Raw genomic sequence first — 57,671 nt, forward strand, 5'->3', positions numbered from 1 at the left:
CAAACCTTTAATTGAAGCTACAGAGTCTATTTCTGGAAGGAAGTATGGAGAAAGTGAGGAAGGAGATTCTTCCTTTAAAGTTATAGCAGATCATATGCGTACAGTATCTTTTGCAGTAAGTGACGGGGCTCTGCCGTCTAATGAAGGAAGAGGCTACGTTCTGCGCCGTTTGTTGCGCCGCGCTGTAAGGTTTGCTAAACAAATTGGTATAGATCAGCCTTTCATGTACAAATTAGTACCGGAAGTAGCTGAAATTATGGTCGACTTCTATCCTGAAGTAAAAGAGAAGCAGTCCTTTATCCAAAACGTAATTAAAACGGAAGAGGAACGTTTCCACGAAACATTAAATGATGGACTTGCCATCTTATCGACAATTATGAAGCAGGAATCAGAAAAGGGGAGTAATATATTCCCTGGGACAGAAGTATTTCGTCTCTACGATACGTATGGTTTTCCTAAGGAGCTCACGGAAGAATATGTAGCTGATGCTGGTTTTACCATTGATGAAGATGGATTTATGCTTGAAATGGAGAAGCAGCGGGAGCGTGCAAGGAACGCTCGTCAGAAAACTGGTTCCATGCAGATTCAAGAAGGTGTACTTGGGGACGTTCATGTAGACAGTGAATTCACCGGTTACGATCAGCTTCGTACAGAAGCAGAAATTGTCGAAATGATTAAAGGGAAAGAGTTTAGTGAACAAGCAGAACAAGGCGATACAGTCTACGTATTTTTGGATAAAACACCTTTTTACGCAGAGAGCGGCGGTCAGATCGCTGATAAAGGCCGTATAGAAAATGATAACGTCCTATTGGAAGTAACAAATGTTCAAAAGGCACCCAATGGTCAGCATATGCACGAAGCCGTAATTCAAAAAGGTTCGCTTCATAAGGGAGACAGGGTTCGTGCAGAAATAGATGAAAAATCCCGGTCCTTTATAGTCAAGAATCATACAGCTACCCATTTGCTCCATCAAGCATTGAAAGACGTATTAGGCGAACATGTAAATCAGGCGGGTTCTCTTGTAGCTCCGGATCGTCTACGGTTTGATTTCTCTCATTTTGGTTCTGTTTCCAATGAGGAGCTAGAAAAGATTGAATCTATCGTAAACGAAAAAGTATGGCAGTCTATTCCTGTAAGAGTAGAATATAGTTCTATCGAGGAAGCCAAAGAAAAAGGTGCTATGGCATTATTTGGAGAGAAATACGGAGACACTGTTCGTGTGGTGCAAGTAGGTGATTACAGCCTGGAACTCTGCGGAGGATGCCATGTTATAAATACTGCAGAAATTGGTTTATTCAAAATTGTATCAGAGACAGGTATTGGTGCTGGAACCAGACGTATGGAAGCTGTGACAGCTAAAGATGCTTACCTTTATATGAATGGTAAGGAAACATTGTTAAAGCAAGCTGGTGAACGCTTAAAGACAAAGCCGGAGCAGGTACCTGAACGTATTGATGTCCTTCATAAAGAGATAAAGGATCTGCAGAGGGAAAATGAATCGCTAAGTGCTAAAATCTCTAATATGGAAGCTTCATCGATTCTTGACGAAGTTGAAGAGATTAACGGCGTCAAGGTGCTGGCAAAACAAGTGGATGTGAAGGATATGAATGCTTTGCGTTCCATGATTGATGATTTAAAACAAAAAATTGAATCTGGTATTATACTGCTTGCTGCACCAAATGGAAATAAAGTTCAGTTAATTGCAGGAGTATCAAAAGACTTAGTAGAAGAAGGATACCATGCAGGACATTTAATTAAAGAAGCAGCTTCCAGGTGCGGTGGAGGCGGCGGAGGCCGTCCAGATATGGCTCAGGCTGGAGGCAAGGATGCTTCTAAGATTCCTGAGGCCTTAGAATTTGCAAAAGAGTATGCAAATCAAGGTTCTTAGTTTTCCATTAAGTAAACTTAGGTATATAATGGAGTAAAGACTAACAAGTGCGAGGTGACATGAATGAGCTCAATGGATAAAACAATGAGATTTAACTTCTCAGAGGAACCGTTTGACCAGGATGTGCGCTCTGTACTGCTTTCTGTACACAGTGCTCTTCAAGAAAAGGGCTACAACCCTATCAACCAGATAGTCGGTTATTTACTCTCTGGAGACCCAGCGTATATCCCGCGTCACCAGGATGCCAGAAACTTGATTCGCAAAATTGAACGTGATGAACTGATCGAAGAGTTAGTTAAGTTTTATATTAGAGAGAATAAAGAGGGCAATGAATGAAAAAAATAGGTCTAGACGTAGGCGAAAAAACGGTAGGAGTGGCTATTTCCGATGCCTTGGGCTGGACAGCTCAAGGCCTGACCACTATTCATTGGGATGAAACGGACTTTAATACGGTTCGCGGACCGCTTCAAAAGATCATTGAAGAGCATGAAATCACTGAAGCGGTGGTAGGCTTCCCTAAGAACATGAACGGGACAGTAGGACCTAGAGGAGAAGCCAGTCAGCGTTTCGCCGCGTGGATAAAAAAAGAATATAAAATACCATCTCAGCTTTGGGATGAGCGTTTAACGACAATGGCAGCAGAACGGGTATTGCTGGATGCAGACGTTAGTCGAAAGAAGCGTAAGAAAGTCATTGATAAAATGGCCGCTGTTATCATTCTGCAAAGTTATCTAGATTCCAAACAATAAGGAGGACGTTTTATCATGGCACTAGAAAAAGAAGAACGTATTGTAATTCCGGATGAAAATGGAGAGGAACATTTATTTGAAGTATTGTTCACATTCGATGTAGAGCAGACGGAACAGTCCTACATTGCCGTCATTCCTGCTGAACAGAAAGAGGGAGACGAGGTAGAAGTTTTTGCGTTTCGATATGAAGAAAAAGGAAACGAAGAAGATGACCTTGCTCTCTACCAGATCGAATCAGACGAGGAATGGGAAATGGTTGAAGAAATGCTGAATACTTTAACAGATGAAGATTTAACCTAAATAAAAAGTAAAGAAAGAAAAGCCTGCGAAACTGCAGGCTTTTTCTTATGTGAAGCTTCTGTACCATATAAATTATACCACTGGTGTGGAAAGGCTCTCGCATTTTGTAGTATAATGTACCGGATGGAAGGAGGAAGTCTGTTGTCCGAAAGAAATTTTAAAAAAAGTTATAAAGCTCGACTAAAAAAACGTACAGAGGAAGCAAGCACGGTTCGAAAAATTGTAGCTTCCATTCTTACAATATTTGTACTTCTTCTACTAATCGGGGGGGTGAGTGGTTATTTTTATATTAAATCCGCCCTTGAACCTGTAGATCCGAGCGATGAAAGCCAAAAAAGTGTGGAGATACCCTTAGGATCATCCACATCTCAAATCGCAGGGATCCTAGAAAAGAATGGAATTATTAAAAATGATTTAATTTTTAGGTTTTATACAAAATTTAATAATGAATCAGGATTCCAAGCTGGGGAATATCAGCTTACTTCGTCTATGAAACTGAATGAGATTATTGATTCACTGCAGTCTGGTAAATTAATTAAAGACCCGGCATTTAAGGTAACTATTCCTGAAGGGCGGACGCTCGATCAAATTGCGGGTACTTTAGCAGATAAACTTCCATTTACTAAGGACGAATTCTTAACAAAAGTGAATGATAAAGAATATGTAAAAGAACTTATGGAACAGTATCCTGAGCTTTTAACAGAAGAGGTATTAAATGAAGAGATTAAATATCCTCTCGAGGGATACTTATTTGCTTCTACTTATCCAATTTATGTAGAAGATCCTACAATAGAGCAGATTGTTCATAAAATGTTAGATCAGACGAAAGAGGTCGTACTGCCTTACAAAGAACAACTGGCCGAACTGGATCTTCTTAATGATGAAATGACTATACATGAGTTAATGACGATGGCTTCGTTATTAGAAAATGAAGCCAGAACCTCTGAGAATCGAAAGAAAATCGCTAGTGTATTTTATAATCGTTTAGAAGAGGAAATGCCATTACAAACAGACCCTACTGTATTATATGCTCTGGGAGAGCATAAGGATAGAGTCTTATATGAGGATCTTGAAGTCGATTCTCCTTACAATACGTACGAAGAAGAGGGATTGACCCCAGGACCTATCTCCAACTTTAATGAAAATGCTTTAAAAGCTGTTGTGGAGCCTGCAGATACAGAATTCTTATACTTCCTTGCAGATGACGAAGGAAATATTTATTATTCAGAAACGTTGGAAAAGCACAATGAAAAGAAAAATAAATATATTAATAACAATTGATTATGGAAGAGGAATGCGAGATTACTCGCATTCCTCCATTTTTGTATGTTAAAATAGTGGGGTTGTAAAATGGATGTAAACTAAATATGAAGGGATGTTAACATCATGGAGCAAGATGCGTATCTGCAATCATTGCTGCCGTCTTCTACTGGACCATTCGCGCACATGGAGGCATACGCTGAGGAAAAGAATATACCGATTATGGAGCCTGTGGGTATACATTTTCTAATGCAGCTGATTCGTATGCATAGACCTGATCGCATTTTGGAAATTGGAACAGCAATAGGATATTCGGCCCTTCGTATGTTGGAAGCTTCACCTGAAAGTAAAGTTGTATCAATAGAAAGAGACGAGAATCGTTTTAGAGATGCCCAGCATTTTGTTAATAAGCAAGGAGCTGGAGACAGAGTTCAACTCCTGTTCGGGGACGCTCTTGAGCTGAAGGAAGAAGTGCAGAAGGAAGGTTTTTTTGACTTCCTCTTTATTGATGCTGCTAAAGGTAAGTATGAAGAATTCTTTCATCTATACGAACCGTTATTATCCGAAGGTGCGGTAATTGTCTCGGACAATGTTCTATTTAAGGGGTATGTTGCGGACGATTCACATGCAGATAAACGTATGGCCAAAATCGCTCGAAAAATACGTGATTTTAATAATTGGCTTGTTCAAAACCCCGATTATCATACGACAATCGTACCAATCGGAGATGGTGTAGCTATTACAATAAAAAAATAACTGAACAGCGTAGCGTTCAGAGATTATGTTTGGGATGAAAGGAGAAACCAGAAACATGAAAGATAAACCTGTAGTTATTGGAGTAGCTGGAGGTACAGGGTCAGGGAAAACAAGTGTCACCCGGTCCATCATCCAGCGATTTGCTGATAAAACAATTCTAATGGTGGAGCAAGATTATTATTATAAGGATCAGAGTCACCTTCCCTTTGAAGAGAGGCTGCAGACGAACTATGATCACCCTCTTGCTTTTGATAATGATCTGCTGATTGAACACCTTAAACAGTTAATTGATCAAAAATCGGTAGAGAAACCTACCTATGATTATAAGATGCATACGCGTTCGGAGGAAACGATACACGTAGAGCCTAAAGAGGTTATTATTGTTGAAGGTATTCTTGTGCTGGAAGACGATCGCTTACGTGATTTAATGGATATAAAGGTCTTCGTAGATACTGATGCCGATGTGAGGATCATTCGCAGAATGATGAGAGATATTAATGAACGGGGACGCACGCTTGATTCTGTCATTGAGCAATATATTAACGTGGTCCGTCCAATGCACCTTCAATTCGTGGAACCCACTAAGCGATATGCAGATCTTATTATTCCAGAAGGTGGCCAAAACCATGTAGCTATAGACTTAATGGCTACAAAAATTCAAACGGTCCTTAATGAAACGCAAGATCATTTCAATTGAGAAAATAGTTGAAAACCTTCCAAAAATCTGGCATAGTTTTCAATAGTAGTTCTAGAATAAAGAGTCCTCGTGTAAAGTATAGTAATTCATTAATGAGCATACGCTGGTATCGCTCATTTCCTATATGGGGGAGCATCAATTTTTTGATGGATTAAAGGAGTGTTCAAAGAAGATGGCAGAAGAAAAAAACTTTTACATGACAGAAGAAGGAAAACAAAAGCTCGAAGACGAACTGCATCACTTAAAAACAGAGCGTCGTAAAGAAGTAGTAGAGCGCATTAAAATTGCACGCGGTTTTGGAGATCTTTCTGAGAACTCTGAGTATGATGCGGCTAAAGATGAACAAGCATTTGTGGAAGCCCGCATTACTCAAGTCGAAAATATGATTAGAAATGCCGTAATTATTGAAAATGATAATGACAATCCTGATACAGTAAGTTTAGGTAAATCTGTTACCTTTCAAGAACTTCCTGATGGAGAAGAAGAGACTTATACAATTGTAGGAAGTGCGGAAGCTGATCCATTTGAAGGGAAAATCTCTAATGATTCACCTATGGCTCAAAGTCTCATTGGACATGTAGTAGGGGACAAAGTCTCTGTAGCTACTCCAGGTGGAGATATTGATGTTAAGATTGTTACTGTAGAATAGTATTTATAAATAAAAGGCGGGGGCTTCCCTGTCTTTTTTTTTGTAGGTTTTTTAATAATACTCCTGTTGGTTATTGTTAATTTTTAAGAGTCTTATTACCCAATAGGGCCGGAGTGTTGAAGACTCATTCGAGATATTCTGGGGCCGTTGCCATATAAGATGCAGAGTGGGTGGGTAAATAACTCGTCTTGTTCCATCACCCTGAAAGACACTTTCCTATGGGGGAACGGTGAGCTTCCTCGCTCGTTTCACTCTCTGCGGGATCTCACCTAGTCCCTTCTCCCATGGGAGTCTCGCCATTTCCCCACCCAATCAGCCGCGAGAGAATAACGGACCCTTCCAGAAGAGAGCATGCTCTCCTTCTTAACTGGTCTAAAATGCTTTTATGACAAGCTATTTCACATCGTTATAGCATGAAATAGCCTCATGTCCACATGCTTTTTTCTCATCAACTCGTCGATGTCTTAAATGGTTTCGAGTTTCTTATTCGGCCAGGTCCGTAGGGGGACGATGTAGACTCCTATTTTAAAAGCGGAAGCACCTTGCTCAGCGGCGTATGGACTGGACGTACAAGGATGTTCCACTAAGATCGCCACGTCCTGTGGCAACGTCGAACGACCCTGAGTCGTGCAGGGCCGGAAAGCGAAATCGTCCCCCTACGGACCTTCCGCTCCTCCAATATCTCGAAACTGAGTTTTCCAGTAATGGGAGCTTTTCGGTAAGATTATTATTGAGCTTTAGCAAAGCCTGTAATCTAAGACATTCCCCGGGAAATGGAAAAAAGGATGAAAGTGTTGGTCACCGCGCCCTATTGTTGTATAATTAACAACGAATTCAAAGGAGGAGACTTGAATGGCTGATAAACATACCGAAGGTTCTAGGGCTCATCGTTTCGAAAAGAAACGAAAGAGTACTATTCTTATGAATTGGTTAGTAGGTGCTGGTAGTGCATTATTGATTGTTTTCATAGCTTTGATGGCTTTTGGCGGAGATGATCAACCAAGTAATGCCAAAGGTTCTGATGAGGAAAAAGCAGTCCTAAATAGTGAATCGGATCAGGAAGAAAACACAGAACAGGACAAGAACAATGATAGTTCGACAAACGATCAGACAAATAAACAAGATTCAGAGCAGGGCGAATCAAATGGATCTGATTCGAATAGTAGTTCAAACTCTGATGATGAAGACAATTCTAGTAATGAAGAGAGCCCTAATGATGAATCTTCTGAGGAGGAGCAAGATAAGGATGCTTCAGAAGAAGAAGACACAGTGATTGAAGAAAGTGGCGAAGAAAACGTAGCAAAAATCGTTAAGAAAGATTGGGGGCCTGTTCCTACAGAAATGAATACAAGCGGGAATCACACTATTTCTTACGACAAAAACTCACAAGATTGGAACGAACTTATTAAGGCTGTCAGTAAGGCTACAGGTCTTTCAAAAGATAATATGATCACCTGGTGGATTGGCAATGGGGGTAGTCCTCAAAAAGCTGAAGCAACGGTTTCGAACAAAGAAAAGACCGAACATTACCGTGTATTTATTCATTGGATAGATGGAGAAGGATATAAGCCTGTTAAATTAGAAGTGTTGGAAGAAAAAGAAGTGGATCGCTAATGAAAAGGGAGAGAGAAAAATGGCAATTGGTATTATAGGAGCAATGGATGAGGAAATCGAAAAACTTCAAACGGAGATGGAGCAGACGAACAGAGAAGAAATTGCAGGAAGTCTTTTTATTCATGGTAATCTGCGTGGAAAAGAAGTGGTCCTCTTAAAATCAGGAATAGGAAAAGTGAATGCAGCGGTGGCAACTAGCATTCTGCATGAGCGTTACGATGTTGAAGCCGTGATTAATACGGGCTCGGCAGGAGGTTTTGCTGAGCATTTAGAAGTAGGAGATATTGTGATATCTGAAGAGGTTACTTATCATGATGTGGACGTCACGGCCTTCTCTTATGAGTATGGACAAGTTCCGGATATGCCTGCGCGCTACCAGGCGGATGAAAAGCTTGTAAAACAAGCGTTGCAAGCGGTGAGTCAAACAGATGCTGCCTCGGCAAAAGGACTGATTGTTACAGGAGATACTTTCATGCAAGAAGAAAGTAAAGTTCAGTTCGTACGCAATAAGTTTCCGCAGATGGTGGCTGCAGAAATGGAGGCCGCAGCAATTGCCCAGGTTTGCTACAGATACGGGACTCCATTTGTTGTAATCCGTGCCTTGTCAGATATAGCAGGTAAGGACTCATCGGTTTCTTTCGAACAATTCTTACCAAAAGCTGCCGAAAATGCGGCAGCTATGATAATGGCTATGGTTTCTCATTTTGATTAGAAAATATTACCATCTCCACTGCAGGGTCAATATGTTACAATAATAGCCGTGCAGGAGGTGATCTATCCATGAAGTCAAAGGAATGGATGGAAAAGAAAATCTCAGATTACAAACGCTTTATTATGACTCTATTAATATTAATCAGTTATTTATATATAGGCACCTTAATTAGTATTTTCGAATATCAAACTACAATTCACTATTTTCTATACCCAGTTATCGGAGCCGGATTGATTTACGCTTTCCTATTAATTAAAAAAATTAAAAAGCTGCAGCATATATTAACAAGTGAATAGCCTTACTAAAGCCACTGACCATTAATCGTTCAGTGGCTTCTTTTACGCTTTCTTTCCTTGCTTGCTTTGCTTGTAAAATTCGTGGAAGATCTTCATCAATGCTCTTTTTTCAATTCGTGATACATAACTTCTGGAAATTCCCAGTTCCTTCGCTATTTCTCTTTGTGTCTTTTCTTCGGTTTGATTCAGTCCATACCGAAAGATGATGACCTCTTTCTCGCGTTCATCTAATATAGTAATAAAGTCTTTTATTTTCTCAAGTTCCATGTGAAGCTGAATTTCTTCCACTATATCTTTAACGTCTGCTTGTAATATATCCAATAGGTTTAGTTCATTTCCTTCTTTATCATGACCAATTGGATCTTGAAGGGAGACATCTTTATTCATTTTTTTAGTGGATCTCAGGTGCATTAATATTTCATTTTCAATACATCGTGCTGCATAGGTGGCTAGTTTTGTACCTTTACCCGTAGAGTAACTTTCAATCCCCTTAATTAGACCGATCGTTCCAATGGATATTAAGTCTTCAAAGTCTTCTTTTGTATTTTCAAACTTTTTCACAATATGGGCTACCAGCCTCAGATTATGTTCGATAAGTATATTTCTCGCCTCGTGACTTCCTTCTTGCATTAATTTAAGCTGCTTAGCTTCTTCTTCAGAGGAAAGGGGGTTTGGGAAGGCCTGATTCTTGACATAAGACATAAAGAATAAAGATTCTTTAAAAAAGTAAAGGATGGAAGCGATAATGCTGCTCATACGACGCGCACCTCCTCGATATTTAGGCAATTGCCTACATCATATCTATGTGTGAAAAAGGCAGGATGTGCTTGTACAGCAACAAAAAGGCCTGACCTTGTTTTCCCATAAAAAAAACAAGGGTCCTGTAGGAACAGAACCCTTGTTTTTTATGGGGGGGGTTATTTATCTTCTTGTTCAGCCTGTAAGACTTCATCATAATCATCTTTGACACTATCTTTCCATAAAGGAACACCACTTCGATGAGCTGCTCTTGATATTACATGTCCTGATACAGGAGCTGTGAGGAGCACAAATAGGATTCCTAAGAGAAGTTTTCCGCTCACAATGTCATGCTCGATGAATAGAAATAAAAAGGCTCCTATCATTATTCCGGAGACGCCCAGGGTAGAACTCTTAGTGGCAGCATGGAGTCTCGTATAAACATCAGGTAAGCGAAGAATTCCGATTGAACCTGAAATGATAAAAAAAGTACCCGAGAGTAAGAAAAAGCATATGAGGATGTCAAAAATTAAATTAATCCATGTCCCGCTCAATAATAACACCCTTTTCTAAGAATTTCGCTAAGGCAACCGTTCCGATAAATAGTAAAATACCGATCAGCAGAATAACATCATTAAATTTAGTGGTTACTAGTAAGACCGCGATGATTCCAGCCAAAGCCATTAAGTTGATGCCTATGATATCAAGGGCCACTGCCCGATCTGGATTGGTTGGACCTTTAATAGCACGGTATAATAAAATCATAACGGAAATAGAAACTCCCAAGACCGCGATGGTTGCTGAATACTCGATCAGTTGCTGGGTAACATCTAAAATGTTGTCCATTAGCGAGTCACCTCCATAATAGCTTTTTCAAAGGTTTCCTTAATTTCGTTAATGGACTTTTCGACGTCTGGGAGGTCCATAGCGTGTACATAAATTTTGGTGTGGTCGTCACTGACAGCTATGGATAGAGTACCAGGTGTCAATGTAATTAAATTAGCCAATAAAGTTATTTCAAAATTACTTTTTAAGTCTATAGGAAGGGCGAATATTCCTGGTTCTATATCCAGTTTTGGTTTGTAGACAACTTTTACGATATCGATGTTTGAAAGGACAAGCTCTCTTAGGAATAAAAGCATTAATTTAACAAACTTCCATACCCGGTGCATATAGAACGAGTCCGGGATGAATCTCCTGAGAATAAATAACAGACCGATCCCGAGGATATACCCGACAAGGAAGGTGGAAAATTGATAGCTTTCACTGAGAAACATCCACATGATCGCAATAATAATGTTTAAGACGATTTGAAAAGGCATCAGCTACTTCTCCTTTAATACAGAATCAATGTAGAGTTGCGGATCCATTAAGTAGTTGGAAATGGATTCAATGGATGGATAGAACCACTCAGCACCTACCCCAAGTAATATGGAAAAGGTTAAAAGCAATCCTATCGGCCAGGCCATCATTTTGCCTTTATGCTCTCTTTCAGGCAGTGGAATTTTAGTTTTCTCTCCCCAGAATCCGCGAATGAATATACGAATCATAGAGAATAGAATAAGAAGGCTCGTTAAAAGCCCGACTATGACAATTAAGATTTCTTCCTCTGCCAGTCCGCCTCTAAGCAGAAGTAGTTTGCCGATAAAACCGCTGAACGGAGGAATACCAGCCAGTACCAGGGAAGCAATAAAGAACAACCAACCTAGAACCGGATAATGGTGAATGAGTCCTCCCATTTTTCTTAAATCGGAAGTTCCCGCTACATAAGCTACAGCTCCCACCAGCAGGAAGAGGGCACCTTTGATAATCATATCATGGACCAGATAGTAGATGGTGCCGCTAATGGATACTTCGGTAAAGATTCCTATACCCATTAGCATAAAGCCAACAGCCGGAATTATATTGTAAGCCACGACTAGTTTGATATTGTTTGTAGATAAAGCTCCAACTACTCCAAAAATCATGGTTAGTGCTGCCAGGTAAATGAAAAGAGTGTGCGTTAGCTGCACGTCCTGGTTGAAGATTAGGGTGAAAATCCTCAAGATCGAATAAATTCCCACTTTAGTTAACAAAGCACCAAATAACGCTGATACGACGGGATTAGGTGAAATGTAAGGTCTTGGAAGCCAATAATACAAAGGAAAAACAGCTGCTTTTGTTGCAAATACGAAAAAGAACATGATGGCGATAGTCGTAAGAATACCTTGTTGCTCCACCTCTTGCACTCGTTCAGCAACTTGTGCCATATTCACCGTTCCTACTACTGAATATAAAAAGGCAATAGTCGTGACAAAGAGCATCGAAGAAAATAGGTTAATTAAAACATATTTAATGGACTCTCTAAGTTGAGCTTTGCCATTTCCTAAAACGATCAAGCCGTATGAAGCCATTAACAGTACTTCAAAGAACACGAACAGGTTGAATAAGTCACCTGTCAGGAACGCACCGCTTACACCGGCAATCAGCATAAAGAAGAAGCTGTAAAAGTAAAAGGCTTCCTGCTCCTTAGAAAGTGACTTTGGAGCATAGAATACACAAGCAGTTGCTACAAGGTTAGAGGTGAAAACCAGTGTCATGGAAAGTAGATCACCAACCAGAATGATGCCATAAGGAGCGGCCCAGTCCCCTGTTTCCAGAATGATTGTTCCGTTCTGCAGGACGTAAAGGAAAACCCCTCCAACCACTAGCAAGTTGACCACAGTGAAGACTTGAGAAAGTTTTCTTACTATAGTAGTTCTTTTGTGAATGAATGCCATTATTATTCCAGCAATTAGCGGTAATATAATGGGCAATGCTGTTAAATTACTCATAATCCGTACCTCTCATTTGTTCCATATTATCCGTGCCATTAATTTTAGAAGTTCTGTAAGCTAGCACGAGCAGTAAGCTTGTTACACCAAAACTGATAACAATAGACGTTAAAATTAAGGCTTGAGGAAGGGGGTCTGTATATTTTTCCACTCCCTCAGAAAGAATTGGAGGAGCTCCCGTCTTTAATTCGCCCATCGTTAAGATAAACAAGTGAGCACCATGGGAGATAAGCCCCGTACCAATGACAATCCGTAACAATTGCTTTTGAAGGAGGTTATAAATACCTGTGGTAAATAAAATACCCGCGAGTATCGCCATGATAATTTCCATTTATTATTCCTCCTCCTCTTCCTTACCTCTTAAACGAACCAGACCGTAAATTGCCATAGCAGCAATTCCAAGAACGACGATTTCAAATAATGTATCTAATCCACGAAAGTCTACAAGGATTACGTTTACTACATTATCGCCCCCGCCCAGGGTATGGGACTTTTCAAGGAAATAACTTGCGATTGATTCAAAGTATTTAGAACTATGGGCCGAAATAGCGACCATGGTCATTAACGCTCCAAAGCCAATAGAAATGATCAGATTCAACGTTCTTGTACTTGCTGATTCCTTTTTCTTCCTCATTTTTGGAAGGTGGTAGAAAGCAAGTAAGAACAAGGCTACAGTAACAGTTTCTATAATTAATTGAGTTAAGGCTAAATCAGGAGCTCTGTATAATACAAATAACATAGATAGACCGTAACCTACCACTCCTAATATGAGAATCGCAGCTATGCGGTTATTTGTAATAATCGTCCCTACGGCTGCACATATCATAAGAACAGCCACAAATATTTCAGGCAAAGTAATCTCTGCTAAATTGCTTGTATCAACCGTAAAGCCACCAGTAATCGCCATAAAAGCAAAAGTTACGACAAGAATGGCGGCAAGTACCAGACGTACATAACGACTTAGAGAGCCATTCATATACCCTTTAGTAACTATGGATGAATACGACTCAAGGCGGTCAACCATTCCATCGTAGGCCTTATTGAAACTCATGCGCCCAGGCAAGAAGTTATAAACAGGCTGCCAGACTTTACGCGAAAGTACCAATGCGGTACCCAGAAAAACAACAGCCAGTGACATAATAAGTGGAGCTTTAATGCCATGCCAGAACTTAATAGGATGTTCATGAATTTCCATCCCTTTTACAGAGCTTGCCGCATGTTCAATAAAAGATTGGTTGAACAGGTTAGGAAATAGTCCAATGACGATCACCGCAGCAACTAAAATAAAAGGTGAAACCAGCATACCCCAGGGAGCTTCGTGAGGTTTCTTAGGCAATTGATCCAAATTGGATTTTCCCCTGAAAGTGCTGAAAAAGAAATACATGGAATATACAAATGTGAAAATACTTCCAAAGACGGCTAAGTAAGGAAGAGCTGCTTGCAGAATACCAGTAATACCTGCAGATGAAGCTTCCAGATGTAGGGAAGCATCAAAGAAGAGTTCCTTACTGTAAAAACCGTTCAGGAACGGTAGAGGTACGCCTGCCATAGAAAACGAAGCTAGCAAAGCAAGCGTGGCCGTAATAGGCAGAAACGTCATTAAACCGCCTAGTTTTCGAATGTCACGGGTACCAGCCTCATGATCGACTATTCCAGCTACCATGAACAAGCTTCCTTTAAAGGTAGCATGGTTTAAGATATGGAAGACGGCTGCAAAGACGGCTACTTCTGTACCAAAACCAAGCATCGCCATGATCATACCCAACTGACTAATGGTAGAAAATGCAAGTATAGCTTTCAAATCAGTTTGTCTTACGGCCATATAAGAGCCCCAGCAAAGGGTTACAATTCCTACCGTTGAGACAATAATGAAAAACCATTCACTCGCAGATAGCAGAGGCGAGTAACGTGCAACTAAATAGATACCTGCTTTTACCATAGTCGCAGAGTGTAGATAAGCACTTACTGGAGTTGGTGCTTCCATTGCATCTGGTAACCAGATGTGAAATGGAAACTGAGCTGATTTTGTAAATGCTCCTAGCAGAATAAGTCCCAAAATTAACGGGAAGAATTCACTATTCAAGATAAGTTCTTGCTGGTCAATCATCCCTTGAATACTTGTGGTTTTAGTCAGTACACTCATAAAAATAAGCCCGCCAAGCAAACTTAGCCCGCCAAATACAGTAATGAGCATCGACTTTAAAGCACCGTACCGGGATTCTTGCTTAAAGTTCCAGAATCCAATCAGTAAAAAGGAAGACAATGAAGTAAACTCCCAAAAACTGTATAGAACGAACACATTATCGGAAAGGACTACTCCAAGCATAGAACCCATAAATATTAAAAAGTACACATAAAAATGTCCCAGTTGCTCTGATTTATGTAGATAGTAAATCGAGTAAAAGGCAACTAGGGCACCAATCCCGCTTATTAATAACACAAACAATAAACTGAGACCATCTAGATAAAATACTACGTTCATATCTAATGAAGGTATCCAAGAGTACTCTCTTGTTAATGGTTCAAACCCCGTTCCAATAAAACGTACAAAATAAATGAAAATGATTGCGGGAATCACGGTGACGAAAATCCCCGGATGAAATTTATCTTTCCATTTACTTAAAAATGGAATAGCAATCGCAAAGATAAAAGGCAATAATACTACCAGCAACATCTGGCTGTTCCTCCCTCAACAAAATTTCTTTAGTAACAAAAATTTTTCTTATTGGTACTTTGATTTCAATTGTAATCAAAAGCAGGGGCATTATTCAACTGTAGCATCCTGACGAGCGCGTATTTGATGCACCTTCCAGTATTCCCTATTAAATAAGAAGAGACACTTCAAATTGAAGAGATAATTTTTTTTATAAAAAAACTCGCTGATTTATGATCAGCGAGTTTTCCCGGGGAAGAAAAATTCTATAGAATGGAAATTGGGAAATATTAACCGACCTGGATAGCTAATTTATCCATATTGATCGATCTAGCTATGAGTTCTTCTCTCATTTGAAGAATGAAGTCTTCCGAGAGATTCAGTTCAATTGCTTTGTGGTAAGATTGTATTAACAGGGAATCAGATAATTGTTTTATACCTCTGTCACTCATGTGACAGCCACCTCCTGATTGTTCAGAATGAACGTTTCGAGTAATGTATTCTTACCTTACCATGAGCTTAAATTCCCTACAATATGGCAGTTATCTACAAGTAAATGTAGATAACTTTCTCATTTTTAATGAATGAATTAGAGATGCCATAGGAAGTCGAGTGTGGAAAATGTGTATAAACTTATCCACAGGGCAGAACTGTCGGGAATTGTCGAACGATTTACGTTCTAGTACAAGCATTTAAATTCGTTTTTGAAACATGAAGCATTTTTGTATATGATGTATAAGGAGATTTTGCCTTTGTTTATGAGATGGAGTGAAAGAAATGTTAAATAAGTTTTTACCAAACGAGCACGTACCCAGCATATTTGATGTAGCCCCCAGTGAACTGAAAAATAAAGGAATTAAAGGGGTTATTACTGACCTTGATAATACCCTGGTTGCTTGGAATGTGGAAGATGCAACAGAAGACATCAAGGACTGGTTTCAAAAAATGAATGATCATGGGATCCAGGTTACGATTGTCTCTAATAATAAAGAAGCACGAGTTAAATTATTCTCTCAGCCGTTAGATGCAACATTTATTTACAGTGCCAGAAAACCTTTAGCTAAGGCATTTAAAAAGGCAAGGAAGCAAATGAAGCTTAGAAAAAGTGAAGTTGTAGTAGTCGGAGATCAACTGCTTACGGACGTATTGGGCGGGAATATGGCTGGTTACCATACTATCCTCGTTGTTCCGATCGTAGAAACAGATGGCCTGCTGACGAAATTTAATAGACAAATCGAGCGGCGAATACTAAATTGGATGAGAAGAAAAGGGAAAATTACTTGGGACAGGAGTGATCGTTAATGGGCGAAATATATTGTCAGGGATGCGGAGCGGAGATTCAGACAACGCATCCAGAGCAGCCTGGGTACGCCCCGCCTTCAGCATTAGAACGGGAAGATGTAATTTGTAAACGCTGCTTTCGATTGAAACATTATAATGAGGTGCAGGATGTGCCTTATAATGCTGATGATTTTTTAGAGATGCTTCATCAGATTAGTGATACTAAAGGGTTAATTATCCAACTGGTAGATATTTTTGATTTCAATGGGAGTTTTATTTCAGGCTTAAAACGTTTGACAGGTAATAATCCTGTCATCCTTGTAGGAAATAAAATGGATGTCCTTCCTAAGTCTGTAAACCATGAAAAGGTTAAGCACTGGCTAAAACGTTCAGCAAAGGAGCAAGGGCTGATTGTGGAAGATGTATTTCTCATCTCCGCTGAAAAAAACCAGGGAATCACAGAACTTTCAAAGGCTATGGATCAATACCGAAAAGGTGGAGACGTTTACGTAGTAGGAACAACAAACGTTGGGAAATCCACTTTTATTAATACGTTGATTTCAAATACTTCGGGAGAGAAGGATGCGATTACTACTTCTTACTTCCCGGGTACCACTCTTGGTTTTATAGATATTCCATTAGATGAAAATAGTTCTTTATTTGATACTCCAGGAGTTATTCAGCGCCATCAAATGGCTCATTATGTATCAGAACAAGACTTAAAAGTTATTACTCCCAGAAGAGAAGTAAAGCCGAAAATTTATCAGCTGAATGAAGCTCAAACGTTATATTTTGGTGGACTTGCCAGGCTGGATTTTGAAAGTGGCTCTCGTACCTCGTTTGTATGTTATTTTTCAAACGAGCTCCACATTCACCGAACGAAATTAGAGAAAGCTGATGATCTATATCAGAATCATCTAGGCGAACTACTAGTTCCCCCAGACAGTCGTACGATGGAAAAACTACCGCCGCTTAAAAAACAAACGTTCAGAATTAAAGAAGATAAAACAGACATTGTGTTTTCCGGTCTGGGCTGGATTACAGTTCCGGAAGGACAGATAAATGTAACTGTCCACGTCCCTGAAGGCGTTAAAGTGTCTTTACGTGAATCGTTAATATAGGAGGGGAACTATTGCTTAGACTTGGTTTAATTGGTCATCCAGTTGGTCACTCATTATCTCCGTGGATCCACGAACGACTTATGGAGCATGAAGGGCTGGAAGGTACCTATGAGTTATTTGATATTGATCCGGATACATTCGATCAACAAATCCATGAATTAAAAGATAACGGCTTAGATGGTTTTAATATCACCGTTCCGTATAAAGAAAAGATTATTCCTTACCTTGATGAAGTCGACAGCAGTGCTCGTGAACTAGGGGCTGTGAACACAGTTAAAAACACGGCGCGTGGATGGGTAGGCTACAATACAGACGGCATAGGATTCGCTGTCTCTGTCAGGAATAGATATCCAGAGTTATTTTATAATGATCAGCGTGTTCTTATTATTGGAAGCGGGGGGGCTTCGAGGGGGATTTATCACGCCCTTTTGGAAGCCGGACTGTCTAAAATTGATATTGCGAATCGCACAATTGAGAAAGCAGAAGAGGTTATAAAAAGTGCTTCCACAAACAGTGAATCAAAAGCATTGTCTTTAGATAAGGCAGTGGAACAATTAAACGATTATGGTTTGATTGTACAAACCACCGTGGTCGGTATGAGTCCAAATGATCACACCGCCATCATTCCTCTTTATAATTTGAAAGAGGGGACAGTAGTCAGTGATATTGTATATCGCCCACTTGAAACCCGTTTTCTGCAAGAGGCTAAACACAGGGGAGCTAAGCTGCATTTTGGACATGAAATGCTTCTGCAGCAAGCGGTATATGCTTTTCATATATGGACGGACACAAACCCGGACGCTTCCTTATTATTGGAAGGTTTCGAAAAAAAACTGAAAGGGGTATAGAATGTTAACAAGTAGACAAAAAAAGCATTTGCGTGCTGAATCACACCATGTACAACCCATTTTTCAAGTAGGAAAATCAGGGGTAAATGAAAATATGACTACTCAAATGGAAGAAGCCCTTGAAAAAAGAGAGCTGATTAAGGTGAGTATCCTGCAAAATTGTTTTGAAGATAACAAAGAGGTGGCTGATCAAATAGCCAAGTCTACAGGGGCGCACATTGTTCAGGTTATCGGTAACACCATTATTCTTTATAAAGAATCGAAAGAAAACAAACAAATTGAGCTGCCGTAAAGGAGTTCTAATATGAAACGAATTGGTATTTTAGGAGGAACCTTTGATCCCCCTCATCAAGGACACTTGATTATGGCAGAATTTACACGCAGCCAAATGGAACTGGATGAGGTATGGTTTTTGCCTTCCCATATTCCACCGCATAAACAAAAAGCTGCGGTTTCAGCTGAAGACCGGCTGTCCATGGTGGAAAAGGCTGTGGAAGATAATCCACATTTCAAAGTATGTAATGCAGAGTTGACTAGAAAAGGGACGTCTTATACGGTAGATACGATGAAGTATTTAATAAAACAATTCAAAGAGCATACTTTTTTCTTTATTATCGGAGGAGATATGGTAGAGCATCTGCCTAAATGGGACAGGATCGATGAGTTAAAAGCTATAGTTGGATTTGTAGGAATAAAAAGGCCCGGTTACGACTGGAATCCTCCACTACCTGTTCACCAGGTGGAAATTCCATTAATTGATATTTCTTCTTCTCATATCAGAAACAGGCTAAGCTGTTCAAAAAGTGTAAGATATCTCGTTCCTGAATCTGTAAACCTTTATATAAAGGAGCATCAATTATATGCAGCTGACTCGAAATGAAGCATTAGATTATGTAAGACCTGCTTTAAAGAAATCCAGATATGAACATACTATACGTGTAACGGATGAAGCCGTTACACTGGCTGAACGTTTTGGAGCAGATGTGAAGAAAGCTGAATTGGCTGCAGCGTTGCATGATTATGCGAAGTACAAACCTTTGGATGAAATGAAGCGATGGATTGAGCAAGAGCGCAGACTTCCTAAAGATTTACTTGATTACCATCACGAATTGTGGCATGGCCCAGTAGGAGCCTACATGCTTGAAAAGGAATTAGGGCTTGAAGATCCAGAAGTTATTTCAGCTATTGCTTGCCACACGACTGGTAAAAAGCACATGAGTGTGTTAGATAAAGTGGTATTTTTAGCGGATTATATTGAACCTGGAAGAGATTTTCCCGGCGTGGAAGAAGTAAGGGATAAATCCCTTACAAGCTTAGATCAGGCTTGTCTGCTTGCATTAAAAAATACAGCAGTTTTTTTAATAAATAAGGAAAGAACCGTTTATCCGGACACGTTTCATGCATATAATGATTTAATATAGAGTTTTGTAAAAGAGACAAAGATGAACTAGGGAGGAACAGAATGGAAAGTAAAGAATTAGTAACTATAGCCGCACAGGCATGCGATGAGAAAAGAGCCACAGATATTGTGGTGTTAGATATGTCGGATGTATCCTTAATTGCCGACTATTTCCTGATATGTGAAGGCTCTAACGAGCGTCAGGTGCAGGCGATAGCTAGAGAATTAAAGAACCAAGCCGAAGAAAATGGCATTGATGTAAAAAGGATGGAAGGATTTGAACAGGCTCGATGGATTCTTGTAGATCTAAACGACGTGATCTGTCATATCTTCCATAAAGATGAACGTCACTATTATAATCTCGAACGACTTTGGGGAGATGCTTCTACAGTAGCTCTTGAGGGGCTAGAAGGCTGAAGGCATGAGCTATCAACAAATGGCTCAAGTATATGATCGGCTGATGAAGGATGCACCTTACGATCATTGGGTTGACTTTACGAACAAAATGATTGAGCGTTTTCTTCCAAATGCTCAGTCTATAGTAGATGCTGGCTGTGGCACTGGGGAAGTAACACATCGGCTAAATGAAGAAGGTTATCTCCTCACAGGTGTTGATTTGTCTGAGGATATGCTGGCAGTCGCTCATCAGAAGAATTCATCCGCTAAAATTCAATGGCTTCAACAGGATATAACTAATTTAGCCGGTCTAAAAGATGTGGAATGTGTCATTAGCTACTGTGATGTTATGAATTATTTATCAGATCAGCAAGATGTAATTCGAGCTTTTCGCAGTATATATGAATCACTTTCTCCTTCAGGATTATTTATTTTCGATGTGCATTCTATTGATCATATTCAAAATAATATGATTGGTGCAACCTTTGCTGAGGTTTATGATGATTTATCTTATATTTGGTTTTGTGACCCGGATGAAATTGCAAATCGAATGGTACATGACCTAACATTTTTCGTGCAAAATGGTCCTAACTACGAAAGATTTGACGAACAGCATGTTCAGCAAGGTTACTCACCTGAACAATTAAGTGAATGGCTGATGCAGACGGGCTTCACAATCCAGTTAATCAGCTCAGATTTTCAATTGGAATTCATGGACAGCGGAGAACGGATATTTTTTGTCTGTCAAAAAACTAATGTATGAAAAGGAGTGCGTAAAATACGTACTCCTTTTTTGTTTTTTTAGAGGATTTACGATTTTTATGTCGTATTATACTATTTAGGTTATACTTAAAGATCAATCCCAATCTTATCTTCCTTGTGCTTGTTTTGTGTTGCCTTAAACATTTCTTGAAAAAGAGAGCCAATGTGTGCTTCAAGTGCTTTCAAACCTTCCCCTGTCACTCCGCCTTTAACGGTTACTTTCTCCATTAGCTCATCGAGAGTGAAGATCTCTTTTGTTAATAAACTCCCTAATCCAATTATCATATTTTCGGTAAGTTCTGTAGCTTTCTTCTCAGAGATCCCCGTTACCTCACCGGCAGCCTCTATCCAATTTTTTAATAAGAAACTGATGAAAGCAGGTCCACAGGAGACCATATCCGAAGCGGCCCGTATGTGGTCTTCTTCAATGGTTGACGGCTTTGAAATATACTCGAATGTGTGCCACAGTCTTTGTTTTACAGAGCCTGTAACTCTTGATCCAAATGTAAATAAACTTACGCCAGCGTGAGCGTGGTTCGTAATAGAAGGGACAATTCTTGCTACCTGGCAAGAAACTTTGTTTTCCAGGTCTTCTACAGAAATCGGACTTGTAATGGATACAAGACATTGATTCAGAGTTAGCTCATTTTTTATCTCATTCAATACTTGGCTGTAGTGATGCGGCTTAACACATAAGAAAATAATATCACTTTTTTTCGCAACTTCCTTTAAATTCTCAGCAACGGTAAGTTCAGCTGTGTCCTTTTGTAAATCTAAAGCTTTCTGTGCTGTACGGTTATATATAATAAGATCACTTGCGCTTACTGCTCCGCTCTTCACCAAAGAAGTTGTGAGCATACTCCCCATATTACCAGTACCGATGATTCCCCATTTCACTGGAATCCCCTCCTTAGGTAGTTACCTAATTATTTTTATTCTAATGAATTCTAATTATGAAAGGACGGTTTTATTACATGAGGTTTTTGCGGCGTTATATCTGGATAATAATGGTGGTGGCAGCGGCCACATTATTGATTTTATTTAATAACCCTGATAAAGAAAAGAATTCAGTTACAGTAGAAAAGTCCGATCCCGCAATGGAGGAGGAGTTGGAGAATACTTCTTCAGAAGTTGTAGTCGATGTAAAAGGAGAAGTCGTCAACCCGGGGGTTTATTCGGTAGAGAAAGGATTAAGAGTAGATGGTGTGATTAAAATGGCTGGAGGTTTAACTACTGACGCCGATCCTTCCAGTGTTAACCTTGCTCAAAAATTACAGGATGAGATGGTTATTTCTGTGCTGGCTTTACCTTCTGTCTCAAATGAACAAGCCGGAGAACATAATGAATTACTTGCAATCAATCAGGCTACTCTGGAAGAAATTGAAAGCCTTAATGGAATTGGACCCTCTAAAGCAGCAGCTATCCTTCAATATCGAGAGGAAAATGGTCCATTTAAAACCTCTAAAGATTTATTAAATGTAACTGGTATTGGTGAGAAAACCCTTGAAAACCTGGAGGAATTTATTCGAATACCGTAAAGGAGTGACTCTGTTTGACGAAAAAAAAAGTGGAGGGTACACTGATAAAAAATCTACAGGGGGCTACATAGTGGAAAGAATTTCGTGGAATCAGTATTTTATGGCTCAAAGTCATCTTTTAAAATCAAGAAGTACGTGTGAGCGGCTAGCCGTGGGAGCTATTATTGTAAGAGATAAACGGATGATTGCCGGCGGATATAATGGAAGCGTCTCTGGAGGTGTTCATTGCATAGATGAAGGATGTTATGTGATTGATGGACATTGTGTGCGTACGATTCATGCAGAAATGAATGCACTGCTTCAGTGTGCGAAATTCGGTGTAGCAGCTGAAGGATCAGAAATTTATGTTACTCACTTTCCCTGTCTTCATTGTACAAAAGCTATTATCCAGGCTGGAATACAAGCCGTATATTACAGTGAAGATTACAAAAATCACCCATATGCGATTGAATTATTAGAGCAGGCAGGTGTCACAGCCGAGAAAGTCCCTCTTGAGACGGATCCCGTGCATTACGAACAACAAAAGCTTGTGGAGGAATTGTTAGATAAACTTGAAGATCATAATGATCCTGATGTCGAGAGCGTCAAAAAGAAAGCTGGGAATTTATTTCAGCTGATGGAAAAGAAATGATCGGAAAAGGAAGGTGGCATATCCCCGTCACAGCTTTTGTTTTGGGCGGGGTGCTTGTCCGTTTATCAGGGATGCCGTTCTGGTTACTGGTCAGTATAGTAATCGGCTGGATTCTCTTCATAAGGCAATCCTGGCCGTATGTTGCTGTCCTTCTATGTTTTTGTCTGTTTGGCTACTTTTATTTGTCCCCTTTGACACCTGCCTCCATTAAACCAGGTCCAACAGGACTGGTATCAGCAACGATCTCCTCAGATGTGAAAGAGACCCCTCAAACGATTCAAATGGAAGTTACACTGAAGGATTCAAAAGAGAAAGCAATGGTGATTCTTTTTAATAATCAAATGGCACCAGAAGCTCGTCCGCAAACCTGGCACCATGGAGCGGTCTGCAGTCTGGAAGGCAATAGAGAAGAGATAGACAAGGCAACGAACCCGGGGCAGTTTAATTACCAGGCGTTTTTAGCTAATCAAGAAATATACTCTCAAATCGAAATCGAAGGTACCGATGGATTATCATGCAAGGATCGGTCTCTCCTTAGTTATGTCTATGAATGGCGCAATAACCTCTTGGTGCATGTGGAAACCGTGGTAGATGCTAAGGCTTACCCTTGGATGGCGGCACTGATTTTTGGAGAGTCTAAGCACCTTAAGGAATCAACCATAGAATGGTTTAGAGATTTTAATTTGGCCCATATCCTTGCCATATCAGGTCTTCATGTTGGATTAACCATTGGAGGCTTATACTTTCTTATATATCGTACTGGTCTTGGAACAATTGAGCAGGCCAGATTACTTGTCATACTCATGCTTCCGGGCTATTGTTTTTTAGCTGGAACAGCTCCTTCTGTGGTGCGGGCTTCACTAATGGCTTTCCTTATCCTGATTTTCAGGAAGATAAAAATAAAAATTCCAATAACAGATGTTTTATCCCTGGTAGCTATAAGCTTATTGTTATTGTCTCCTGGTTACTTCACAAATATTGGATTTCAGTTTTCTTTTTTAGTTACCATGAGTTTAATTTATTCTCTCCCCATTATTGAAAGGTCTCCATTTGTATTTGTACAGTCAGCTTACATTAGCTTAATCAGTCAATTGTCTATACTTCCTATTCAACTTTCCTATTTCTACGAATTTAATCCCCTTTCACTATTTGCCAATCTGCTTATAGTTCCTTACTTCTCATTTATTCTCATCCCGCTGCTCTTATTTTTATTCTGCGTTTGTCTGCCCACTCCCGAACTTGCATATTGGCTCTCTAAAATAATTATTTACCCTCACGAAAAAATTCTTCACACTCTTCAAACTATAAGTACTCCCTTTAATATTCAATGGATTGTAGGAGAGCTGGAACCGTTGTATATCTTTATGTATCTATTCTGCTTCGGATTCATGATGAAGGAGTGGGTAAGAGAACGTTTGTTCAGAGGTTTTACAGCCGGGGTAATTGCTGTATGCGTACTTCTATTCTTTAGTGTTCTACCTTATATTTCGCCCGGTGGCAAAGTGACAATGCTGGATATTGGACAGGGAGACTGTTTTGTAGTGGAACTTCCTTATCGGAGAGGAATAATCATAGTGGATGCGGGTGGACCCCCTGTTTTCAGTAAGGATAAAAATAAAACAGTTGAACAGGTCATTAGCCCCTACTTAAAATCACGTGGGATACGATCCATTGATGGTATATTTGTTTCACATAAGGATATAGATCACAGTGGAAGCGTCCAGGCAATGGTTGAAACATTTCGTGTGAGTAAATTATTTGTCAGTGACTATTATGAAGCAGATGAAAAGGGTGTAGAAATTGTCCATGTAAGACCTGAAGATCGAATTCTTATTTCGGATCATTCCTTTCAGGTGCTTTACCCAAAAGATGATTCCCGTAACCCTAATGATAACTCTCTGGTTTTATGGAGTGAAATCGGAGGGTTAACCTGGTTATTTACTGGTGATATATCAACTAAGAACGAAGAGGAGCTAATGGAGTCTTATCCCGGCATCCAGGCTGATGTATTAAAAGTGGCCCACCACGGAAGCGATACTTCAAGTTCTGAAGAGTGGGTGGAGTGGCTAAAGCCGCGGATTAACCTCATATCAGCTGGTAGAGATAATCGTTATGGACATCCTCATGGAGAGGTAACTCAAAGGCTTGAAGAATATGGTCGGTTGTATGTGACTAAAGATCATGGAGCTGTGCAGTACACTTTCTCTGGTTCATCAGGAACGTTTTCCACCTTTCTGCAGTATAATGCGAGCAGAGAATAAAAAAAGACTGCAAACGCAGCCTTTTTGAATTTTGTATTCATTATTGTCCTATAACAGAGAATACAACGCCGATTGCAAAAATAACAAAGAAGAAAACAAATGAGAATACAAACCCTAATCCAGAGTCGATAACGTCATTAGTTTTGGACTGAATATCCTTCTTGAATTCGTTCATTGTGACCCCTCCTATATCAATTATTAAGTATAAGTCATTATTAAGCAAAAATCTACATTCAACTTTGAGTGATTATAAAAAATTCCCTTTTAGCTTCATTCATTGCCTTAGCTAGCAAGACTTGTCACAGATAATTCTCGATTAGAGGGTCAAACTATATTCAAGAGAGGAAAAGCATCGTCCTCTTCAAAAGCTTCCGGGGTTTTTGAAATGACGTTTATATAGATGATTCATGCGGCGGCCCTGTGTCTCTATTTTGACAGATAGGTAAAACAACCATAAAATAGTGACACTGACCCTCCATTAACAAGAGGGGGCGCCGTATTTTTTTTAAAAGGAAGGACCTAACTAATGGGGAAAATTAAGCAGTCACAGGTATATTTATTGTATGGAGAAGAATCCTATTTAATTCAAGAGAATAAGAATAAAATCATTCAGCAGACATTAAAAAAAGAAGATCAGGAATTTAATATCTCGCAATTTGATTTGGAGGAAACGCCAATTGAAGAACTGGTAACAGATGCGGAAACTTTTCCCTTTTTAGGTGAAAGAAAAATCGTGATTGGAGAACACCCTGTATTTTTAAAAGCAAAGCCGGACAAGTTGTCATTTGAGCATGATGTTGAGGCGCTTCTACAATACCTCCAGTCTCCTGCTGAATACACCACTTTAATTCTTGTGGCACCTTATGAAAAAGTAGATGAGAGAAAAAAAATATTCAAAGCTCTAAAGAAGCACGGAGAAATCATTCCATGTCAGCCTGTAAAAGAATGGGATGTTTCTAAGTGGGTGGATACAATTGCTAATGATTTACATATTTCGGTGCCGGAAAATTTACATGAACTATTTGCTCAGGAAGTGGGGACCAACTTGTTAGCGCTGAGGTCTGAAATGGAAAAGCTTGCATTAAATGTAGGTGAAGGCGGTGTGGTAACAAGAGAACTTGCGGAGCAACTGCTTTCTCACAGTGCGGAAGCTTCTGGCTTAAAATTAGTGGACGCTGTCATGGAAAGAGATTTAGGAAGGGCTATTCGTTTATTTAAGGATTTAGAAAAACTGAACGAAGAACCTATTGCTCTTACAGCCCTTCTAGCTTCTCAATTCCGCATTATTAGCCAGGCTAAGGTCTTAAAACAAAAAGGCTATGCGCAAAATCAAATGAGAAATTATATAAAAGCTCATCCATTTGTAATAAAAATGGCACTCAAAAGAGAGAGATACTTTACTCTAGAAGAGCTGAACGATATTATGACGGAACTTGCTCAGACAGATCACGCCTTGAAACAAGGGAAGATGGAAAAATCTCTGGCATTTGAAATGATGCTTTATAAGCTGATCCATATCAAACAAAATCAGATGCAATCCTTATCTTAAAAAGAGCCTTCCGAAAAAACGGAAGGCTCTTTTTCATGAAAAAACGACCCATACACTGGAAGGATCGTTTGTTGGTCATAATTAACGAAAAAAGTATTATAATGCGTTTACTTTTTTAGATAGGCGAGATTTTGTACGGTTCCCGTTATTTTTATGAAGGGCACCTCGTTGAACAGCTTTGTCAATTTTCTTAACAGCTGTACTAAGAGCATCTTTCGCACTATCTTTTTCATTACTAGAGACAAGTTTCTCTACACGTTTAACAGCTGTACGCATATCTGATTTAAAAGCTGCATTTAGGTAACGGGCTTCATCGTTTATGCGTACGCGTTTTTTCGCTGATTTAATATTAGGCATGGTTTCACCTCCTAGGTAAAAACAAAAGACTCATTCATATCGAACAAGAGACATTTTACCAAAGCGTAGGCTTGTTTTCAATAGATTTATCCATCTCCATGATGATTTGCATACTTTTTATGAGTATGGGAGAAGATGGGCATAAGGAGGCGGGTGTTTCATGGAAAATGAAAAAGAATACGTTATACGCACAGATTTGGCTCTTGAAGCTCAGGAAATGAATGTAAAGGATGACCCTCATTCGTCTGATGATGATGGGGTTAAGGTAGAAGAAAATGAAAAAGACGACATAAAAATTACGTACGTTACTGTAGATGATGAAGGAGCAGCGCGTATTGGAAAAAAAGCAGGTCACTACATTACGCTCGAATCACAAGCTATTAGAAAACAAGATACAGACCTTCAAGTGAATTTAGCCAAAACACTCTCAGGCCAGCTTCGCAAATTGCTACAGGACAGTGGTGTACAGGAAATGGATCGCTGCTTACTTGTAGGACTGGGGAATCACCAGGTAACCCCCGATGCTCTAGGACCGCTGGTTACGGAAAAAGTATTGGTGACCAGTCATTTATTTGAACTTCACCCTGAGACGGTAGCAGAAGGATACCGTCCAGTTTCGGCTGTGACGCCTGGCGTTATGGGAGTCACAGGAATCGAAACAAGTGATATGGTGAATGGGATAATTGAAGAGACGAAACCTGATTTTGTCATCGTCATCGATGCTCTAGCTTCTCGCTCTATAAGCCGCATTAATTCTACCATCCAGTTGTCAGACACAGGTATTCATCCTGGGTCTGGAGTGGGGAATAAACGTAAGGAAATCAGTAGAGAAACATACGGCATTCCTGTTATTTCAATCGGTGTTCCAACCGTTGTAGATGCGGTAACGATAACAAGTGATACGATTGATTTTTTATTGAAACATTTTGGTAGAGAATGGAACGAAAAAGATCGTCCATCTAATGCATTATCTCCAGCTCTAAATCCTTTTGAAAGAAAAACATTAACGGAAGAAGACTACCCGAACGAAGAGCAGAGTAAAGCTGTCCTTGGAATGTTTGGTCAGCTTGGAGAAGCCGAAAAAAAACAGCTGATCAAAGAGGTTCTTACTCCCCTTGGACATAATTTAATGGTAACCCCAAAGGAAGTAGACGGTTTTATCAAGGACATGGCCCACGTGATCGCTTCAGGTATAAACGGAGCTCTTCATCCAGGGGTAGAGGATGGGGAAGCTCAGTCTTATTCCCGTTAATAAGGGATTAAATTAAATATAGAAGAGGGTTCTATTAAAATCCTCTCTCTCATACCATTTACTAGATAGAGTTTGGATGAGGAGAGGATTTTTCTTATGCCTAAGTACAAAAAATGGAAAAGGAAACGTCCCCATATCATAAGGTTATGGTCCAAATGGCTGGTTGCAGGGACGGCTGTATTGATTTTGTTGTTTATAGGCATAGGTTTGTTAACGGGTGCTAAAACAACTTACCGTCTGTATTCGGATACAATACAAGAATGGACAACACAACTAAAAGGGAGTTCGTTTATTTACTTGTTTGAAATGGAAAATCGAACATTTTCAGGAGCTCACCCTGATGAAAACCGTATTCCGGGCTTATCAACTTTAGCATTCAAACTTTTGACAAGCTTAACGCCTAATGACCCAAGGAGTCTGCTTGGGCGCGAAATTCCTGGTCTATCATTTTATAACAGTCAGATCATTATAGCTGGGGAAGGTACGAACTTTGCAACACTTCCTATAGAGTCAGAACCCCCACTGGATGTAGATCATAAGGGGGAGGAAGGAGACGTGGAGGAGAAGCAGCAGGATTCACCCGAAGGTAATCAAACGATTAAAGAAGATCGTGTATTCATTTCCCATACTCATAATACGGAATCCTTTTACCCTCATTTGCCTGATCGTTCAACTGCTTATGATGGGAAAGTAAACATTACGCTTGTAGGTAAGCGGCTGGCGGAGAGTTTAGAAAACGAGGGGATAGGTGCAATGGTCGATCTTACTGATGTGGCTTCTATCTTAAAACAAAAAGGAATGAAGCACTATCAGTCCTATGATGCGATGAGACCTGTAATCGAGGAAGCTATGAGTCAGAATGAATCGCTTCAATATTACTTTGATCTTCATCGGGACAGCCTTCCTAGAGAGAATACTACCGTCAACATCGATGGAAAAGAATATGCGCGCTTTATCTTTGTTATTGGAGCTGAACATAGTCAGTATGAACAAAATTTAAAATTCGCGTCTGATATGCATAAGCTTTTGGAAAGTAAATATCCAGGAATTAGCCGCGGAGTTATTACGAAGAAAGGTTCTGGAGTGGATGGAGTATACAATCAGGATCTCGATCCTAATCTAATCGTGGTAGAGTTCGGAGGAGTAGAAAATAACCTGGATGAATTGTATCGTTCTGCAGATGTAATGGCAGAGGTGTTCAGTGAATATTACTTTAACGCCGAGAAAGTATCGAACGACTCTTAAGAATAATTATGGGGGGAGATGGATGATGAAGTGGCTAATAGCTATTCTGTTAAGCGGAACGTTGTTTGTGGCAGGATCTTTATATGGAATAAACAAGAGTCAGGAAAAAGAGATAGAACCGGCCCCAACTGTTCAAGAAAAAGTACCGGAGAAATCGTCTGCCGTCCATCCATGCTCTCCCCCTGAAAACATAGAGGATATTCCGTTTATTGTGAAAGTTGCTGCAGGGATAGGGGAAGGAGTGGCGGCAAGCTTCAATGGAATTATTCTGGTACTGGCTGAGTTTATACACTCCAATCCCGGTTCACCATAGAATCGATTCAGCTTAGACATTGAATAATCAAACTCCTATTGCTATAATCAGGCTAGTTATGTGTGCCGAATTAAGTAGGAGTGATGTAAGTTGACTAGTCAATATAATCAGGATAGAGTCCGCAACTTTTCGATTATTGCCCATATTGATCATGGGAAATCGACGCTTGCTGACAGAATCCTTGAAAAAACAAAAGCATTAACGCAAAGAGAAATGAAGGAACAGTTTCTTGATGCGATGGATTTAGAAAGAGAAAGAGGCATTACGATCAAGTTGAATGCTGTCCAGCTTAACTATGCAGCTAACGATGGAGAGGACTATACTTTTCATTTAATTGATACACCAGGACATGTCGATTTTACATATGAGGTGTCCCGTAGCTTAGCTGCTTGTGAAGGTGCTATTCTAGTGGTTGACGCCGCTCAGGGTATTGAAGCCCAGACCCTGGCGAATGTTTATCTGGCCTTAGAGAATGAGCTGGAAATTATTCCAGTTATTAATAAGATTGATCTTCCAGGAGCTGACCCTGATCGGATTAAGCAGGAGATAGAAGATGTGATTGGCATTGATGCGTCTGATGCTATATTAGCTTCAGCGAAAGATGGGGTAGGGATCGATGAAATTTTAGAACGTATAGTTTCCGACATCCCTGCACCTGCAGGAGAAGCTAAGGCTCCAACCAAGGGACTGATTTTTGATTCTCTTTATGATTCCTATAGAGGAGTTATTGCTTACACGTGTGTACGCGAGGGATCTATTAAAGTCGGCGACAAGATCAAAATGATGGCAACAGGAAAAGAGTTTGAAGTAAATGAGGTTGGCGTGTTCCGACCGACACCAACCCCTTTAAAACAATTGCAGGTAGGTGATGTTGGTTATTTAACTGCTTCTATAAAAAATATTGGAGACTCTCGCGTTGGAGATACCATAACCTTAGCCAATAATCCTGCCAAGGAACCGCTTCCAGGTTACAAAAAAATGAATCCAATGGTTTTCTGCGGAATGTATCCGGTAGATGCTAATAAATACAATGATTTAAGAGATGCTCTTGAACGTCTTGAACTAAATGATTCCTCTTTACAATATGAAGCCGAGACTTCTCAGGCTTTAGGATTTGGTTTCCGCTGTGGTTTTCTGGGAATGCTTCATATGGAAATCATTCAGGAGCGGATCGAGCGCGAATATAAAATCGATCTGATTACTACAGCACCGAGTGTAATTTATAAGGTTAAACTTACGGATGGGGAAGAGAAAGAAGTGGATAACCCATCCATGATGCCGGAGAATCAAACCCTTGAAGAAGTGCAAGAGCCTTTCGTAAAAGCAACCATAATGGTTCCTAATGATTATGTTGGACCTGTCATGGAAATTTGTCAGCGGAAACGCGGGAATTTCATGGATATGCAATATCTGGATGATAATCGCGTTAATATTGTATATGAAATTCCACTCTCAGAAATCGTTTATGATTTCTTTGATTCCTTGAAGTCTCAGACTAAAGGGTATGCTTCTTTCGATTACGAACTGATTGGATACCGCTCTTCTAATTTAGTTAAGATGGATATCCTGTTGAACGGAGATACGATTGATGCTTTATCGTTCATCGTTCACCGTGATTTTGCCTATGAACGTGGAAAACTGATTGCTGAAAAACTGAAGAACCTCATTCCCAGACAGCAGTTTGAAGTCCCTGTTCAAGCAGCAATTGGAACTAAAATTGTTGCGCGTACAACGATTAAAGCGATGCGCAAAAACGTACTCTCCAAATGTTACGGAGGCGATATTTCCCGTAAGCGTAAACTTCTTGAGAAACAAAAAGAAGGTAAAAAACGCATGAAAATGGTTGGTTCGGTAGAAGTTCCTCAAGAGGCCTTCATGTCCGTTCTGGATCTGAGTGAAGATTAATCAAATGAAGATAATGAATAAAGCCGCAGGAGTGAATCTCTTGCGGTTTTCCTTATGAAAGGTGGAACAACATCTATGAATATACCTTCCGCTTATATTCACATCCCTTTTTGCCAGCAGATTTGTCATTACTGTGACTTTACAAAGTTTTTTTATAACGAGAAACTCGCTGATGAATATTTGGAAGCGTTAGAAAAGGAAATACACACTTACGTACCTGGAGAAAAAGCTGTAGTACAAACTATTTTTGTCGGCGGTGGCACACCAACTGTTGTGACACACAAACAGTTGAGGAAGCTCCTTGATATGATTCATAATCATTTTGATATAGCTTCTTGCGAAGAATATACGTTTGAAGCAAATCCTGGAGATCTGGATCTTGAGAAAGTACAAATGCTGAAAGATTATGGAGTGAACCGAATTTCCTTAGGTGTTCAGGTTTTCGATGATGACATGCTTGAAAAAATTGGTCGTGTCCATCGAGTGAAAGACGTGTACACCAATATTGATCGTCTCCTGCAGGTAGGGTTATCTAACGTGAGCATTGATCTCATGTATGCTCTTCCTGGACAAAGTGTTAAAGATTTTGAAAAGACGATTGATGAGGCTCTGCAATTCGGTTTACCCCACTACTCTTCTTACTCGCTGCAAATTGAACCTAAGACCGTGTTTTATCAGCGTTATAATAAAGGTACTCTAGTGAAGCCCCCTGAAGAAGATGAAGCCCAAATGTATGAAATGCTTCAGGAGAAGCTCGCAGCAAACGGTGTCCAGCAGTATGAGATCAGTAATTTCGCAAAACCCGGGTTTGAAAGCAAGCATAACCTGACATACTGGAATAATGAATATTATTACGGAATCGGAGCTGGATCACATGGATACCTTCCAGGCAAAAGAACGATTAATATACGTCCGCTTCCCGCGTATGTAAAACAAGCAATGCAAAACGGGAAACCAGTTCTTCATGAGGAACCCATAGGTGTGAAAGAGCAAATGGAAGAGGAAATGTTTCTGGGGCTCAGAAAAACGTCCGGGGTTTCACTAACAAGATTTCGTGAAAAGTACAATTGTGATGCAGAAGAAGTGTTTGGAGAGGCTTTTCCATCTTTGAAAAAAAGAGGATTAATTGAGCAGCAAAGTGACAAAATTCATTTAACTCCACGCGGACGGATACTGGGAAATGAAGTATTTCAAGAATTTCTTATTGATGACTAAAAATTAAATGTTATCCGTTGACATCCTCAACCCCTTTTGATAATTTATTATTAGATTTAGCACTCACTTTCTTCGAGTGCTAACAGAGGTGATCATCGATGTTAACTGAAAGACAATTGCTCATTTTGCAAGTGATTATTGATGATTTCATTCTGACTGCACAACCTGTGGGGTCGCGGTCAATTGCTAGAAAAAATGCTGTAACTTTTAGTTCAGCTACAATTAGAAATGAAATGGCAGACCTTGAGGAGATGGGATATATTGAAAAGACCCATTCTTCTTCTGGACGAGTTCCATCTGAGAAGGGCTACCGCTTTTATGTGGATCACCTTCTTGCTCCATTACGTCTGTCGAACAAAGAAATAGTGACTATTAGGGAAGCCTTCGACGACAAGATGCTTGAATTTGAGAGAGTCGTGCAGAAATCTGCCGGCATTCTGTCAGATTTAACAAATTATACGTCCATTATTCTTGGTCCTGAAGTGTTTGAAACCAAATTAAAACAGCTCCAGATCGTACCTTTGAATGATCAATCTGCGATTGCTATTCTGGTTACCAATACAGGTCACGTGGAACATAGAGCGTTCAACGTTCCTGTGGAAATAAATCCTTCAAATCTTGAAAAAATGGTTAACATTTTAAACAGTCGTCTTCAGGGTGTGCCCTTAGTGAAACTGCATGAAAAGCTGCATACTGAAATTAGTGATTTGCTCAAGACCCATACGGATCAGCATGAACAGGCATTCTCTTACTTACAGGCTGCTCTTCTGGATGATCATAGTACTAAGCTTTACATTGGTGGTAAAACGAACATTCTAATGCAGCCCGAATTTAGGGACCTCGATAAAGTACGGTCCTTATACGCTACGATCGAACAGGAGAATGATATCGCAGATTTACTGCGTTCTGGTGATGAAGGTATTAATGTACGAATAGGTCAGGAAAATCCTTTTGATGCGATGCAGAACTGCAGCCTGATCACAGCTAGTTATAAACTAAGCAATAACCAAATAGGTACTATTGCTTTGTTAGGTCCCACACGTATGGAGTACAACCGGATGTTTTCATTAATGAATGTTTTATCTAAACACATGACGGAAACGTTCAAAGGGTGGTACTAACCTTTTATCATAAAGAGCGGTTTTTTATCCCATCGCTTCTTTATTGTATATTGCTTTTTCAGCATATCAATTCATGTTATAGTCATTAACGGTGAATTGGAATTTAGGAGGTGGAAGTCGTGGAAGAAAGTAAGCAGCAGAATCAAGAAATTATTGATGAAACGAATGAAGAAAATCAAACAGCTGATGAAGAAGCAGAAGTAGTAGAGGAAAGTTCTGAATTGGAACAGCTGCGTGAGGAAAAAGAAGAAGCGCAGAACCGCTTGCTTCGTCTTCAAGCTGATTATGATAATTTCCGACGCCGTACTCAGAAAGAAAGAGAAGCGGATCGGAAATATAGATCCCAAAGCTTAGTTGAAGAGTTAATTCCTGTAATGGATAACTTCGAAAGAGCTTTGCAGGTTGAAGTAGATGGAGATGCATCTCAGAAATTTGTTGAAGGTATCAAAATGGTTTATCAACAGTTCCACAGTGCTCTTGAAAAAGAGGGAGTGGAAGAGATTGCATCTCAAGGAGAAGAGTTTGATCCTCATCTCCACCAGGCCGTGATGCAAGTCGAAGATGAAAACTTTGGCTCCAACATTGTAGTAGAAGAACTGCAAAAAGGGTATCGGCTAAATGATCGGGTTATCCGCCCGGCTATGGTAAAAGTAAATCAGTAAATTAACATTGGATGTAGTAAGGTAAAGGAGGACACAAACCATGGGTAAAATTATTGGAATCGATTTAGGTACAACAAACTCTTGTGTAGCTGTAATGGAAGGTGGAGAATCAAAAGTTATCCCTAATCCAGAGGGGAACCGTACGACTCCATCAGCCGTTGCATTTAAAAATGGGGAGCGTCAAGTAGGGGAAGTAGCTAAGCGTCAAGCAATCACAAACCCTAACACAATTCTTTCCATCAAACGTTACATGGGTACAGATCACAAAGTAGAAGTAGAAGGAAAAGAGTACACTCCACAGGAAGTTTCTGCTATCATCCTTCAATACATCAAGAATTATGCAGAAGATTACCTGGGAGACACAGTAGATAAAGCAGTTATTACTGTACCTGCTTATTTCAATGATGCTGAACGTCAAGCTACGAAAGATGCTGGTAAAATTGCAGGTCTTGAGGTTGAGCGTATTATTAACGAACCTACAGCAGCAGCTCTCGCTTATGGTATCGATAAAGAAGATCAGGACCAGACAATTCTTGTCTATGACCTTGGCGGCGGTACGTTCGACGTATCTATTCTTGACATTGGCGAAGGTACTTTTGAAGTAGTAGCTACTGCCGGTGACAACCGTCTTGGTGGTGACGACTTTGACCAGGTTATCATTGATCACATGGTAGCTGAATTCAAGAAAGAAAACGGTATTGATCTTTCTCAAGATAAGATGGCGAAACAGCGCTTGAAAGATGCTGCTGAAAAAGCGAAAAAAGATTTATCTGGTGTAGCGCAAACTCAGATTTCTCTTCCATTTATCACAGCTGGAGAGGCTGGACCACTTCACCTTGAAATGAATCTAACACGTGCTAAATTCGAAGAACTTGCATCTGATCTAATTGAGCGTTCTATGAAGCCGACTCGTCAAGCTATGAAAGATGCTGGCATGAGCGCTAGCGACATTCATAAAGTACTTCTTGTAGGTGGTTCCACTCGTATTCCTGCAGTTCAGGAAGCGATCAAGAAAGAAGTAGGTAAAGACCCATCTAAAGGAGTAAACCCTGATGAAGTAGTTGCGCTTGGTGCATCTATTCAAGGTGGAGTTCTTCAAGGCGATGTGAAAGATGTTGTACTTCTAGACGTGACCCCACTTTCTCTTGGTATTGAAACGATGGGTGGAGTGACGACTAAGCTTATTGAGCGTAATACAACGATCCCAACTAGCCATTCACAAGTATTCTCTACAGCTGCTGATAACCAAACAGCGGTTGACATCCACGTCCTCCAGGGTGAACGTGAAATGGCACAGGACAACAAAACGCTTGGACGTTTCCAACTTACAGATATTCCACCAGCTCCACGCGGTGTGCCTCAAATCGAAGTAAGCTTTGATATTGATGCAAACGGAATTGTAAATGTTCGTGCGAAAGATATGGGTACGAATAAAGAACAGTCCATTACGATTAAATCCTCTTCAGGTCTTTCTGACGAAGAAGTAGAAGATATGGTTCGTCAGGCAGAAGAAAATGCTGAAGAAGATAAGAAGAAACGTGAAGCAATCGAGCTTCGTAATGAAGCAGACCAGCTTATCTTCACAACAGATAAAACGATTAAAGATCTCGGTGAGCAAGTAAGCGAAGAAGAAAAACAAAAAGCTGAAACAGCTAAAGAAGAACTTCAGACCGCACTAGAAGGCGAAGACCAAGAAGCAATTAAAGAGAAGAAAGATGCTCTTCAAGAACAAGTTCAAGCTCTATCTGTGAAGCTATACGAACAGGCTCAGCAGCAAGCTGAAGCTCAGCAAGGCCAAGAAGGCGGCGCTGATGAAGATGTTGTGGATGCTGATTATGAAGAAGTTAACGATGACGAGAACAAAAAATAATAAAAGGTAAAAAAGAAAAGTCAAAGTCAGGATCTTCTTGACTTTGACTTTTTTCACGTAGGGATGAATTCCATCCTGTTTGCTTAAACAAACCAGTCAATGTTAATATAAACGTTATGTAATAGTGTCCGGGAGAGTGATCGACAAGTGAGTAAACGCGATTATTATGAGGTGCTGGGTGTATCCCAGGATGCCTCTAAAGACGAAATTAAAAAAGCGTACCGAAAACTAGCAAGAAAGTATCATCCAGATGTTAGTGAAGAGGAAAATGCTTCAGAGAAATTCAAGGAAGCGAAAGAAGCGTACGAAACGTTAAGTGACCAGCAAAAACGTGCTCAGTACGATCAGTTTGGTCATCAGGATCCTAACCAAGGATTTGGTGGCTTCGGAGGCGGTCAAGACTTTGGCGGCTTTGGAGATATTTTCGATATGTTCTTTGGTGGTGGTGGCCGTCAGCGTGACCCAAACGCTCCACGTAAGGGTGCTGACCTGCAATACACCATGACTTTACAATTCGAAGAAGCCATATTTGGTAAGAGTACTGATGTTGAAATTCCAGTTGAAGAAGCCTGCGATACATGTGATGGTTCTGGTGCTAAACCAGGTACTACGCCAGACACGTGTCCACACTGTGAAGGCAGTGGGCAAATCAACCAGGAGCAGAACACACCGTTTGGCCGCGTAGTTAACCGCAGAGTATGTCATTACTGTCAGGGAAGCGGTAAAATTATTAAAGATAAATGTCAAACTTGCGGCGGCGATGGCCGGGTGACAAAACGTAATAAAATTCATATTGATATCCCTGCAGGTATCGATGAAGGTCATCAAATCCGTGTCCAAGGAAAAGGTGAGGCAGGAGTAAATGGGGGACCTGCAGGAGATCTGTTTGTAGTGATCCGCGTTCAGCCTCATGAGTTCTTCCAGCGTGACGGCGACCACATCTTTTGTGAAATCCCGCTGACTTTCGCACAAGCCGCACTTGGTGATGAGATTGAAGTCCCAACCGTTCACGGAAAAGTTATGCTTAAGATTCCAGCAGGTACTCAAACTGGTAAAACATTCCGTTTGAAAGAAAAAGGTGCTCCAAATGTTCATGGGCGCGGTCAAGGAGACCAGCACGTAAAAATGAAAATTATCACTCCGAAAAATCTTACAGAACGGCAAAAAGAACTGCTGCGTGAATTTAATGATATTAGCGGTAACGAAGCTACAGAAGAGCAGCACGGTAACTTTTTTGAACGCATGAAGCGCGCCTTTAAAGGTGACTGATAGAATAAAAAGGAGAGTGTCTGGAACGATAAACGGTTCACAGGGTTTTTAAATCTGTAAGGTCCCGTAAATCGTTCAGACACTCTTTTTTATGAGATAAAATTCTATTTGCTGTTATCAATTCAGTTGAATAACGGAGCCAAAGGCGGGAAATCTAGCTTGCAGGTATTCGGAGACGGGCATTAAAAAACTATAAAGTGAGTGGAGTTCAATGAAATGGTCTGAATTTTGTATTCATACAACTAACGAAGCGATCGAACCGATATCCAATATTTTACATGAATCAGGAGCCAGCGGCGTCGTAATTGAAGACCCGCAAGATATGATGAAAGGCCAGACTGACCTGGGAGAAATTTATGAATTGAACCCTGAAGATTATCCTGAAGAAGGAGTTTATGTTAAAGCTTATTTACCTATGAACAGCTTTCTGGGGGAGACGATTGAGGAGATTAAGCAATCTATAAATAATCTCCATGAGTTTGGGATAGATGTGGGAAGAAATGTAGTAACCCTTAGCGAGGTTCAGGAAGAGGACTGGGCGACAGCCTGGAAAAAGTATTACAAACCGGTTAAGATCTCTGAAAGGATTACCATTATGCCGACGTGGGAAGATTATACTCCTGTATCCAGTGATGAAATAATCATCGAAATGGATCCCGGTATGGCTTTCGGGACAGGTACTCATCCGACAACTGTTCTTAGTATTCAGGCTTTGGAACAGTATTTACAAAAAGGCGATTTAGTATTGGATGTAGGGACAGGTTCTGGAATATTAAGTGTCGCCTCTGTTTTATTAGGGGCAACCCACGTTCATGCGTTTGATCTGGATGATATTGCAGTGAAAAGTACCATGATTAATGCCGAGTTGAATGGGGTTGAAAATCAAATTTCCGCTAAGCTTAATAATCTTCTTGAAGGAGTTGAACAGGAAGCGGATCTGATTGTTTCTAATATACTGGCTGAAATTATCGTTCGGTTTACGGATGATGCTTTTAAAGTCGTTAAACCTGGAGGATATTTTATTACGTGCGGAATCATATCTGGCAAAAAGGAAATGGTGCTGGAACGTCTGAAAGGTTCCGGTTTTGATATTGTGGAAACAAATAAAATGGAAGACTGGATCAGTATTATTGCCAGAAAGCCAGAATCAAGGTGATGTTGGATGCAGCGTTATTTTGTAGAAGGTTCTAGTTGGGAAAACGGGCGTTTATGGATTACAGGAGAAGATGTGCATCATATTTCTCGAGTCATGCGCATGGATAAAGGAGATAAGCTGATCGGAATTCACCCGGAATTTGGACCGTCTATATGCAAGATTTCAGAAGTAACGTCCAATCATGTAGAATGCTGGGTAGAGGAATGGTTAGAGGAAAATCGTGAACTCCCCGTTCAGGTAAGTATCGTGCAAAGCCTTGGTAAAGGGGACAAGTTAGAGCAAGTCGTTCAAAAAGGAACGGAACTTGGAGCATTCACATTTATTCCTTATCAGGCTGAGCGATCAGTGGCTAAATGGGATGAAAAAAAGGCAGAAAAGAAAATACAACGGCTGCAAAAGATTGCTAAAGAAGCTAGTGAGCAATCGGAAAGAAGTTGTATTCCTGAGATTCATTCTCTATTGTCCTTTCAAGAGCTCATTCATTTAACAAAAGATTATGACTGGTGCATCCTGGCACATGCAGATGAAGCACGTCGCAAATCATATAGATCGCTCGCCTCTATATTAGAAATGATAAAGCCGGACGATAGGGTATTGGTCGTTTTTGGACCAGAGGGCGGTTTTTCTGAAAAAGAGGTTAGTGATTTAGTTAGTGCAGGCTTTTTGACGGTGCGCCTTGGTCCAAGAATTCTTCGTATGGAAACTGCGCCTTTATATTTTCTATCCACTCTTTCTTATCATTTTGAGGAAAGAGGAAAGAATAGCTGAAGAAGCTTAGATTCCTTAATATGCATAGGTATGTTAAAATTAGTTGTACGAACAACTCCAAAATCAGAAGGGAAGATTAAATACATGGGACAAAATCTTGCAAAGATGATTGACCATACACAATTAAAACCAGACACAACCAAGGAAAAGATTACTCAAATATGCGAAGAAGCTGCAGAGTACGACTTTGCCTCCGTTTGTGTAAATCCTTACTGGGTAGACTATTGCTATGAGAAATTAAAGGACACGGATGTAAAAGTATGTACGGTTATAGGCTTTCCATTAGGAGCTTCCACTAAAGAAACAAAAGCCTTTGAAACCCGTCAGGCGATTGAAAAAGGTGCTGAAGAAGTGGATATGGTAATTAATATCGGAGAGCTTAAGTCAGGAAATACTGAAGCTGTACAATCAGACATAGAAGCTGTTGTTCGTGAAGCAGCAGGAAAAGCAATCGTAAAAGTCATTATCGAAACGTCTCTATTAACTGAAGAAGAAAAAGAAAAAGCTTCTCACATTGCTAAAGAAGCAGGAGCAGATTATGTGAAAACATCAACTGGATTTTCTGGCGGTGGAGCAACGGTGGCTGATATCAGTCTTATGCGCAAAACGGTTGGTCCAGAGATGGGAGTAAAAGCTTCAGGCGGCGTTCGGGATTATGAAGGTGCGAACGAAATGATTGAAGCAGGTGCTACACGTATAGGCGCCAGCGCAGGAATTTCTATTCTTAAGGGCGAAAAAGGAACATCAGATTATTAATATTGTAAGAGAGCCGCCCTGCTGAAAAGCTAGCGGCTTTCTTTTTTTTCCATATCTGTTATAATTAGATATAAATCAAAGTTTTTGGAGTACTTATCGAGAGCGATGCTATTTTTCGGGCGTAATGATGCATGCTTGCTTATTTATCAATCTCGTCTATGTTTGAATAGTGATTTGCTGAGAATGTTTACATGTAATGACGTAAAAGAAGCAATGCGTCTATCTATCAATTTTCCACCTTACTTGCAGGGCTGATTTATTCTATATAGTCGTAGCGTTTCGGGTATAGACATAGAAAGACATCAAGTTTTAGTCTCGGTTGGTGGGTAAGTGAAGCTGGTTTCTCTCTTTTGCGAAAGCATGTTTCGCGTACGAATGTCTTATTGATCCATTCATTGTTGCGGGTGATCGTAAATAGACATTACTTGAATAGAAGGTTGCCATTATAAAAATAAATTTTTGCTGGAAGAGGGACCTACATTTGAAAAATCAGAAAATCCCTATCTATATAACCAAATCTACATATTTAAAACTGAATCATCATGTAAAAAACAGGTGATTTATCTAAAAGTATTGAATAAAAAAGTTGACCGTTTTTAAACCATATAATATAATTGTCAAAGGTATGGGAGGTTCCTATACAAAGAATCAGGTTTTTGCTTCGGAGGGAGGGAAATTGCATGTCAAACACAACTCGCGTTCGTAAAAACGAGTCTCTTGAAGATGCTCTTCGTCGCTTTAAGAAGGATGTATCAAAAAGTGGTACATTAGCTGAATATCGTAAGCGTGAATATTACGATAAGCCTAGCGTACGCCGTAAGAAAAAGTCTGAGGCGGCTAGAAAGCGTAAGTAGTAACTAATAGAGGGTGCGGAACGATGACTATAACTGAAAATCTGACCCAGGATATGAAAACCGCTATGAAAGCTCGTGACAAAGAAAAATTGTCTACGATCCGGATGGCTAGAGCTTCTTTGCAAAATGAGGCTATTAAATTGGGGAAAGATTCATTAACTGAAGAAGAAGAATTAACTGTATTAACCCGTGAGGTTAAGCAGAGAAAAGATTCCCTCCACGAATTCAAAGAAGCTGGACGCGAAGATCTTGTAGAAGGACTCGAGCGTGAAATTGAGATTTTACAAGTATATATGCCGGAACAGCTCTCAGATGAAGAACTTAAACAAGTTGTTCAAGTAACAATTCAAGAGGTAGGAGCTACATCGAAAAGCGACATGGGTAAAGTCATGAGTGCTGTAATGCCTAAAGTTAAAGGTAAAGCCGATGGCTCGAAAGTCAATAAGCTTGTACTTCAGCAATTATCTTAAATATAAAGACCTCTCTTTTTAGAGAGGTCTTTTTATATTTTTTGAAACCTGGAGGGTGTTCTTTTCGTATATGTAGTATTCCTTGGGAAAGCTAAGAGCATAAGGAGGTGATCGTTTAATGAAAAGGACTTTTCGTTTATCCATAATCTTTTGCATGGTAGTGTTAGCCGCTGCTTTATCCATCTTTCACCTTTACTCTTCTGTGCACGCTCAGGGAGAAGGAGAGCAGGTGTATATTATTCCTGTGCAAGATACAGTTGAACGGGGGATGGCTGCTTTTCTAAAGAGGACCACGGAAGAAGCTGCTGAAAATGGTGTCGATCATATTATATTCGAAATCGATACGCCTGGGGGCAGGGTAGATGCTGCTGGAGATATAGGTGAGGTTTTTCAGGACCTTGATATCCCGAATACGGCTTTTGTCACCAGCCGGGCATATTCAGCTGGTTCCTATATAGCTCTCAATGCGGATAATATTTATATGAAACCGCAAGCAACTATGGGGGCTTCAGGAGTAATTAACTCAGATGGTACAGCTGCCGATAAAAAAGCCCAGTCTGCCTGGATATCCTCGATGGTAGCTGCTGCTGAGTCCAATGGACGGGATCCTATTTATGCCCGTGCAATGGCTGATAGTAGCGTAGACCTCCCCGAATATAATGCCGCTGAAGGAGAATTTTTAACACTTGGACCTAGTGAAGCCGAAGAAGTAGGGTATGCAGAAGGGATTGTAGAAGACCGTGTTGAATTACTTAATGAGTTAGGATTGTCTGAAGCGAAAGTAACTGAAAATAATCCTACAATGGCAGAGAATTTAGCCAGATTTTTAACCGATCCGGTCGTCATTCCTATTTTGCTCTCCGTCGCAAGTCTCGGGCTGATCGTAGAGTTGTATTCCCCGGGGTTTGGAATACCGGGAATAATGGGTCTGCTTTCACTCGTTTTATTCTTTTATGGACACATTGTGGCAGGACTTGCTGGATATGAAGCTATTATTTTGCTAATACTTGGAATAGGCCTTGTTATAGCGGAAATCTTTCTGCCAGGAGGTATTGCTGGAATTGCGGGAGTCGTTTCCATTGTAGCCTCTCTTATGCTTTCATCTGCGGATATGGGGCACATGGCCATGAGTATTGGAATAGCCTTGATTGCGACTATTATTGTCTCCATTGTACTGTTTAAAACCATGGGGCTTGAGCGAGGTTTTTTCCGTCATATTATCCTTCAGGATTCCACCTCTGCAGAGAAAGGATATTTATCCTCTACCAGCCGCTTAGAGTTGATTGGAATGGTTGGTGAGACCATGACCCCTTTAAGACCTGCAGGTACTGCGGTTTTCGATGGTGAACGCCTGGATGTAGTAACTGAGGGAGGATTTGTGGGCACTGGACAATCGGTTAAAGTTTTGAAAACGGAAGGTTCCCGTATAGTAGTACGTGAGCTTTCATCAAAAGAGAAAGAGGAGGAGAAAGAATGACGCTACAAGAACTTATGCCAATTATTGTCATTGGTGTCATTATCATTGTATTAGCTGTATTATTTACTTTTATCCCGGTGATGCTTTGGATCAGCGCTCTGGCAGCTGGAGTCAAGATCAGTATTTTCACTCTAGTTGGAATGCGGTTACGAAGAGTTGTACCTTCCAGAGTTATTAATCCATTGATTAAAGCTCATAAGGCTGGTGTAAATGTAGATACCAACCAATTGGAAAGTCACTATTTGGCCGGCGGTAATGTTGACCGGGTGGTTAACGCTCTAATTGCTGCTCAGCGTGCAAATATTGAATTGAGTTTCGAGCGCTGCGCTGCGATTGACCTGGCAGGCCGTGACGTTTTGGAAGCGGTGCAAATGAGCGTTAATCCAAAAGTAATTGAAACCCCATTTATTGCGGGTGTTGCTATGGATGGTATAGAAGTGAAAGCTAAAGCACGTATTACTGTGCGTGCTAATATCGACCGTTTAGTCGGAGGTGCTGGTGAAGATACAGTTATAGCCCGTGTAGGGGAAGGTATTGTATCGACCATTGGTTCAAGTAAAAACCATAATAAAGTGTTGGAAAATCCTGATATGATCTCACAAAATGTATTAGGAAAAGGGTTAGATGCTGGAACGGCTTTTGAAATCTTATCCATAGATATTGCGGATATTGATATTGGTAAGAACATTGGTGCGATCCTGCAGACAGACCAGGCAGAAGCTGATAAAAATATTGCGCAGGCTAAAGCCGAAGAACGCCGTGCTATGGCGATTGCTCAAGAACAAGAAATGCGCGCCCGTGTTCAGGAAATGCAGGCCAAAGTTGTGGAAGCAGAAGCTCAAGTTCCACAGGCTCTTGCAGAAGCTCTTCGTTCAGGAAAAATGGGCGTCATGGATTATATGAATTACCAAAATATTAATGCTGACACCGATATGAGAAATACACTTGGCAAGATGTCTGAGGGCGAGCAGGGCGAAGGTGAAGAAAGTTAATCCCCTTGATTAGCGAAAAGGAGAATTATTATGGGAGAACTTTTTGAACTATTATTCAGTAACTTTCTCATTGTAGCTGCTGTTATAGGCGGTATTATTAGTTTTTTCAGCCGAATGGGAAATGATCAGGAAGATGAACGTAAACAAAGACCCACCAGGTATCCAAGCGCACCTTCTGAGGGATCGGAGGAGCAAGGTCCTTTAAGAACGGAAGCGGGTCAGAAAAGTCTGCAAGAATACTATGAAGAGCAACAGGAAAAGATCAAAGGGTATTCAAAAGATAAAGTTTCTAAAGACCCTCAGAGAACGTTCACGTACGAAACACCGAACAAGGATATTCATACCACTGGTAAGATCCAGGAAGGGCAAATGGAGCGTTATGTGCCCCAGGAAGACCATGTACCTGATCTTCCTAAACTTAAAAAATTGAATAAATGGGATAAGAAACGATTAGCTGAAGGAGTTCTTGCAGCAGAGATACTCGGGCAGCCCCGAGCGTATAAGCCTCATCAATCTCATCCAAGAAAAAGATAAACGAAACGCACGAATTGTAGTGATACAATTCGTGCGTTTTTCGTATAAATAAAAAGAGGGGGGAGTCGAATGACTAAATGGCAAAAGCAAATCCGTACATGGATCGGACGTTATTTCGATTTACCTTCTGATGTAATGCTTGATTTACCCAGAATTACGACAATTGGGTCGATTCATGTGTACATAGAAAATCACACGGGGCTTCTGCATTTTTCCGATAATGAAGTAAGGATTCAATATAAGCAGGGCCAAGTGAAGATAATTGGAAAAGATCTTGGAGTAAAGATGATGCTGAAAGAAGAACTATTGCTAGAGGGAGAAATAAAATCGGTGGAATTCCTGCCTGAAGCTTAAGGGGGAGTAAATGACTATGAAGATGCAGCATGGCTTCTTTCAAGGCAGCATGAGAATTAAAGTGCAAGGAAAAATGATTGAACCGTTCCTCCAGGCGTGCGTCCGAAGGGGATGTGTAATTTCAAATATCAAACGAGTCAATGAACATGAAGCAATAATGACCATTAGACTGAGTGAATGGAAAACCTTCAGGCAGTTACGGAAAAAGTATCGTTGTAAACTTTCGATCTTGGGAGGAAGAGGACTTCCGTTCTATTACAGGAAAATCACACAGCGAAAAGCTTTAATGGCCGCTTTCATGCTTTCAGTTGTAGTCGTTTTTTTATTAGCTAATACACTTTGGTCTATTAAAGTGGAAGGCTTGACTCCCGAACTGGAAGCTAACGTAGAAAAAAAATTAAAAACCTATGGCGTTTCCCCGGGCAAGCTGACTATTGGTATGGACGATCCTAATGATATACAAAGAAAGCTGCTTGAAGACATTCCTGATCTTTTATGGATAGGAGTTAATAAGAAGGGGACAAGTTATCAGCTGTACGGTGTAGAAAAGACCAGGCATGATACAAATAAGAACCTCCGTCCCTCTGACTTGGTGGCAGAAAAAAAGGGCATGATAGTAAAAACGTTTATTGAAAAAGGAAGACCACTTGTTACCGTAAATGATGTAGTTAAAAAAGGCCAAATACTGGCTACGGGTCAATTGGTAGAAGATAAAGATATACTTGTCCACGCAGAGGGTGAGGTCATCGCCGAAACCTGGTATAAAGTCGACCAAAATCTTCCGTTGACACAAGTGCTTCAGTTAACTGATGGACTGGAAGTAAGAGAATACCAATTGAAAATTGGATCTTTAACTCTTCCTATATGGGGATGGTGGAAGGGAAAGGGCTCACAATTCAGAAGTGAGAACGAACAGACCAATTGGGAATGGTTTGGATGGAAGTCACCAATTGACCTAAAAGCCATTCATTATTATGAAATAGACTCAAAAAAATACGAACAATCCAAAGATAAAATTCAAAAACTGGGAATTATAACGGCAAGAGAAAGCCTGAACCAATACCTTGGAAAAGAGGCTGAAGTCATGAAAGAAAAAGTTTTGCACCTTCGTGAGGAGAATGGTAAAGTAAAATTAATCCTATTATTCAAAGTTCATGAAAACATAGCAGTGACCAAGTATATAAGTCAAGGAGATTGAGTATGCCGGAAGATTTAAAAACAATGGACATTCAATTAGATAATACAACAGAAGCGCTGGCCCTGTTTGGGACAGAAGATAGAAATTTAAAGCGGATCGAAGAACAATTAAAAGTAACCATTATTTCAAGAGGGGAAACGGTTCGAGTTTCCGGACAAGCTGAGCAGGTTCAATTAGTGGAGGATATTCTTCATTCTGTGCTTGCTATTATTCGTAAAGGATTAACCATTACGGAAAGAGATATTGTTTATGCCGTAGAACTAGCCAAAAAAGGTAAAATCAATCAATTCGAAGCTTTATTTGAAGATGAAATCACAAGGAACAGTAAAGGTAAATCGATACGTGTAAAAACACTAGGGCAAAGAAACTATATCTCTGCTATTAAAAACAATGATTTAGTTTTCGGTATTGGTCCAGCAGGGACCGGTAAAACTTATTTGGCTGTCGTTATGGCAGTAAATGCTTTGAAAAAAGGTGATGTGAAACGAATCATTTTAACTCGACCAGCAGTTGAAGCTGGCGAAAGCCTAGGGTTTTTACCCGGAGATCTTAAGGAAAAGGTGGACCCCTATCTCCGACCGCTTTACGATTCCCTTCATGATGTATTTGGAACGGAACATACCGCACGTCTCATTGACCGAGGTACGATTGAAATAGCCCCTCTTGCTTATATGCGAGGGCGTACCCTGGATGATGCCTTTGCGATCTTAGACGAAGCTCAAAATACGACTCCTGAACAGATGAAGATGTTTCTGACTCGTCTTGGATTTGGTTCCAAAATGATTATTACAGGTGATATTACTCAAGTTGATCTACCGAAAGGGGTTAAGTCAGGCTTGAAGGTTGCAGAAGAAAAGCTCGGTAAAGTAAAAGGGTCTGCCTTCATTCATTTAGATCAATCTGATGTAGTAAGACACCCTCTAGTACAGCGGATCATCGACGCTTATGAGAAAGACAATTCCTAAGGCCCTTTATACGGGCCTTGTTTTATTTCATGGAGAAAGGTTAGATTATTTTACATAGGTAAGGCTCGGGTTACGTTAAACTTTTTTGTGAGGTGGATTTGTTTTCCTTCGCTCTTGAAGGTATCATGGTCTATAACAACTTACATTAAATATTAATAAAGAAACCAAAAATGTCTACGTTGTTTAAGAAAGATAGGACGTGGGTAATAAATCCCACAGTCGTTAGCTGTCTTTCATGAAAATAACGGCAGAAGCTATATTCAATCATTGTATAAATTACATTCCAGAATACAGCATGTTAGTGAAAATTGCAGCTTGAGGAGGAAATAATATGATTCAAATCGATTTTCAAGATGAAACCAATTCAGTAGATGAAGCTTATGTAGATTTAATCCAACGTATCATTCGTTTTGCAGGTGATAAAGAGGGTGTACAACCGGACGCTGAAGTTTCCATAAGTTTTGTTGATAACAACGAGATTCAAGAAATTAATCGAAATTATCGTCAGAAAGACCAACCTACTGACGTAATTTCTTTTGCTATGCAGGAAGAAGGAGAAGGCGAAACAAAAATTCTCAGCGAAGATCTCCCTCTCATGCTTGGCGATATAGTGATTTCTCTAGATAAGGCGAAGGAACAGGCTGAAGATTACGGTCATTCGCTTGACAGAGAATTAGGTTTCTTAGCCCTTCACGGGTTTTTGCATTTATTAGGATATGATCATGTAAATGAAGAAGAGGAAAAAGCGATGTTTAATAGACAAGAGGAAATCCTTCATGAATTCGGACTTGAAAGGTCATAAAAAAAAGAAGTCCATCGGCTTTCGTTTTGCTTGGAAGGGAATAAAGGAAGTTTGGAGTTCGGAAAGAAACTTTCGTATTCATCTAATTGCCGGAACTCTATGTATTGCAGCGGGTGCAGGTTTAAGAGTATCTACTGTAGAATGGGCACTTCTTATCATTATGATTGCCATTGTCATTACGCTGGAGATGATTAATTCAAGTATCGAGCGAGTAATGGATTACCTGGCGCCTCAATATCACCCACTGGCAGGCCTTGTTAAAGATATTGCGGCTGGAGCTGTACTAATAGCTAGTATAGCCTCGTTAATTGTAGGGGGATTTATCTTTGTCCCGCATTTGATCACCTTATTTTAATGCATGAGTAAACATATAGAACTTGATAGTAAGTTCAGTAATAACGAAGTGAAGGAAGAAACATTGGAGGCACAACTATGAATGATAATTTCAAGTCCGGTTTCGTCACAATTGTGGGTAGGCCAAATGTAGGCAAATCCACTTTTATGAACCGTGTAATTGGAGAAAAAATCGCGATTATGAGTGACAAACCACAGACAACCAGGAATAAAATCCAGGGAGTTATGACAGATAAAGAGTCTCAAATTGTCTTTATCGATACTCCGGGTATTCATAAACCTAAACATAAGCTCGGAGATTATATGGTTAATGTAGCAGAAAATACATTAAATGAGGTAGATGCCATATTATTTATGATCAATGCCGAAGAAGGATACGGCCGTGGTGATCAATTTATAATTGATCGATTGCAGCGTGTAAATCAGCCAGTTTATTTAGTTATTAATAAAATTGATCGAGTACATCCCGACCAGCTGCTTCCTCTTATTGAACAGTATAAGGAAAAGCTGAACTTTGAAGAAATCATCCCTATCTCTGCTTTAGAAGGAAATAACGTAAACCATTTGCTCGATGTATTAAAAGGACATTTGCCGGAAGGACCGCAATTTTATCCTGAAGACCAGATTACGGATCATCCTGAACGATTCGTTATTAGTGAATTCATTCGTGAAAAGGTTTTGCACTTGACTCATGAAGAAATCCCACACTCTATAGCTGTAGTAATTGAAGGGATTGAGCCAAGAGAAAATAAAAATGCTGTTTATATTCAGGCTGCCATAATAGTAGAGAGAAAATCTCAAAAGGGAATTATTATTGGTAAGCAGGGGAGTATGCTTAAAGAGATAGGCAAGCGTGCCAGACACGATATTGAATCCTTATTGGGCAGCAAAGTCTTTTTAGAACTTTGGGTAAAAGTCCAGAAAGACTGGAGAAACCGTCAAGTTCAGCTAAGTGATTTTGGGTATAACGAAGAAGATTATTAAGAGTTGGAAAAAATTAAGTCTTATGATTTCACCTTTAAGAAGCATGCTAATGATGTAATTCCGATGCTCAGTGAATATAAGAAAGGCGGTGTTTCTTTTGCTCGAAAACCTTCCATGGAATGTGTTTAGACAAACAGGAAACATTGAAACTTATTTATTGATGAAGGAAATGAAGGAACAAAGTCAGCAATCTCCTGAACATCAAGCTTCCTCTATCGAACAGGAATCTCAAGAGGATTTAAATTTGTAAGACTAGAAGTGGGTGAGTGCTTTGTTAGAAAAGGTCGAAGGCATTGTTATCCGAACGAGAGATTACGGAGAAACCCATAAGATTATAACGCTTTTTTCACGTGAAAAGGGGAAAATAGGGGTGATGGCACGAGGTGCTAAAAAACCTAAAAGCCGGACCTCTTCGGTAACCCAGCCCTTTATTCACGGGATGTATTTAATTCAAATAGGATCGGGACTGGGGTCATTGAGTCAGGGGGAAATGATTTCCTCCCTGCGCTCAATACGCGAAGATATTGTGAAAACCGCTTACGCCTCTTATCTGGCAGAACTTGTGGATAAGCTGATAGATGAAAAACAGCCGGATCCATTTATGTACGAACAATTTCTTCAAACCCTGCTATGGATGAATGAGGGGAAAGATGCAGCTGTTCTATCTATGATTTATGAACTTAAATTATTTAAAAAAGCCGGTTTTTCTCCCGTGGTGGATCATTGTATAAACTGTGGCAGCCAAGAAGGACCCTATTCCTTCTCCATTCTTGAGGGTGGACTCCTTTGTTACCGTTGCAAACACAAAGATCCAAACGCCTATGGCCTTCCAGATCCTTTGCCTAAATTATTACGTATCTTTGTACATATGGATGTCAAACGGCTGGGCCAGATCTCTATGAAAGAAAAGAATAAAAAGATATTGCGTTTAATTATGGATGAATATTATGATCAGTATGGTGGGTATTTAATTAAATCGAAGAAGTTTTTGAAACAATTAGATCTGTTTACATGATCTCGATTGACAATCGTTTATTTATTCAGTATGATTCAACTACTTAATAATACGTTGTGAAGAAGGAAAGTAGTAGCTGAGTTCCAGACAATAGAGCGAGCTTGTGATGGTGGAAGACAAGCGTCTTGGGTTCAGTGAAGGCAGTCCTGAGCAAATTACTTTAAAGTGGCTTTCCATGTGGAAAAGCAAGTAGGGTGGAACCGCGGGAATCCCGTCCCTATGTCTGATTAGGACATAGGGGCGGGATTTTTATTTTTCTTGAAAGGCTGCGACTTCGATTAACAAGAGGAGGAAGAAAATGAATATACAAGACATGATTCTTACATTGCAAAACCATTGGTCCGAGCAGGGGTGTTTATTGATGCAAGCCTATGATACGGAAAAAGGTGCGGGTACGATGTCTCCAATGACTCTGCTGAGAAGCCTTGGTCCAGAACCGTGGAACGTTGCTTACGTAGAGCCTTCTAGAAGACCTGCAGACGGACGTTATGGACAAAATCCGAATCGTTTATATCAGCACCATCAGTTCCAGGTCATTATGAAACCATCTCCTGATAACATTCAGGAACTTTACCTGGATTCACTCCGTGCGCTAGGTATAGATCCGCTTCAGCACGATATTCGTTTTGTAGAAGACAACTGGGAGAATCCCACGCTTGGAGCAGCGGGTTTAGGATGGGAAGTTTGGCTGGATGGAATGGAAATTACTCAATTTACTTATTTCCAGCAGATTGGTGGACTAGAAGCACGCCCTGTCGCTGCTGAGATTACTTATGGGCTTGAACGACTGGCATCTTATATTCAAGATAAAGAAAATGTATTTGAATTAGAATGGACGAATGGAGTCACAGTAGGAGATATCTTTAGGCAGCCGGAATTTGAACATTCTACTTATACGTTTGAAGAATCAGATGAAGATATGCTTTTCACGTTATTTTCCACCTACGAAAAAGAGGCGGAGAGAATTATGGAAAAAGGATTAGTATTCCCAGCCTATGACTATGTACTGAAGTGTTCGCATACATTTAATCTTTTAGATGCCAAAGGAGTCATTAGCGTTACGGAACGTACCGGATACATTTCCCGAGTTCGAAACCTGGCAAGAAAAATTTCCAAAGCCTATGTCGAAGAGAGAGAAAGACTAGGGTTCCCGATGCTACCTAAGGAGGTTGAAGACCATGAGTAAAACGGTTTTATTTGAGCTTGGAGTAGAAGAACTCCCGGCTAGATTTATAGATGATGCCTTAGAACAATTAGAACTAAAGACAGAAACGTGGTTCCGCGAACAGAGAATCCCTTACGGAGAAGTGACAGGATTTGCTACTCCGAGAAGACTGGCTGTTCAGATTAGTGATGTAGCTGAAAAACAACCCGATATAGAAGAAGAAGCGAAAGGGCCTGCAAAAAAAATTGCTCTTGATGAAGATGGAGAATGGACGAAAGCTGCTGTCGGATTTTCAAAAGGACAAGGAAAAGATGTAGAAGATATATACTTCAAAGAAGTAAAGGGCACTGAATATGTACACGTAACGAAGTTTATTCAAGGAGAGGCAACAAAAGAATTACTTCAAGGTTTTCGCTCTGTGTTTCTAAGTATTACCTTTTCCAAGAATATGCGCTGGGGAAGCTATGATCTAAGGTACGCCCGGCCTATTCGGTGGATGGTCGCCCTGTTCGGTGAGGAAATTATTCCTTTTACTATTGAAAACGTAACGACTGACCGGATTACATACGGCCATCGTTTCCTAGGTGATAAAGCCTCTCTTCGTTCAGCTGAGATCTATGAAGAAGTTTTAAACGAAGAATATGTCATCAGTAATGTTATAAAGAGAAAAAATGCCATACGGGAGCAATTATTGAAGCTTGAAGAAGATAAAGGCTGGAAACTTATTATTGATGAGGATTTATTAATGGAAGTCACTCATCTGGTCGAATATCCAACGGTCTTTTTTGGAGCTTATAATGAAGAATTCCTGGACATACCAGAAGAAGCTTTAATTACATCAATGAAAGAACATCAGCGTTATTTCCCTGTTCGTTCTCAAGAAGGTTCTCTTCTCCCTTATTTTGTAGGAGTTCGAAATGGTGACGACAAACATTTAGATACGGTCTCCCGTGGAAATGAAAAAGTTTTAAAAGCGCGCTTAAAAGATGCTCAGTTCTTTTATGAAGAAGATCAAAAAGGTACGATTGATCAAAAACTGGAAAAGCTGTCAAGAATGGTATATCAAGTTGAGCTTGGGACCCTTGCGGATAAAGTAAAGCGTATTAGAGCAATAACAGGTAAAATCAGTGAGTGGCTTAACTTGAATGACTTAGAAAAGCAGCAAGCTGAACGAGCTGCTGAGATATGCAAATTTGATCTTGTTACCCAAATGGTTGATGAGTTTACGGAGCTCCAGGGAGTGATGGGAGAAAAGTATGCTCGTTTATTTGGAGAAGAGGAAGCTGTAGCGCGAGCTATTAATGAACATTATATGCCGAGGCAGGCTAACGGCGCGCTTCCTTCTTCAACGATCGGTTCGATTGTAAGTATAGCGGATAAACTTGACACGATTGTAGGAAGTATCTCAATTGGTATCATTCCAACCGGTTCTCAGGACCCTTATGGGTTAAGGAGACAGGCACTTGGGGTTTTACAGACCTTACAGAGTCAGCAATGGAATATTCCTGTAGAGAAATTAATAGACCTTGTGCATCAATTCTATCGTGAATTAAATCTTCCAACACGTACAGAAGAAGAAGTGCATCAGGATTTACATGAATTCTTTAAACTTAGAGCTGCTTATTTATTAAGAGAGAAAGGCATTGATCCTGATGTCGTTGAAGCAACGCTTACGAATGGCGTGCAAAATTTCGCAGCAACCATTGAAAAAGCTAGGCTGCTTGTAGATAAACGCCAGGATCCTACTTTTAAATATATACATGAAGCATTAGGAAGAGTGCTTAATCTCGCGAAAAAATCAGATACCATGGAAGCAAAGCCGAAGTATTTTGAAAATGATTCAGAAGTTCGTTTATATGAAGCCTTTAAACTGGTCCACCCAGAGTATCTGCAAGCCATGCAGGAAGACCGTCCCGCTCAGGCTTTAGAGAAGCTTTCTGAATTGGCTTCACCTATCCATGACTTCTTTGAAGGAACGATGGTTATGGCAGAAGATGAGAAGATTCGGAACAATCGATTAGGTTTATTAAGCCAAATTGCTGCCGACATTAAAGATTTTGCAGACTTAAATGCTATTGAATGGAAGCAGCAGTTCTAAGTCCCCTTCTTTTACCCGGTTATTTATATGGTCTATAATAATTAAATAGAATAATATGTCACAGTGAGCAGGGTGGTGAAAGATTGGAACTCTCTAACCGACAAGAACAAATCATTCAAATAGTAAAAGACAATGGGCCAATAACGGGCGAAAATATAGCAGACCATTTGAGCCTTACAAGGGCTACTCTGCGTCCTGACCTTGCCATTCTAACAATGGCAGGTTTTTTGGACGCGAGACCCCGTGTTGGATATTTCTTTACTGGGAAAACGGGTTCTGAATTGTTAACGGAAAAGTTGAAAAAGTTTAAAGTCAAAGAGTATCAATCTATACCAATCGTGGTAGAAGAAGACGTATCGGCTTATGATGCCATCTGCACTATGTTTTTGGAGGATGTTGGTACATTATTTGTAACGAATGAGCTTGGACATTTGGTAGGTGTGCTTTCCAGAAAAGATCTTTTACGAGCAAGTATTGGAAATCAGGACTTGTCCTCGATTCCTGTTCATATTATTATGACACGGATGCCGAATATCACCATTTGTAAACCAGAGGATTTGTTATTGGATGCCGCTCAAAAGCTTATAGAAAAGCAAATTGATGGTCTTCCAGTGGTTGAACCTGCTGAGAATGGATTAGAAGTAATTGGCAGGCTTACAAAAACCAACATAACAAAAGCCCTGGTTGAATTAGGATTAGATCAGCACCTATAAAGGAACAGACAGGAGGGAGAAAATGGGGAAACCATTGATTTACGTATTATCAGATTCTGTTGGGGAAACCGCAGAGCTTGTCGTGAAAGCAGCTCTTAGTCAGTTCGATGATGGTCCTTTTGACCTTCAGAGAATTCCGTATGTGGAGGATAAAGGTACAATTAATGAGGCCCTGGTTCAGGCGAAAGAACAGGGAGCCATGGTAGGATTTACATTTGTCATCCCAGAATTCCGGACATATTTACTTGAGGAAGCAAAAAAGTATGATATTGAATGTGTGGATATAATGGGACCTATGATGGAATCTATGGAAAGGCACTTCAATTTAGAACCTCGCCTTGAACCCGGACTTGTGCATAAATTGGATGAAGATTACTTCAAGAGAGTAGAAGCCATTGAGTTTGCCGTTCGTTACGATGATGGAAGAGACCCTCGTGGGATTGCTAAAGCAGATATTGTGTTGATCGGAGTCTCTAGAACCTCTAAAACTCCGCTTTCACAATACTTGGCTCACAAGCGATTGAAAGTAGCTAATGTTCCCATTGTTCCTGAGGTCGATCCACCAGCGGAATTGTATCGAGTGGACCCTGATAAATGTATAGGATTAAAGATCAGCGCAGAGAAATTAAATGATATCAGAAAAGAGCGCTTAAAATCCCTTGGGCTTGGAGCGCAAGCTAGTTATGCTAATATGAATAGAATTCATCAGGAAATTGAACATTTTGATCGTGTAGTAGATCGGATCGGCTGTCATGTTATTGATGTATCCAATAAAGCTGTTGAAGAGACGGCGAATGTGATTACGAATAAATTAAGGCAAGATTCCCAAGAATAGTATCAATACTTAAGGTCGCGCTATGATTAAGCGCGACTTTTGTTGGGAAGGATGAAAATAGGTAAAATAGTATATAGCGTATATCTGTAGAATGTATTATAATGTTTATTTGCGGTAAAAATGATCCTATACATGTAAACAGCAGGTAATTAGATTTTACTAAAAGAGTTAAGTGAGCACTTTTCAGAAAAATAAAACATTCTCAAATTAGAAGGATTCTATGTATTATTGTAGAAGTACAGTAACTATGTCAAATTCAAATCAAAATCTGAAAATATGGGTAGACGCAGACAGTTGTCCGGTTCAACAGGAAATTTATAATGTGTGCAGGAAACATGGAGTTACACCCATTTTTATAGCTACAGTTAATCATTATAGCCCTGAGAAGGCAGAAGAAGGGTGGATCTTTTTAGATCATGGGTCTCAAGCAGTAGATCTTTACATTCTCAACCACGTTGCTGCATCTGATTATGTAATAACTCAGGATCTGTCTTTAGCTGTACTATTGACAACAAGAGGGGTTTATGTTCTAACTCCTAGAGGTAAACTAATCAAAGATGCTGATGCAGATGAAATAATGAATAATAAGTACTTGAGGCAACAGTCCATGAAGAAAAATAAAAAGTGGAAAGGTCCTTCCGCTTTTAAAAAAGAAGATCGTGAGTATTTTCAGCATGTATTTGAAAATTTGTTAGCTGCTCAGGAAGGTATTCAATAGTCTATCTCGAATAATTGTTTAGTATGGTGATGCGTATGGCTGGGCATATTCCAGAGGAAAAAGTAGATGAAATCCGCCAATCCACAGACATCGTGGATATTATTGGTGACTATGTAGAATTAAAAAAACAGGGTAGGAACTATTTTGGTTTGTGTCCTTTTCATGGAGAAAGCACTCCTTCTTTTTCCGTTTCTGCTGATAAGCAAATTTTCCATTGCTTTGGATGTGGAAAGGGAGGGAATGTATATACCTTCCTTATGGAAATGGAAGGCTTCAACTTCATACAGGCTATTAAACAACTGGCTGGCCAGGCACAAATAGATTTGCCTGAGGAAGCTTCCCAAGAGGGTTCTTCACAAATTAGCACTGAATCTCAAAGTATATTAGAAGCTCATCAATGGCTTGCAAAGTTGTACCATCATATGCTTCTGAATTCGAAAGAAGGTCAGGATGCTTATCAGTATTTAATCGACCGGGGATTTAGTGAGGAAACGATTAAAAAATATCAAATTGGATATTCACCGAATTCCAAAGAATTTGTGGTCACCTTCCTTGAAAAAAAAGGTTTTCATCCACAAACGATGGTGAAGGCAGGGTTATTAAATGTAAATGATCAGGGAGAGTATGCCGATCGTTTTAGAAGTAGATTAATTTTTCCACTGCGCAACCACTTAGGTAAAACGGTGGCATTTGCCGGTCGTTCACTGGGGCATCAAGAACCTAAGTATTTGAATAGTCCGGAAACGGAACTCTTTCAGAAAAACAGGCTGCTTTACAACTTTGACCTGGCAAGAGCTGCAATTCGTAAACAGAAGTCCGTGATCTTATTTGAAGGATATGTTGATGTAATTTCTGCTGACCAGGCGGGCGTTCACAATGTAGTAGGCACGATGGGGACTTCTATCTCTAGCTCTCAGGCTAATCTTCTCAAACGTTATGTGGATCAGGTTATCATATGCTATGACGGAGATCAGCCAGGTGTAGAAGCTGCGTTGAAGGCTGGCCGACTGCTGAAAAACACTGGGTGTCAAACATTCGTAGCCAGAGTTCCGGATGGTTTAGACCCAGATGATTTTATTCAAAAGCATGGTGGAGAGCGTTTTAAGAGAGAAGTTTTGGATACGAGTGACACGTTCATAGCTTTTATCATGAGCTATCTGCGGAGAGATTATAATCTCCAGTTGGAAGGAGATCGAATCGCTTATATCGAAAAGGTACTACAGGAGGTCGCTCTCCTCGATCGGGCAGTAGAGAGGGAGCATTATTTAAATGAACTGGCTTCAGAGTTTCAGATGTCTGTGGACACTCTTAAGGAAGAAGTCCACCACATCAGAGGTAAAAAC

Annotated in this window: 65 protein-coding genes (2 of these 65 only partly in view); 54 read left to right on the forward strand and 11 right to left on the reverse strand. The window is 40.1% G+C overall.

Features of this window, described 5'->3' with window-relative positions; translation table 11 throughout:
• From alaS to ACTWP7_RS03415, 11 genes are all read left to right on the forward strand, one after another.
• Positions 1-1,888 carry the 3' portion of an alanine--tRNA ligase gene (gene alaS / locus ACTWP7_RS03365; protein ID WP_443122016.1) on the forward strand. It extends 749 nt beyond the left edge of the window, so only the last 1,888 of its 2,637 coding nucleotides appear in the window; its start codon lies beyond the left edge, outside the window; the stop codon is at positions 1,886-1,888.
• A 63-nt stretch (positions 1,889-1,951) separates the two neighbouring features.
• Positions 1,952-2,224, forward strand: a complete 273-nt coding sequence (locus ACTWP7_RS03370) for an IreB family regulatory phosphoprotein (protein ID WP_014643848.1) — start codon at positions 1,952-1,954, stop codon at positions 2,222-2,224.
• A complete protein-coding gene (gene ruvX / locus ACTWP7_RS03375) occupies positions 2,221-2,637 on the forward strand; it encodes a Holliday junction resolvase RuvX (protein WP_443122017.1) in 417 nt (138 codons plus the stop codon). The genes ACTWP7_RS03370 and ruvX overlap by 4 nt, the downstream gene beginning before the upstream one ends.
• 15 nt (positions 2,638-2,652) lie before the next feature.
• Positions 2,653-2,937 (forward strand): DUF1292 domain-containing protein, encoded by a 285-nt coding sequence (locus ACTWP7_RS03380; RefSeq protein WP_014643846.1) that lies wholly within the window; start codon positions 2,653-2,655, stop codon positions 2,935-2,937.
• A gap of 141 nt (positions 2,938-3,078) precedes the next feature.
• Positions 3,079-4,218 (forward strand): endolytic transglycosylase MltG, encoded by a 1,140-nt coding sequence (mltG, locus tag ACTWP7_RS03385; protein ID WP_443122018.1) that lies wholly within the window; start codon positions 3,079-3,081, stop codon positions 4,216-4,218.
• Positions 4,219-4,323: 105 nt separating this feature from the next.
• Complete coding sequence (locus ACTWP7_RS03390) at positions 4,324-4,953, forward strand: O-methyltransferase (protein ID WP_443122019.1); 630 nt, start codon at positions 4,324-4,326, stop codon at positions 4,951-4,953.
• A gap of 55 nt (positions 4,954-5,008) precedes the next feature.
• Positions 5,009-5,650 carry a uridine kinase gene (udk, locus tag ACTWP7_RS03395; RefSeq protein WP_443122020.1) on the forward strand — a complete coding sequence of 214 codons (642 nt, stop codon included), beginning with the start codon at positions 5,009-5,011 and terminating at the stop codon, positions 5,648-5,650.
• 172 nt (positions 5,651-5,822) lie between these two features.
• A complete protein-coding gene (gene greA, locus ACTWP7_RS03400) occupies positions 5,823-6,299 on the forward strand; it encodes a transcription elongation factor GreA (protein ID WP_089749013.1) in 477 nt (158 codons plus the stop codon).
• An 852-nt stretch (positions 6,300-7,151) separates the two neighbouring features.
• Positions 7,152-7,913 (forward strand): DUF1510 family protein, encoded by a 762-nt coding sequence (locus tag ACTWP7_RS03405; RefSeq protein ID WP_443122021.1) that lies wholly within the window; start codon positions 7,152-7,154, stop codon positions 7,911-7,913.
• Positions 7,914-7,932: 19 nt separating this feature from the next.
• A complete protein-coding gene (gene mtnN, locus ACTWP7_RS03410) occupies positions 7,933-8,625 on the forward strand; it encodes a 5'-methylthioadenosine/S-adenosylhomocysteine nucleosidase (protein WP_443122022.1) in 693 nt (230 codons plus the stop codon).
• 68 nt (positions 8,626-8,693) lie between these two features.
• The gene (locus tag ACTWP7_RS03415; protein ID WP_443122023.1) at positions 8,694-8,921 is read left to right on the forward strand and encodes a YrhC family protein; all 228 of its coding nucleotides are present in this window, start codon (positions 8,694-8,696) and stop codon (positions 8,919-8,921) included.
• Positions 8,922-8,963: 42 nt separating this feature from the next.
• On the opposite strand, the gene sigK is transcribed toward ACTWP7_RS03415, so the two are convergent.
• The 8 genes from sigK to ACTWP7_RS03455 all read right to left on the reverse strand — a co-directional run bounded on the left by sigK (position 8,964) and on the right by ACTWP7_RS03455 (position 15,577).
• On the reverse strand, positions 8,964-9,677 hold the full coding sequence (gene sigK / locus ACTWP7_RS03420) for an RNA polymerase sporulation sigma factor SigK (protein ID WP_014643838.1): 714 nt from the start codon (positions 9,675-9,677) through the stop codon (positions 8,964-8,966).
• A gap of 161 nt (positions 9,678-9,838) precedes the next feature.
• A complete protein-coding gene (mnhG, locus tag ACTWP7_RS03425) occupies positions 9,839-10,213 on the reverse strand; it encodes a monovalent cation/H(+) antiporter subunit G (RefSeq protein WP_041601367.1) in 375 nt (124 codons plus the stop codon).
• Positions 10,194-10,505: a Na(+)/H(+) antiporter subunit F1 gene (locus ACTWP7_RS03430; protein ID WP_014643836.1), complete on the reverse strand. Its 312-nt coding sequence runs from the start codon at positions 10,503-10,505 to the stop codon at positions 10,194-10,196. Before ACTWP7_RS03430 ends, mnhG begins: the two co-directional genes overlap by 20 nt.
• Entirely contained in the window at positions 10,505-10,981 is a 477-nt protein-coding gene (locus ACTWP7_RS03435) for a Na+/H+ antiporter subunit E (protein ID WP_443122024.1), read from the reverse strand. The genes ACTWP7_RS03430 and ACTWP7_RS03435 overlap by 1 nt, the downstream gene beginning before the upstream one ends.
• A 3-nt stretch (positions 10,982-10,984) precedes the next feature.
• Positions 10,985-12,472, reverse strand: a complete 1,488-nt coding sequence (locus tag ACTWP7_RS03440) for a Na+/H+ antiporter subunit D (protein ID WP_443122025.1) — start codon at positions 12,470-12,472, stop codon at positions 10,985-10,987.
• Positions 12,465-12,803, reverse strand: coding sequence for a Na(+)/H(+) antiporter subunit C (locus ACTWP7_RS03445; RefSeq protein ID WP_014643833.1), 339 nt, complete (start codon positions 12,801-12,803; stop codon positions 12,465-12,467). Before ACTWP7_RS03445 ends, ACTWP7_RS03440 begins: the two co-directional genes overlap by 8 nt.
• A 3-nt stretch (positions 12,804-12,806) precedes the next feature.
• A complete protein-coding gene (locus ACTWP7_RS03450; RefSeq protein ID WP_443122026.1) occupies positions 12,807-15,146 on the reverse strand; it encodes a Na+/H+ antiporter subunit A in 2,340 nt (779 codons plus the stop codon).
• A gap of 269 nt (positions 15,147-15,415) precedes the next feature.
• Entirely contained in the window at positions 15,416-15,577 is a 162-nt protein-coding gene (locus tag ACTWP7_RS03455) for a sporulation histidine kinase inhibitor Sda (protein ID WP_443122027.1), read from the reverse strand.
• A gap of 325 nt (positions 15,578-15,902) precedes the next feature.
• Here ACTWP7_RS03455 and ACTWP7_RS03460 point away from each other — a divergent pair, with 325 nt between their 5' ends.
• Genes ACTWP7_RS03460 through ACTWP7_RS03495 form a run of 8 tightly spaced genes read left to right on the forward strand, consistent with a single transcriptional unit; the run spans position 15,903 to position 20,933 of the window.
• A complete protein-coding gene (locus ACTWP7_RS03460) occupies positions 15,903-16,427 on the forward strand; it encodes a YqeG family HAD IIIA-type phosphatase (protein WP_443122028.1) in 525 nt (174 codons plus the stop codon).
• Positions 16,427-17,527 carry a ribosome biogenesis GTPase YqeH gene (yqeH, locus tag ACTWP7_RS03465; RefSeq protein WP_443122029.1) on the forward strand — a complete coding sequence of 367 codons (1,101 nt, stop codon included), beginning with the start codon at positions 16,427-16,429 and terminating at the stop codon, positions 17,525-17,527. The genes ACTWP7_RS03460 and yqeH overlap by 1 nt, the downstream gene beginning before the upstream one ends.
• An 11-nt stretch (positions 17,528-17,538) precedes the next feature.
• Positions 17,539-18,375 carry a shikimate dehydrogenase gene (gene aroE, locus ACTWP7_RS03470; RefSeq protein ID WP_443122030.1) on the forward strand — a complete coding sequence of 279 codons (837 nt, stop codon included), beginning with the start codon at positions 17,539-17,541 and terminating at the stop codon, positions 18,373-18,375.
• A gap of 1 nt (position 18,376) precedes the next feature.
• A complete protein-coding gene (yhbY, locus tag ACTWP7_RS03475) occupies positions 18,377-18,667 on the forward strand; it encodes a ribosome assembly RNA-binding protein YhbY (RefSeq protein ID WP_443122031.1) in 291 nt (96 codons plus the stop codon).
• A 12-nt stretch (positions 18,668-18,679) separates the two neighbouring features.
• Positions 18,680-19,255, forward strand: a complete 576-nt coding sequence (locus ACTWP7_RS03480) for a nicotinate-nucleotide adenylyltransferase (RefSeq protein ID WP_443122032.1) — start codon at positions 18,680-18,682, stop codon at positions 19,253-19,255.
• Complete coding sequence (yqeK, locus tag ACTWP7_RS03485; RefSeq protein WP_443122033.1) at positions 19,236-19,796, forward strand: bis(5'-nucleosyl)-tetraphosphatase (symmetrical) YqeK; 561 nt, start codon at positions 19,236-19,238, stop codon at positions 19,794-19,796. The genes ACTWP7_RS03480 and yqeK overlap by 20 nt, the downstream gene beginning before the upstream one ends.
• A 41-nt stretch (positions 19,797-19,837) precedes the next feature.
• On the forward strand, positions 19,838-20,191 hold the full coding sequence (rsfS, locus tag ACTWP7_RS03490) for a ribosome silencing factor (RefSeq protein WP_014643824.1): 354 nt from the start codon (positions 19,838-19,840) through the stop codon (positions 20,189-20,191).
• 4 nt (positions 20,192-20,195) lie between these two features.
• Positions 20,196-20,933, forward strand: coding sequence for a class I SAM-dependent DNA methyltransferase (locus ACTWP7_RS03495; protein WP_443122034.1), 738 nt, complete (start codon positions 20,196-20,198; stop codon positions 20,931-20,933).
• A gap of 86 nt (positions 20,934-21,019) precedes the next feature.
• On the opposite strand, the gene comER is transcribed toward ACTWP7_RS03495, so the two are convergent.
• Positions 21,020-21,829 (reverse strand): late competence protein ComER, encoded by an 810-nt coding sequence (gene comER, locus ACTWP7_RS03500; protein WP_443122035.1) that lies wholly within the window; start codon positions 21,827-21,829, stop codon positions 21,020-21,022.
• A 77-nt stretch (positions 21,830-21,906) separates the two neighbouring features.
• On the opposite strand from comER, the gene ACTWP7_RS03505 reads away from it, so the two are divergent.
• From ACTWP7_RS03505 to ACTWP7_RS03515, 3 genes are all read left to right on the forward strand, one after another.
• Positions 21,907-22,470: a helix-hairpin-helix domain-containing protein gene (locus ACTWP7_RS03505; RefSeq protein ID WP_443122036.1), complete on the forward strand. Its 564-nt coding sequence runs from the start codon at positions 21,907-21,909 to the stop codon at positions 22,468-22,470.
• A 70-nt stretch (positions 22,471-22,540) separates the two neighbouring features.
• Positions 22,541-23,101, forward strand: coding sequence for a ComE operon protein 2 (locus tag ACTWP7_RS03510; RefSeq protein WP_443122037.1), 561 nt, complete (start codon positions 22,541-22,543; stop codon positions 23,099-23,101).
• A complete protein-coding gene (locus ACTWP7_RS03515; RefSeq protein ID WP_443122038.1) occupies positions 23,098-25,362 on the forward strand; it encodes a DNA internalization-related competence protein ComEC/Rec2 in 2,265 nt (754 codons plus the stop codon). Before ACTWP7_RS03510 ends, ACTWP7_RS03515 begins: the two co-directional genes overlap by 4 nt.
• A 40-nt stretch (positions 25,363-25,402) precedes the next feature.
• Here ACTWP7_RS03515 and ACTWP7_RS03520 read toward each other — a convergent pair whose 3' ends face one another.
• A complete protein-coding gene (locus ACTWP7_RS03520; RefSeq protein ID WP_089749053.1) occupies positions 25,403-25,537 on the reverse strand; it encodes a YqzM family protein in 135 nt (44 codons plus the stop codon).
• Positions 25,538-25,888: 351 nt separating this feature from the next.
• Between ACTWP7_RS03520 and holA the strand changes: the two genes are divergently transcribed.
• Positions 25,889-26,911: a DNA polymerase III subunit delta gene (holA, locus tag ACTWP7_RS03525; protein ID WP_443122039.1), complete on the forward strand. Its 1,023-nt coding sequence runs from the start codon at positions 25,889-25,891 to the stop codon at positions 26,909-26,911.
• Between the two features lie 96 nt (positions 26,912-27,007).
• Here holA and rpsT read toward each other — a convergent pair whose 3' ends face one another.
• The gene (rpsT, locus tag ACTWP7_RS03530; RefSeq protein WP_014643816.1) at positions 27,008-27,268 is read right to left on the reverse strand and encodes a 30S ribosomal protein S20; all 261 of its coding nucleotides are present in this window, start codon (positions 27,266-27,268) and stop codon (positions 27,008-27,010) included.
• 160 nt (positions 27,269-27,428) lie between these two features.
• Between rpsT and gpr the strand changes: the two genes are divergently transcribed.
• From gpr to dnaG, 31 genes are all read left to right on the forward strand, one after another.
• Positions 27,429-28,520 carry a GPR endopeptidase gene (gpr, locus tag ACTWP7_RS03535; RefSeq protein WP_443122040.1) on the forward strand — a complete coding sequence of 364 codons (1,092 nt, stop codon included), beginning with the start codon at positions 27,429-27,431 and terminating at the stop codon, positions 28,518-28,520.
• Between the two features lie 96 nt (positions 28,521-28,616).
• Positions 28,617-29,765, forward strand: a complete 1,149-nt coding sequence (gene spoIIP / locus ACTWP7_RS03540) for a stage II sporulation protein P (protein WP_443122041.1) — start codon at positions 28,617-28,619, stop codon at positions 29,763-29,765.
• Between the two features lie 22 nt (positions 29,766-29,787).
• Positions 29,788-30,078, forward strand: a complete 291-nt coding sequence (locus ACTWP7_RS03545; protein ID WP_443122042.1) for a hypothetical protein — start codon at positions 29,788-29,790, stop codon at positions 30,076-30,078.
• A 90-nt stretch (positions 30,079-30,168) separates the two neighbouring features.
• Entirely contained in the window at positions 30,169-31,983 is a 1,815-nt protein-coding gene (lepA, locus tag ACTWP7_RS03550; RefSeq protein ID WP_443122043.1) for a translation elongation factor 4, read from the forward strand.
• A gap of 75 nt (positions 31,984-32,058) precedes the next feature.
• Entirely contained in the window at positions 32,059-33,198 is a 1,140-nt protein-coding gene (hemW, locus tag ACTWP7_RS03555) for a radical SAM family heme chaperone HemW (protein WP_443122138.1), read from the forward strand.
• A gap of 98 nt (positions 33,199-33,296) precedes the next feature.
• Positions 33,297-34,319 carry a heat-inducible transcriptional repressor HrcA gene (gene hrcA, locus ACTWP7_RS03560; protein WP_443122044.1) on the forward strand — a complete coding sequence of 341 codons (1,023 nt, stop codon included), beginning with the start codon at positions 33,297-33,299 and terminating at the stop codon, positions 34,317-34,319.
• A gap of 119 nt (positions 34,320-34,438) precedes the next feature.
• Complete coding sequence (gene grpE / locus ACTWP7_RS03565; protein WP_014643809.1) at positions 34,439-34,981, forward strand: nucleotide exchange factor GrpE; 543 nt, start codon at positions 34,439-34,441, stop codon at positions 34,979-34,981.
• 40 nt (positions 34,982-35,021) lie between these two features.
• The gene (gene dnaK / locus ACTWP7_RS03570; protein WP_089749070.1) at positions 35,022-36,851 is read left to right on the forward strand and encodes a molecular chaperone DnaK; all 1,830 of its coding nucleotides are present in this window, start codon (positions 35,022-35,024) and stop codon (positions 36,849-36,851) included.
• Positions 36,852-36,998: 147 nt separating this feature from the next.
• The gene (dnaJ, locus tag ACTWP7_RS03575) at positions 36,999-38,120 is read left to right on the forward strand and encodes a molecular chaperone DnaJ (protein WP_089749071.1); all 1,122 of its coding nucleotides are present in this window, start codon (positions 36,999-37,001) and stop codon (positions 38,118-38,120) included.
• Between the two features lie 211 nt (positions 38,121-38,331).
• Positions 38,332-39,276, forward strand: coding sequence for a 50S ribosomal protein L11 methyltransferase (prmA, locus tag ACTWP7_RS03580; RefSeq protein ID WP_443122045.1), 945 nt, complete (start codon positions 38,332-38,334; stop codon positions 39,274-39,276).
• 6 nt (positions 39,277-39,282) lie between these two features.
• Positions 39,283-40,044 (forward strand): 16S rRNA (uracil(1498)-N(3))-methyltransferase, encoded by a 762-nt coding sequence (locus ACTWP7_RS03585; RefSeq protein ID WP_443122046.1) that lies wholly within the window; start codon positions 39,283-39,285, stop codon positions 40,042-40,044.
• 84 nt (positions 40,045-40,128) lie between these two features.
• Entirely contained in the window at positions 40,129-40,800 is a 672-nt protein-coding gene (gene deoC, locus ACTWP7_RS03590; protein ID WP_443122139.1) for a deoxyribose-phosphate aldolase, read from the forward strand.
• 680 nt (positions 40,801-41,480) lie between these two features.
• Positions 41,481-41,654, forward strand: a complete 174-nt coding sequence (gene rpsU, locus ACTWP7_RS03595; protein ID WP_014643803.1) for a 30S ribosomal protein S21 — start codon at positions 41,481-41,483, stop codon at positions 41,652-41,654.
• 23 nt (positions 41,655-41,677) lie between these two features.
• On the forward strand, positions 41,678-42,124 hold the full coding sequence (locus ACTWP7_RS03600) for a GatB/YqeY domain-containing protein (protein ID WP_443122047.1): 447 nt from the start codon (positions 41,678-41,680) through the stop codon (positions 42,122-42,124).
• A gap of 118 nt (positions 42,125-42,242) precedes the next feature.
• The gene (locus ACTWP7_RS03605; protein ID WP_443122048.1) at positions 42,243-43,601 is read left to right on the forward strand and encodes an NfeD family protein; all 1,359 of its coding nucleotides are present in this window, start codon (positions 42,243-42,245) and stop codon (positions 43,599-43,601) included.
• Positions 43,598-44,593: a flotillin-like protein FloA gene (floA, locus tag ACTWP7_RS03610; RefSeq protein WP_422167230.1), complete on the forward strand. Its 996-nt coding sequence runs from the start codon at positions 43,598-43,600 to the stop codon at positions 44,591-44,593. Before ACTWP7_RS03605 ends, floA begins: the two co-directional genes overlap by 4 nt.
• 30 nt (positions 44,594-44,623) lie before the next feature.
• A complete protein-coding gene (locus ACTWP7_RS03615; protein WP_443122049.1) occupies positions 44,624-45,127 on the forward strand; it encodes a hypothetical protein in 504 nt (167 codons plus the stop codon).
• A 69-nt stretch (positions 45,128-45,196) separates the two neighbouring features.
• Positions 45,197-45,481: a sporulation protein YqfC gene (gene yqfC / locus ACTWP7_RS03620; RefSeq protein ID WP_014643798.1), complete on the forward strand. Its 285-nt coding sequence runs from the start codon at positions 45,197-45,199 to the stop codon at positions 45,479-45,481.
• A 10-nt stretch (positions 45,482-45,491) separates the two neighbouring features.
• On the forward strand, positions 45,492-46,679 hold the full coding sequence (yqfD, locus tag ACTWP7_RS03625) for a sporulation protein YqfD (protein ID WP_443122050.1): 1,188 nt from the start codon (positions 45,492-45,494) through the stop codon (positions 46,677-46,679).
• Positions 46,680-46,681: 2 nt separating this feature from the next.
• Complete coding sequence (locus ACTWP7_RS03630; protein WP_443122051.1) at positions 46,682-47,644, forward strand: PhoH family protein; 963 nt, start codon at positions 46,682-46,684, stop codon at positions 47,642-47,644.
• Between the two features lie 334 nt (positions 47,645-47,978).
• The gene (ybeY, locus tag ACTWP7_RS03635) at positions 47,979-48,446 is read left to right on the forward strand and encodes an rRNA maturation RNase YbeY (RefSeq protein WP_443122140.1); all 468 of its coding nucleotides are present in this window, start codon (positions 47,979-47,981) and stop codon (positions 48,444-48,446) included.
• Positions 48,421-48,801 (forward strand): diacylglycerol kinase family protein, encoded by a 381-nt coding sequence (locus tag ACTWP7_RS03640; RefSeq protein WP_443122052.1) that lies wholly within the window; start codon positions 48,421-48,423, stop codon positions 48,799-48,801. The genes ybeY and ACTWP7_RS03640 overlap by 26 nt, the downstream gene beginning before the upstream one ends.
• A gap of 77 nt (positions 48,802-48,878) precedes the next feature.
• Entirely contained in the window at positions 48,879-49,784 is a 906-nt protein-coding gene (gene era, locus ACTWP7_RS03645; RefSeq protein ID WP_443122053.1) for a GTPase Era, read from the forward strand.
• 70 nt (positions 49,785-49,854) lie between these two features.
• Positions 49,855-50,034 carry a YqzL family protein gene (locus ACTWP7_RS03650; RefSeq protein ID WP_223254201.1) on the forward strand — a complete coding sequence of 60 codons (180 nt, stop codon included), beginning with the start codon at positions 49,855-49,857 and terminating at the stop codon, positions 50,032-50,034.
• 21 nt (positions 50,035-50,055) lie between these two features.
• Complete coding sequence (recO, locus tag ACTWP7_RS03655; protein WP_443122054.1) at positions 50,056-50,799, forward strand: DNA repair protein RecO; 744 nt, start codon at positions 50,056-50,058, stop codon at positions 50,797-50,799.
• A gap of 298 nt (positions 50,800-51,097) precedes the next feature.
• Entirely contained in the window at positions 51,098-51,985 is an 888-nt protein-coding gene (glyQ, locus tag ACTWP7_RS03660) for a glycine--tRNA ligase subunit alpha (RefSeq protein ID WP_443122055.1), read from the forward strand.
• Positions 51,978-54,062 (forward strand): glycine--tRNA ligase subunit beta, encoded by a 2,085-nt coding sequence (gene glyS, locus ACTWP7_RS03665; RefSeq protein WP_443122056.1) that lies wholly within the window; start codon positions 51,978-51,980, stop codon positions 54,060-54,062. Before glyQ ends, glyS begins: the two co-directional genes overlap by 8 nt.
• A gap of 83 nt (positions 54,063-54,145) precedes the next feature.
• Entirely contained in the window at positions 54,146-54,775 is a 630-nt protein-coding gene (locus tag ACTWP7_RS03670; protein WP_014643786.1) for a helix-turn-helix transcriptional regulator, read from the forward strand.
• Positions 54,776-54,797: 22 nt separating this feature from the next.
• Positions 54,798-55,610: a pyruvate, water dikinase regulatory protein gene (locus ACTWP7_RS03675; protein ID WP_443122057.1), complete on the forward strand. Its 813-nt coding sequence runs from the start codon at positions 54,798-54,800 to the stop codon at positions 55,608-55,610.
• Between the two features lie 247 nt (positions 55,611-55,857).
• Positions 55,858-56,328: a YaiI/YqxD family protein gene (locus tag ACTWP7_RS03680; RefSeq protein ID WP_443122058.1), complete on the forward strand. Its 471-nt coding sequence runs from the start codon at positions 55,858-55,860 to the stop codon at positions 56,326-56,328.
• A 35-nt stretch (positions 56,329-56,363) separates the two neighbouring features.
• Positions 56,364-57,671, forward strand: the 5' portion of a protein-coding gene (gene dnaG, locus ACTWP7_RS03685) for a DNA primase (protein WP_443122141.1). 507 nt of this gene lie beyond the right edge of the window; 1,308 of the gene's 1,815 nt are visible here — the first part of the coding sequence; the start codon lies at positions 56,364-56,366; the stop codon falls past the right edge of the window.

Source organism: Halobacillus sp. B29, assembly GCF_052246755.1.
GTDB classification, from domain to species: domain Bacteria; phylum Bacillota; class Bacilli; order Bacillales; family Halobacillaceae; genus Halobacillus; species Halobacillus halophilus.

Coding starts and splice junctions, on each gene's coding strand:
- yhbY (WP_443122031.1), top strand. CDS start 18,377: ATGTTAACAAGTAGACAAAAAAAGCATTTGCGTGCTGAATCACACCAT.
- ACTWP7_RS03445 (WP_014643833.1), bottom strand. CDS start 12,803: ATGGAAATTATCATGGCGATACTCGCGGGTATTTTATTTACCACAGGT.
- rpsU (WP_014643803.1), top strand. CDS start 41,481: ATGTCAAACACAACTCGCGTTCGTAAAAACGAGTCTCTTGAAGATGCT.
- ACTWP7_RS03430 (WP_014643836.1), bottom strand. CDS start 10,505: ATGGACAACATTTTAGATGTTACCCAGCAACTGATCGAGTATTCAGCA.
- ACTWP7_RS03585 (WP_443122046.1), top strand. CDS start 39,283: ATGCAGCGTTATTTTGTAGAAGGTTCTAGTTGGGAAAACGGGCGTTTA.
- ACTWP7_RS03630 (WP_443122051.1), top strand. CDS start 46,682: ATGCCGGAAGATTTAAAAACAATGGACATTCAATTAGATAATACAACA.
- ACTWP7_RS03415 (WP_443122023.1), top strand. CDS start 8,694: ATGAAGTCAAAGGAATGGATGGAAAAGAAAATCTCAGATTACAAACGC.
- deoC (WP_443122139.1), top strand. CDS start 40,129: ATGGGACAAAATCTTGCAAAGATGATTGACCATACACAATTAAAACCA.
- floA (WP_422167230.1), top strand. CDS start 43,598: ATGACGCTACAAGAACTTATGCCAATTATTGTCATTGGTGTCATTATC.
- ACTWP7_RS03380 (WP_014643846.1), top strand. CDS start 2,653: ATGGCACTAGAAAAAGAAGAACGTATTGTAATTCCGGATGAAAATGGA.
- ACTWP7_RS03675 (WP_443122057.1), top strand. CDS start 54,798: ATGGGGAAACCATTGATTTACGTATTATCAGATTCTGTTGGGGAAACC.
- era (WP_443122053.1), top strand. CDS start 48,879: ATGAATGATAATTTCAAGTCCGGTTTCGTCACAATTGTGGGTAGGCCA.
- glyQ (WP_443122055.1), top strand. CDS start 51,098: ATGAATATACAAGACATGATTCTTACATTGCAAAACCATTGGTCCGAG.
- ACTWP7_RS03435 (WP_443122024.1), bottom strand. CDS start 10,981: ATGCCTTTTCAAATCGTCTTAAACATTATTATTGCGATCATGTGGATG.
- ACTWP7_RS03370 (WP_014643848.1), top strand. CDS start 1,952: ATGAGCTCAATGGATAAAACAATGAGATTTAACTTCTCAGAGGAACCG.
- ACTWP7_RS03515 (WP_443122038.1), top strand. CDS start 23,098: ATGATCGGAAAAGGAAGGTGGCATATCCCCGTCACAGCTTTTGTTTTG.
- yqfD (WP_443122050.1), top strand. CDS start 45,492: ATGACTATGAAGATGCAGCATGGCTTCTTTCAAGGCAGCATGAGAATT.
- rpsT (WP_014643816.1), bottom strand. CDS start 27,268: ATGCCTAATATTAAATCAGCGAAAAAACGCGTACGCATAAACGATGAA.
- ruvX (WP_443122017.1), top strand. CDS start 2,221: ATGAAAAAAATAGGTCTAGACGTAGGCGAAAAAACGGTAGGAGTGGCT.
- ACTWP7_RS03460 (WP_443122028.1), top strand. CDS start 15,903: ATGTTAAATAAGTTTTTACCAAACGAGCACGTACCCAGCATATTTGAT.
- ACTWP7_RS03615 (WP_443122049.1), top strand. CDS start 44,624: ATGGGAGAACTTTTTGAACTATTATTCAGTAACTTTCTCATTGTAGCT.
- yqeK (WP_443122033.1), top strand. CDS start 19,236: ATGCAGCTGACTCGAAATGAAGCATTAGATTATGTAAGACCTGCTTTA.
- ACTWP7_RS03495 (WP_443122034.1), top strand. CDS start 20,196: ATGAGCTATCAACAAATGGCTCAAGTATATGATCGGCTGATGAAGGAT.
- ACTWP7_RS03440 (WP_443122025.1), bottom strand. CDS start 12,472: ATGAGTAATTTAACAGCATTGCCCATTATATTACCGCTAATTGCTGGA.
- ACTWP7_RS03505 (WP_443122036.1), top strand. CDS start 21,907: ATGAGGTTTTTGCGGCGTTATATCTGGATAATAATGGTGGTGGCAGCG.
- prmA (WP_443122045.1), top strand. CDS start 38,332: ATGAAATGGTCTGAATTTTGTATTCATACAACTAACGAAGCGATCGAA.
- sigK (WP_014643838.1), bottom strand. CDS start 9,677: ATGAGCAGCATTATCGCTTCCATCCTTTACTTTTTTAAAGAATCTTTA.
- ACTWP7_RS03390 (WP_443122019.1), top strand. CDS start 4,324: ATGGAGCAAGATGCGTATCTGCAATCATTGCTGCCGTCTTCTACTGGA.
- ACTWP7_RS03520 (WP_089749053.1), bottom strand. CDS start 25,537: ATGAACGAATTCAAGAAGGATATTCAGTCCAAAACTAATGACGTTATC.
- ACTWP7_RS03600 (WP_443122047.1), top strand. CDS start 41,678: ATGACTATAACTGAAAATCTGACCCAGGATATGAAAACCGCTATGAAA.
- hemW (WP_443122138.1), top strand. CDS start 32,059: ATGAATATACCTTCCGCTTATATTCACATCCCTTTTTGCCAGCAGATT.
- greA (WP_089749013.1), top strand. CDS start 5,823: ATGGCAGAAGAAAAAAACTTTTACATGACAGAAGAAGGAAAACAAAAG.
- yqfC (WP_014643798.1), top strand. CDS start 45,197: ATGACTAAATGGCAAAAGCAAATCCGTACATGGATCGGACGTTATTTC.
- hrcA (WP_443122044.1), top strand. CDS start 33,297: ATGTTAACTGAAAGACAATTGCTCATTTTGCAAGTGATTATTGATGAT.
- gpr (WP_443122040.1), top strand. CDS start 27,429: ATGGAAAATGAAAAAGAATACGTTATACGCACAGATTTGGCTCTTGAA.
- ACTWP7_RS03640 (WP_443122052.1), top strand. CDS start 48,421: ATGAATTCGGACTTGAAAGGTCATAAAAAAAAGAAGTCCATCGGCTTT.
- dnaK (WP_089749070.1), top strand. CDS start 35,022: ATGGGTAAAATTATTGGAATCGATTTAGGTACAACAAACTCTTGTGTA.
- ACTWP7_RS03545 (WP_443122042.1), top strand. CDS start 29,788: ATGATGAAGTGGCTAATAGCTATTCTGTTAAGCGGAACGTTGTTTGTG.
- holA (WP_443122039.1), top strand. CDS start 25,889: ATGGGGAAAATTAAGCAGTCACAGGTATATTTATTGTATGGAGAAGAA.
- mtnN (WP_443122022.1), top strand. CDS start 7,933: ATGGCAATTGGTATTATAGGAGCAATGGATGAGGAAATCGAAAAACTT.
- ACTWP7_RS03455 (WP_443122027.1), bottom strand. CDS start 15,577: ATGAGTGACAGAGGTATAAAACAATTATCTGATTCCCTGTTAATACAA.
- udk (WP_443122020.1), top strand. CDS start 5,009: ATGAAAGATAAACCTGTAGTTATTGGAGTAGCTGGAGGTACAGGGTCA.
- ACTWP7_RS03680 (WP_443122058.1), top strand. CDS start 55,858: ATGTCAAATTCAAATCAAAATCTGAAAATATGGGTAGACGCAGACAGT.
- ACTWP7_RS03405 (WP_443122021.1), top strand. CDS start 7,152: ATGGCTGATAAACATACCGAAGGTTCTAGGGCTCATCGTTTCGAAAAG.
- yqeH (WP_443122029.1), top strand. CDS start 16,427: ATGGGCGAAATATATTGTCAGGGATGCGGAGCGGAGATTCAGACAACG.
- rsfS (WP_014643824.1), top strand. CDS start 19,838: ATGGAAAGTAAAGAATTAGTAACTATAGCCGCACAGGCATGCGATGAG.
- ACTWP7_RS03480 (WP_443122032.1), top strand. CDS start 18,680: ATGAAACGAATTGGTATTTTAGGAGGAACCTTTGATCCCCCTCATCAA.
- ACTWP7_RS03605 (WP_443122048.1), top strand. CDS start 42,243: ATGAAAAGGACTTTTCGTTTATCCATAATCTTTTGCATGGTAGTGTTA.
- spoIIP (WP_443122041.1), top strand. CDS start 28,617: ATGCCTAAGTACAAAAAATGGAAAAGGAAACGTCCCCATATCATAAGG.
- glyS (WP_443122056.1), top strand. CDS start 51,978: ATGAGTAAAACGGTTTTATTTGAGCTTGGAGTAGAAGAACTCCCGGCT.
- ACTWP7_RS03450 (WP_443122026.1), bottom strand. CDS start 15,146: ATGTTGCTGGTAGTATTATTGCCTTTTATCTTTGCGATTGCTATTCCA.